The sequence below is a fragment of the Pseudomonas sp. PAMC 29040 genome (genome assembly GCF_003994535.1).
GTDB classification, from domain to species: Bacteria; Pseudomonadota; Gammaproteobacteria; order Pseudomonadales; family Pseudomonadaceae; genus Aquipseudomonas; species Aquipseudomonas paraversuta.
The window spans coordinates 230,687-288,357 of the sequence record NZ_RZAA01000002.1 but is presented as its reverse complement, the minus strand read 5'-3'; the positions used below and the strand labels follow the sequence as shown (position 1 = coordinate 288,357).

Genomic DNA, 57,671 nt, shown 5'->3' with positions numbered 1-57,671 from the left:
TCAGCAGCTTCATTGCCCAGAAAGTCGGCGGCGCTCCGGTGGTCGGCGACCAGGTGGAGTGGAACAACACCATTTGGACAGTGGCCGTCATGGACGGGAACAAGATAGGCAAAGTAGGCGTCAGATTCCCCGAAGGAAGTGCCCCGGGACCGGGGTTGTTCCTCTAAACTCCAACTTTTCGCCCCTTGTCTGACCGGTATCTATGCCAACTCTGCGCACGTTTTTCGCAACAGTCCTGCTCGGCCTGAGCCTTAGTGTCGGGATGCTCCAGGCCGCCGAGCCGCCCTCCGCCGAGGCGGTACAGCAAAGCCTGGACAAAATAGCTGATCGCAAACTGCCAGAGGCCGACCAGAAAGCCTTGCAGACGGTGCTGCAGCAGACCCTCAGTCTGCTGGCCAACAAAGCCGATTACGAACAGCGCCTGAACGATGTCAAAGAACTGCTGGCCAATGCACCGCGCCAAACCACTGAAAACCAGCGGGAACTGGCGCGGCTCAAGGCCACCAAACCCCTGCCGGTAGCCCAGCGCTACAGTGGCCTGAGCGTGCCGCAGCTGGAGCAGATGCTGGCGGACCGCACCACACAACAGGGCGAGCTGCAAAAGGCCCTGGCCAGCGCCAACAGCCAGAGCATCGCGGCGCAAACCCGGCCGGAGCGGGCCCAGGCTGAAATCAGCAACAGCCAGACCCGCATCCAGGAAATCAGTAACATCCTTAAACTCGGTCGCGACAATGGCAAATTGCTCAACGCCGACCAGCGCAACCAGCTCAACGCCGAATCCGCTTCGCTCACCGCATTGATTGCCCTGCGCCGTCAGGAACTGGCGGGCAACAGCCAGCTGCAAGACCTGAGTGGTAGCCAGCATGATCTGTTGCTGGAAAAAACCACGCGTCAGGATCAGGAAATCCAGGAGCTGCAAACCCTGATCAACCAGAAGCGTCTGGCCTACTCCCAGCAGACCGTGACCGAACAGTCCATCGAAGCGCAAAAATCAGGCAGCAGCAGCCTGCTGGCGACCGAAAGCGCGATCAACCTCAAGCTCTCGGACTACCTGTTACGCAGCACCGACCGTCTCAACGAAGTCACCCAACAGAACCTCGAAACCAAGCAACTGCTCGATAGCGTCACCCAGAGCGATCAGGCGCTGGATGAACAGATCAGCGTGCTCAAAGGCAGCCTGTTGCTGTCCAAGATTCTCTACAAACAAAAGCAGGCCCTGCCCCGCCTGCAGAAAATGGACAAAAACCTGGCGGATGAAATTGCCGATATTCGCCTGTATCAGTTCGAGATCAATCAGCAGCGCGAGATGATCAGCAACCCGACGACCTACGTCGACAACCTGCTGTCGACTCAACCTGCCGATCAGGTAACCCCGCAACTGCGTAAAACCCTGCTGGAGCTGGTCAACACCCGCGGCGACCTGCTGGACCGCCTGAACCGCGAATTGAGCTCGCTGCTCAACGAGTCGATCACCCTGCAACTCAACCAGAAGCAACTGCTCAGCACCTCCCAGAGCCTGCGCGCCACACTCGATGAGCAGATGTTCTGGATCCCCAGCAATAAACCGCTGGACCTGGAATGGCTGCAAGGTGCGCCACGGCAACTGGAGCGGCAGGTCATTACCCTGCCCTGGACTTCAAGCTTCAGCGAAGTCGCCGAGGGTTTGTCCAAGCGCCCGCTGCTGTTCCTGCCATTTTTGCTGCTGATGGTGGCCTTGCTGTGGAAACGCAGATACCTGTACGGCAAGCTGAATAAAATCCACCAGGACATCGGTCACTTCAAACGCGACAGTCAATGGCACACGCCACTGGCGATCCTGATCAACATCCTGCTGGCAATGCCGGTCTCCCTGGCGCTGGCCCTGTGCGGTTATGCCCTGCAGATTGATGCCCGGGGAATGAACAGCAACACCGGCGCGGCCCTGATTCAAATGGCCGAAGCCTGGTTGGTGTTCTACACCGCGTACCGCATCCTGGCCCCCGGCGGCGTGGCCGAGCTGCATTTCCGCTGGGACAAACCGCTGGTTGAATTCCTCCAGAACTGGATCCGCAAGCTCGGCTTTGTGGTGCTGGCACTGGTGGCCGTGGTCGCCTTTGCCGAACAACAACCGGCCGCACTGGCCGAAGACGTGCTGGGCATTCTCGTGGTCCTTAGCTGCTACGCCGCCATGGCCTGGCTGCTGATGCGCCTGCTACTCAACGACAAGACCGAGAAAAAAGCCTATCGGCTGCGCAAATTCCTCGGTTTTCTGTTTGCCATCCTGCCCATCGCCCTGTTTGTGGCCGTGTGCTTTGGCTATTACTACACCGCCCTCAAACTCAGCGACCGCCTGATCAACACCCTGTACCTGCTGATGCTGTGGATGGTGGTCGAGGCCGCCTTCGTTCGCGGTCTGGCCGTGGCGGCGCGACGCCTGGCCTATCAGCGCGCGCTGGCAAAACGCCAGGCCGCCAAGGAAGCCGGCGAAGGCAATGACATCATCATTGAAGAACCGACCCTGGACATCGAACAGGTCAATCAGCAGTCGCTACGCCTGATTCGCCTGGCCTTGCTCGCGGCCTTTATCGGCGTGCTGTATTGGGTGTGGGCCGACCTGATCTCGGTCTTTTCCTACCTCGACAACATCACCCTCTACGAGTACACCAGCGGCACCGGTGCCAACATGAGCATGGTGCCCATCAGTATTGGCGATATGGTCGGTGCGCTGATCATCATCGGCATCAGCATTGCACTGGCGCGCAACCTGCCCGGCCTGCTTGAGGTACTTGTGCTGTCGCGGCTCGATCTGGGCCAGGGTAGCGCCTATGCCACCACCACCTTGCTGACCTACGTGATCATCGGCATCGGCTTTGTGTCGACCCTGTCGACCCTCGGCGTGAGCTGGGACAAGTTGCAATGGCTGGTGGCCGCACTCTCGGTGGGCCTGGGGTTCGGCATGCAGGAAATCTTCGCCAACTTTATCTCCGGCATCATGATCCTGTTCGAGCGCCCGGTGCGCATTGGCGACACCATCACCATCGGCAACCTGTCGGGCACCGTGAGCAAGATCCGCATCCGTGCGACCACCATCACCGACTTCGACCGCAAGGACATCATCGTCCCGAACAAGACCTTCATCACCGGGCAACTGATCAACTGGTCGCTGACCGACACCATCACCCGCGTCACCCTCAAGCTCGGTGTCGACTACGGCTCAGACCTGGATCTGGTGAAACACCTGCTGCTCAAGGCCGCCCAGGAAAACCCGCGAGTGCTCAAAGAGCCGGAGCCTCACGTGTACTTCCTCAATTTCGGCGCCAGCACCCTGGACCACGAACTGCGCATGCACGTGCGGGACCTGGGTGACCGCAACCCGGTAATCGACGAAGTGAACCGCTTTATCAACCGCGAGTTCAAGAACCATCACATCAACATCTCGTTCCAGCAGATGGAGGTGTACCTGAAAAACCTCCAGGGCCAGGAGTACAAACTGGTACCGGTCGGGCCGGAAGCACCGCCCGAGCCGCCACCGCCGCAAAAGCCGCAACTGGGCAAGCTGGACTGATCATTGCCCCCTGCAGGAGCGAGCTTTTCCATATAGCCGCACAGAGCTCGCTCCTACAGACGACACGCCCCCCATTTCTCACTGGAGACGGTCATTGAAAGCCCTCGACGAACTGACCTTCGATAACCGTTTCGCCCGCCTGGGTGACGCCTTTTCGACCCATGTGCTGCCAGAACCCATCGACGCGCCACGCCTGGTAGTTGCCAGCGATGCGGCCATGGCCCTGCTCGACCTTGATCCGGCTGTCGCCCAGGACCCGGTATTCGCCCGGCTGTTTGGCGGCCACACCCTGTGGGCCGACGCCGAACCCCGCGCCATGGTCTATTCCGGCCACCAGTTCGGTTCCTACAACCCGCGCCTGGGTGACGGTCGCGGGCTGCTGCTGGGCGAGGTATACAACCAGGCCGGTGAGCATTGGGACTTGCACCTCAAAGGCGCCGGCATGACACCCTGGTCGCGTATGGGCGATGGCCGCGCCGTGCTGCGTTCATCGATCCGCGAATTCCTCGCCAGCGAAGCGCTGCATGCACTGGGCATCCCGAGCAGCCGTGCCCTGTGCGTGATCGGTTCCGACACCCCGGTGTGGCGCGAGAAACAGGAGCGCGCGGCCATGGTCCTGCGTCTGGCGCAGAGCCACATACGCTTCGGGCATTTCGAGTATTTCTACTACACCAAGCAACCCGAGCAGCAGAAGCAGCTAGGCGAACACGTCCTGGCGCTGCACTTCCCCGAGTGCCTGGAGCAGCCGGAGCCGTATCTGGCGATGTTCCGCGAGATTGTCGAGCGCAACGCCGAGCTGATTGCCAAATGGCAGGCCTACGGCTTTTGCCACGGGGTGATGAACACCGACAACATGTCGATTCTGGGCATCACCTTCGACTTCGGCCCGTTCGCCTTCCTCGATGACTTCGACGCCAACTTCATCTGCAACCATTCCGACCATGAAGGGCGTTACTCCTTCAGCAACCAGGTGCCCATCGGCCAATGGAACCTCAGTGCACTGGCCCAGGCGCTGACGCCGTTCATCAGTGTCGAAGCACTGCGAGAAACCCTGGGCCTGTTCCTGCCGCTGTACCAGGCCCATTACACCGACCTGATGCGCCGCCGCCTGGGTCTGACCAGCGCTGAAGAGGGTGATCAAAAACTGATCGAAACCCTGCTGCAGCGCATGCAAGGCAGCGCCATCGACTACAGCTTGTTCTTCCGTCGTCTGGGCGATGAGCCCGCTGCACAGGCCGTAGCCCGGCTGCGTGACGAGTTTGTCGACCTCAAGGGCTTTGACGAGTGGGCGGCGCAGTATGTTGATCGGGTGGCGCGTGACGGCGTGAACGATCAACACGCCCGGCGTGAGCGCATGCACGGGGTGAATCCGCTGTACATCCTGCGCAACTATCTGGCGCAAAAGGCCATCGATGCGGCTGAAGCGGGGGACTACAGCGAAGTACGGCGCCTGCACCAGGTGCTGACCCAACCGTTCACCGAACAACCGGGCATGCAGGGTTATGCCGAACGCCCGCCCGAATGGGGCAAGCATCTGGAGATCAGTTGTTCGTCATGAAATCCATGGGAATGCCCCTGCCCCCGGGTTGTGTGCAGATAGATCCTGGCCAGTGGCGTGCCAGACCATCATCTGCTGAACTGCACCTTCCAAAGACATGCACATGACCTGTGGCAGCTGGCTTGCCAGCGATTGGTTGGCACCTGCAACCATCCCGATTCCGGAGTATTTGAAATGACAGACCCGCTACTCATCCCCTGCCCCCACTGCAACGGCCTGAACCGCATTCCCGCTGCGCGCGTGGGCGAACAGCCAAAGTGCGGACGCTGCAAAAACGAGATTCTGCTCACCCGGCCTTTCGACTTGAAGCAAGCCGACTACAGCAGTCAGATCAAGGGCGATCTGCCGTTATTGGTGGATGTGTGGGCTGAGTGGTGCGGGCCGTGCAAGGCGTTTGCGCCCGTATTTGAACAGGCCGCCAGCCAGTTGCTGGGGAAATGCCGTCTGGCCAAACTCGACAGCGAAGCCAATCAGCAATTGGCCACGCAACTGGGGATTCGCTCGATCCCCAGTCTGATCCTGTACAAAAACGGCCAGGAGGTTGCCCGTCAAAGCGGCGCCTTCCCCTTGCAGCAACTCAAGGCTTGGCTGCAAAGCCACGGCATCAGCGCTTAAGCGTTCTGGTCCAGGTAGTCGTGCAACTCGACAAATTGCTGGGTCAGTTTGTGTCGCGGATCAAAGTAGACCAGCGGTTGACTGGCCTGATGGGATTCGCGCATACGCACTGAGTTGCTCAGGTACACCGGCAGCACGGGCAGGCCTTCAGCAATCAGCTCATCGAGCATTTGCTGGGGCAGGCTGGCACGGGCCTGGAACTGGTTGACCACTATGCCTTCGACCAGCAAGTCTGGATTGTGGTCTTCTTTCAACTCTTCGATTTCCGCCAGCAGGCCGTACAGGGCCTGACGCGAAAAGCTGTCACAGTCGAAAGGGATCAGTACCCGATCGCAGGCGATCAGCGCCGATACGGCATAGAAATTCAAGGCTGGCGGAGTATCGACATAAATCCGGTCATAGTCTTCGGCCAGTTCATCGAGCAACTTTCGCAACTTGTTGATCTTGTGCTTGGCTTCCAGCTTTGGTTGCAGGTCAGCCAGTTCGCAAGTGGCGGTAATGACATGCAAGTTGTCGAACGGGGTTTCGTAAATATCGACCCGGTTTTTCTTGCTGCCCACACCGGCTGACAAACTGTGCTTAAAGAAGTCGGCGATCCCCATGGGGATGTCCTCGCCCGTGAGCCCGGTAAGGTATTGAGTGGAGTTGGCCTGAGCATCCAGGTCCACCAATAGTGTGCGATAGCCCTCACTGGCGCTGACTGCAGCCAGGTTGCAGGCGATGCTGGACTTGCCCACACCACCCTTTTGATTGAACACCACGCGACGCATTTCAAAACCTCCGTGTATCAATAAGTGCCCGAGTGTAGATGTCATTTGTGACGCTTCGCTACCTTGCAGCGAAATGAGCTACGACTCCAGCGAACATATCTCTGTTTTGGAAGTCATAAAGACTATTCCTGGCTCAATAATGGCAAAAAGACAGCTTCTCTCCCGAACTGCGGAAAAAACCCTGCCCAAACTGCAAGGGATGTTTGCTACGAGCCAACTGCACCGGGATAATGCTGCCACTCTGTAATAGGTGCCGCATTGATCGCTGCCTACCTTCGCATCAAGGAAGCCCGCAAGGGCGGGATAGACCTCCAGTGATTAATTTCAATATTGCCGCATGGCGCGCCTGGGCTCCGGGCCTCGACAGCGTGGCCGATTGGCAGGCCTGGAGCCAGCAACCCCGCCTGCTCGACGCCAGCAATAGCGCCCCCGACGTCTCGTTTCTACCCGCCATGCAGCGCCGTCGCCTCAGCCGTCTGGCACGCATGGCGTTCAGCGTCGGCTGGCCCCTGGCAGAAGGTCTCGAAGCCTTGCCACTGGTGTTTGTCTCGCGTCACGGCGAAACCCCGCGCACCTTCGACATTCTCAGCGACCTTGGCGCGGGGCAGCCGCTGTCGCCCACTCAGTTCAGCCTCTCGGTGCACAACGCCGTGATTGGCCTGTGGTCGATCATGCGTGGCGAGACCAGCGAAATGACAGCCGTCGCCGCTGCCGGCGACGGCCTGGAACACGGCCTGATCGAAGCCTGCGCACTGCTGCATGAGGGCGCCCCCGCCGTATTGCTGGTGATCACCGAAGAGCAGCCTCCCGAGGCCTATGCCCGCTGGATCGACGATGTACCCTTTCCCTATGCCGTGGGCCTGCTGCTGACGCCGGGCGAACAATGGCAGGTGTCACTCAGCGCCGCCCCTCCCGGCGCTCCCCGAACCCGCTGGCCCCACGCCCTGGAACTGTTGCGTCACCTGCTCGCCGGGCACACCTCGTTCCAACACGCCTGGAAAAGCCGTGTCTGGAACTGGCAACGCACTCCGTGAGCCCGCGCAGCGACGGATATTACTGGCGCCTGTTTGCCACCGCGGTGAGCTTCACGCTGTTCGGGCTCGGCGGCCTGAGCCTGCGCCTGGTGGTATTCCCGCTTCTGAGTTGCCTGCCCGGCGATGCCGTGCGCCACCGGCAACGTGCGCGTTACACCGTCAGCCGACTGTTCTGGCTGTTTATCCGCTTTATGACGCGCACCGGCGTGCTGAGCTATGAAGTCCATGGCGCAGAGCGCCTGGGCCGGCCCGGGCAGATGATCATTGCCAACCATCCGTCGCTTATTGACGTGGTGTTTTTGATCGGCCTTATGCGCGACACCAACTGCGTGGTCAAACAAAGCCTGTGGCAAAACCCGTTCACCCGCAGCCCGGTGCGGGCCACGCAATACATCAGCAATGACGGCAGTGTCGACATGCTCGACAACGCCGCCGGGGCGCTCAAAGAAGGCCAGACCCTGATTATTTTCCCGGAAGGGACGCGCACCCGGCCCGGCCACGCACCTGCCTTTCATCGCGGCGCCGCCGCCATTGCGCTGCGGGGTGCGAAGATCCTCACCCCGGTGGTGATAACGGTCAATCCAACCTCGCTGACCAAGGCTGAACCCTGGTATCGGATCCCCAAGCGACGCATGCACTTCAGCTTTCGGGTCGGGGCCGATATAGATCCACAAACCTTTGCCGCACTTGGCCCGCCGCCCAAAGCGTCGCGCCTGCTAAACGACTTCGTGCATAACTATTTCATTAAGGAGCTCGCCATAGATGAGCGATCTGAACCGTGACATCAAACAGCTGATCATTGACGCCCTGGGTCTGGAAGACATCAGCGTCAGCGATATTGGCGACGAGCAAACCCTGTTTGGCGAAGGCCTGGGGCTGGACTCGGTCGACGCCCTGGAACTGGGCCTGGCGATTCAAAAAACCTACGGCATCAAAATAGACGCCGACGCCAAAGACACGCGCAATCACTTTTCCAACGTGGCCAGCCTTGCGGCTTTTGTCACCGCCAAACAGGCTGCCTGAGACCGAACCATGCAAACCCGTGAAGACATTTTCAATACCCTGCGCGACTCCCTGGTCGAACTCTTTGAACTCGAGCCCGAGCGCGTCACCCTGGACGCCAACCTGTACCAGGACCTGGAAATCGACAGCATCGACGCCGTTGACCTGATCGACCATATCAAGCGCAAAACCGGCAAAAAGATCGCGGCCGATGAATTCAAATCGGTGCGTACCGTCAACGACGTGGTTGAAGCGGTTTACCGTCTGGTTCACCCGGACGCATGAGGCGACTGATTGCCCCGGCACTGCTGCTGGCCGGCCTGCTGTACCCCTTTGCGGTGTATTTCGGCATGGCCCGTTTCGCCCCGTGGCAGTTTGCGCTGCTGCTCGGCGGCCTGTGGCTGGCACGCGCCCTGACCGGCGGACGACGCCCGGCCGATCTGTGGATGGCCGGTCTGGCACTGGTGTTCTGCGGGTTGCTGGCGCTGTTCAACAGCCCGCTTCTGCTGCGCTGGTACCCGGTACTGATCAGCACGTTCATGCTCAGCCTGTTCGGCCTGAGCCTGAAGTTCGGCCCGCCGGTGATCGAGCGTCTTGCGCGACTGCGCGAACCGGAACTGCCCGCCATCGCAATTCATTACACACGACAGGTGACCAAAGTCTGGTGCCTGTTTTTTCTGTTCAACGGGTTAGTCGCAGCCGGCCTGACCCTGTGGGCACCGCTGAGCTGGTGGACGTTGTACAACGGCCTGATCGCCTACGGGTTGATGGGCCTGTTGTTTGCCATTGAATGGCTGGTACGACAAAAAGTAAGAGGCAGGGCATGAACTGGATAAAACTTGAGCAGCTATTGCTCAAGGGGCACAGCGGCCGAGCGGTCAGTTTCGACCCGGCACTGGATCACGACACCCTGCGCGGGCAGGCATTGAGCCTGGCAGGCGGGCTGCAACAGCGCGGCGTGCAACGTATTGCGCTGCACCTGGAAGATGCCGCCGAGCTGGCGGTCGCCCTGCTCGGTGCCTGGCGGGCCGGCGTCAGCGTATTGCTGCCCGCCGACCTGCAAGCGCAAACCCGGCAACGCTGGGACCCGCAGGTTGACCTGTGGATAACCCAAAGCAGCGAACTGCAGGCCCTTTATGCAAACCCCCTGCCCGGCGCCGGGCTCGATCTCGATGCCTGCCGGCTGAGCCTGTGTACTTCGGGCTCCAGCGGTGAACCCAAGCGCATCGACAAAACCCTGCGCCAGATGGCCAATGAAGTTGAGGCCCTGGAGCAACTGTGGGGCAACGAGCTGGGCGAGGCCTGCATCATCGCCAGCGTCGCTGCCCAGCATATCTATGGCCTGTTGTTCCGGGTGCTCTGGCCGCTGTGTGCGGGCCGCAGCTTTGTGCGCCAGCAACTGGCGTTCCCCGAAGACATGCAGCGCGTCAGCCGCGAGCACCCGGCATTTGCCTGGATTGCCAGCCCTGCGCTGCTCAAGCGCATGGGCGACAACCTCGACTGGCCGGCGCTGAGCCCGGTGCGCCGGGTATTTTCCTCTGGCGGTGCCTTGCCGGCCGAAGCCGCCCAAGCCTTGCACCAGCGCCTGGGCCAATGGCCTACGGAAATTTTCGGCAGCTCCGAAACCGGCGGCATTGCCTGGCGTCAGGGCCCGGGCCTGTGGCAACCCTTTGCCGATGTACAACTCAGCCAGGGCGAAGACGGGGCCCTGTGCATTGCCTCGGCTTACTTGCCCCCAGGCCATGTCGAACATAGCGCCGATGCGGCACGCATCGAAGCCGACGGGCGCTTTGAATTGCTCGCACGCCTGGACCGCATCGTCAAACTCGAAGAAAAACGTATCTCCCTGCCAATGCTGGAACAGGCACTGGAGGCACACGACTGGGTGCTTGAAGCTCGCTTGGGTGTAGTGCGGGAAAACCGGGCGTCACTCGGCGCCTTGCTGGTCCTGAGCGACAGCGGCCTGTTTGCCTTGCGTGAACATGGCCGGCGCACGCTGACCCAGACCCTGCGCCAGCACCTGAGCCAGCACTGCGAAGCCCTGGCCTTGCCGCGCCGCTGGCGCTTGCTGCGCCAGTTGCCGCTCACCAGCCAGGGCAAACTGGCCCAGGCGCAGGTCGATGCACTGTTATTGGCACCACGGCCCAAACAGCCTGAAGTCCTGAGTCAGAACCAGCTCGATGGTGTTTGGACCCTGAGACTGGCGGTGCCCCCGGACCTGGCATTCTTTAGCGGTCACTTCCCCACAACCCCGGTGCTGCCGGGCGTGGTGCAAATAGACTGGGCCATCAGTCTGGGCCAGCAACTGCTCGACCTGCCACCGCGGTTTGGCGGGATGGAAGTCCTCAAGTTCCAGCAACTGGTGCGCCCCGGCGACGAGATTGAGCTGACCCTGGGTTTCGACCCGCAGCGCAGCAAATTGCACTTTGCCTATCGCCATGGCGACGCCGCCTGCTCCAGCGGGCGCATTGTCTGGGCCGCCAATGACAACCTCGTTGGGAGCAGCGACATCAAGGAGCCTCCCCATGCATAACCCCTGCGCCGTGATCCCGGTTTACAACCACGAAACTGCCGTGCCTGACGTGGTCCAAGCGCTGCTCGCTGCCGGCTTGCCCTGCGTACTGGTGGACGATGCCAGCAGCCCCGCGTGCAGTGCCGTCCTGGAACAACTGGCGCAAGGCCCAGGCATCCATCTGATCCGCCTGGCGATCAACCAGGGCAAGGGCGGCGCAGTCATGGCCGGCCTGCGCGAAGCCGAGCGCCTGGGCTTTAGCCACGCCCTGCAGGTGGACGCCGATGGCCAGCACGACCTGCGTGATGTGGCGACCTTTATCCAGGTCTCGCAACTCAATCCCGAAGCGCTGATTTGCGGGTATCCGCAATATGACGCCAGCGTGCCCAAAGGCCGTTTGTACGCGCGTTACCTGACCCACGTCTGGGTGTGGATCAACAGCCTGTCGCTGCAAATTCCCGACTCGATGTGCGGTTTCCGGGTCTACCCGCTGACCCCGACCCTGGCCCTGATCAACTCGGCCAGACTGGGCAGGCGCATGGACTTCGACCCAGAAATCCTGGTGCGTCTGGCGTGGCGCAATCAACCGATGCGCTGGCTGCCGACCAAGGTCCATTACCCGCAAGACGGCCTGTCGCACTTTCGCCTGTTCCATGACAACGCATTGATCAGCGCCATGCACACCCGGCTGTTCTTCGGCATGCTCCTGCGTTTTCCGGTCATTCTCTGGAGGCGCTGGCAGGCATGAGCGAAGCACAACAGCATTGGGCTGAGCACAAGGAGCGCGGCAGTTTCTGGCTGATGAAACTCACCGCCTTCGGCATCAAATTGCTCGGCCGCCGCCTGCTGGCCCCGGTGCTGTACGGCATCGTGCTGTACTTCTTTGTCTTCGGCCGCAGCGCCCGCCGCAGCATCTGGTGCTACCAGCAGCGGCTGGCCGACTGGAGCGGCCAGACCGCCCCGGGCCCTTCCCACAGGCGGGTCTTCGGGCAATTCATGGCCTTCGCCGACGCCCTGCTGGACAAGCTCGACATGTGGAATGGCCGCCTGAAGATTGCCGACATCGAAATCGTCGACCCGGCCGGCCTGCGCGATCAACTGCGCGGCGAACGCGGGCAAATGCTGGTGGGGGCGCATCTGGGCAACCTTGAGGTCTGCCGCGCGCTCGCCGAGCTGGGCGAAAAGGTCACCATGAACGTGCTGGTGCATACCAAGCATGCCGAGCAATTCAACCGCCTGCTGGGGGAAGCCGGGGCCACCAACCTGCGACTGATCCAGGTCAGCGAACTCAACCCGGCGGTCATGCTGCAACTGAGTCAGCGTCTGGAAAACGGCGAGTGGCTGGCGATCGCCGGTGACCGCGTACCGCTGCATGGCGGGCGCAATGTGCGGGTCGATTTTCTCGGCCACCCGGCGCCCTTCCCCCAGGGCCCATGGCTACTGGCCGGACTGCTCAAGTGCCCGGTCAATTTACTGTTTTGCCTGAAACGCGAAGGCCGTTACCGGGTCATCCTCGAACCCTTCGCCGACGCCGTGCAGTGGCGGCGCAGCGACCGCGAGCAGGTCATCGCCGAATGGACGACACGCTACGCCGAACGCCTGGGCCATTACTGCCTGGAAGCGCCACAACAGTGGTTCAACTTTTACCCTTTCTGGAAAACCGATGACGACGCAACCCCATGAGCCAGTAACCTTCGGCCAAACCCCGTTGCGCATTGAAGACGTGCTGGCGCTGGCCAATCGTCAGGTGCCGACCCGCCTGCAAGACGACGCCGAGTATCGCGAGCGCATCGCCAAAGGCGCGCGTTTTCTCGATTCGTTGCTGGACAAGGAAGGCGTGATCTATGGCGTGACCACCGGTTACGGCGACTCATGCGTGGTGGCGGTGCCGCTGGAGCATGTCGAAGCGCTGCCCCGTCATCTCTATACCTTCCATGGCTGCGGGCTGGGCAAACTGCTCGATGCCCAGGCCACCCGCGCCGTGCTGGCGGCGCGTTTGCAGTCGCTGTGCCATGGCGTCTCCGGGGTACGGATCGAGCTGCTGGAGCGGCTGCAGGCCTTCATCGCCCACGACATCCTGCCGCTGATCCCGGAAGAGGGCTCGGTCGGCGCCAGCGGTGATCTGACCCCGCTGTCCTACGTCGCCGCGACCCTGTCCGGCGAGCGCGAAGTGCTGTTCAACGGTGAACGCCGCCTGGCCGCTGACGTCCACCGCGAACTGGGCTGGACCCCGCTGGTACTGCGACCCAAGGAAGCGCTGGCGCTGATGAACGGCACCGCGGTGATGACCGGCCTGGCGTGCCTGGCCTATGCCCGCGCCGATTACCTGCTCAAACTGGCGACCCGCATCACCGCTCTCAACGTGGTCGCGCTGCAGGGCAACCCCGAGCATTTCGACGAACGCCTGTTCGCTGCCAAGCCGCATCCGGGGCAAATGCAGGTCGCCGCATGGATTCGCCAGGACCTGGCCATCGACGCCCCGACCGCGCCCTTGCATCGCCTGCAAGACCGCTACTCGCTGCGTTGTGCGCCCCACGTCCTGGGGGTGCTGGCCGACAGCCTGAACTGGCTGCGCGGGTTTATCGAGATCGAACTCAACAGTGCCAACGACAACCCCATCATCGACGCCGAAGAAGAGCGCGTGCTCCACGGCGGTCACTTCTACGGCGGCCATATCGCCTTCGCCATGGACAGCCTCAAGACCCTGGTCGCCAACGTCGCCGACCTGCTGGACCGCCAGCTCGCGCTGCTGGTGGACGTGCGCTACAACCACGGCCTGCCGAGCAACCTGTCGGGTGCGACAGCGCAACGGGCGATGCTCAACCATGGTTTCAAGGCCGTACAGATCGGCACCAGCGCCTGGACCGCCGAGGCCTTGAAAAACACCATGCCCGCCAGCGTGTTCTCACGCTCCACCGAGTGCCACAACCAGGACAAAGTGAGCATGGGCACCATCGCCGCCCGCGATGCGATCCGCGTGCTGGAGCTGACCGAACAAGTGGCCGCCGCAACCTTGCTCGCCGCCAATCAGGGCGTGTGGCTGCGCAGTCGTGCCGAAGATGCCCGCCCGCTGCCGCCTGCGCTGGCCGCGATGCACACCGAACTGAGCAAAGACTTCCCGCCCGTGGTTGAAGACCGCGCCCTCGAAGCCGAACTGCGCCTGTGCCTGGCCCGGATCGCCCAACAACACTGGAGGCTGCATGCGTAGCAAAGGCGTTCTGCACGTTGACACTGAAATTCTGGTGCCGTTTTTCGACATCGATACCATGCACGTGGTGTGGCACGGGCATTACGTCAAATACCTGGAAGTGGCGCGCTGCGCGCTGCTGGACCACATCGGCCACAACTACACTCACATGCTCGCCGCGGGCTACGCCTGGCCGGTGATCGACATGCAGCTGCGTTATGTGCGCGGCGCCACCTTTGGCCAGCGGATCAATGTACGCGCCAGCCTGGTGGAGTGGGAGAACCGCTTGAAGATCAACTATCTGATCAGCGACCTGGCCAGCGGCGAACGCCTGACCCGCGCCAGCACCGTGCAAGTGGCGGTGGAAATTGCCAGCCGCGAAATGCAACTGGCGTCGCCCGCCTGCTTTACCGAAGCCGTCGCCAGGGTGCTGCCATGAGCCCGAAATCCTGTAGCAGCGAGCTGGCTCGCGAGATGTCTGGCCGCTTTAAAAAGCTCGCTGCTACAGGGTTTGTGCTGATGTTTTTATGTTCATCAGCCCAGGCCTTCGACCTGCAACAACTCAGCACACAGCTGGCCAGGCCACAGGTTATCCACGGCGATTTCATCCAGGAAAAACACCTGCGCGCCCTGCCCAAACCACTGATCAGCACCGGTACTTTTGTACTGGCCAAGGACCACGGCCTGCTCTGGCAACTCAAGACCCCGTTGCAACAGGACTACCGCATCACCGCCCAGGGCATAGCCCGGCGCAACGGTTCTGAATGGCAAATGCTCCCCGGCAAGAGCGCGGGAGCCGAGCAGAACCGGCTGTTCCTCGCCGTCCTGCAGGGCGACAGCAGCGGCCTGCAGCGCGACTTCGAGCTGCAACTGCAAGGCGAAGCCAGCCACTGGCAACTGACCCTGACCCCGCGTTCAGTGCTGCTCAAACAGATCTTCACCCGGATCAATATCGACGGCGGCGAACTGGTGCAACGCATCGAGCTGCAAGAAACCCAGGGCGACAGCACCTTGCTCAAGCTGCAAAACAGCGTCAGCAATCAACCCTTGAGCGATGCGGAGCAGCACGACTTTGCCCAGTGAACGCTGGTTGCCCCGTGGCTTTCTGATCCTGCTGGTGGCCGTGCTCGCACTGGCCGCCTGGCAATGGCGTCACGGTGCTCCGCTGTCGGCCAACCTGATGGAACTGGTGCCCGGTGAATCGCCGGACGCCCTGGAACTGAGCGCCGAACAGCGCATGCAAGAACCGCTGAACCGAGAGATGCTGGTACTGGTGGGCAGCGCAGATCGCCAGCAGGCAATCGCCACTGCCCGGCAACTGGGCGAAGCCTGGCAAGCCAGCGGCCTGTTCGAGAAGGTGCAGTGGAACCTGCAAGCCGACCTGCCGGCCCTGCGCCAACAACTGCTGCGCGGACGTCTGGCGATGCTGGCCGAAGCTGATCGTACGCAACTGATCCAGCATCCCGATGCGTTCATCCAGCAGCGGGTGCAGTCGCTGTTCGACCCCTTTACCGGGTTCAGCCTGGTGCCGAGCCAGGACGACTGGCTGGGCCTGACCGGACGCATTCAGAACAGTCAGCCGGCCCGTGGCAGCGTGCAGCTGGATATTGGTAGCGGAGCCCTGATCGCCGATGCCGACGGTAAAAGCTGGGTGCTGCTGCGGGCGCGCACCCTGGGCAATGCCTTTGACATGCAGCTGCCGCTGCAAGTGGCCGGGCTGCTCGAACAAAGCCGCCAGCAAGCGGCCAGCCACGATGTGCAATTGCTAGCCGCCAGCGGCCTGCTGTATGCGGCCAGCGGGCAACAGCAAGCGAGCCGCGAAATCACCTGGGTCGGCGGCGGTGCCACCCTGGGCATTCTTCTGCTGTTGCTGTTGGCCTTTCGCCGCTGGCGAGTATTGCTGGCCTTTGTCCCGGTGTTGGTGGGCATGCTGTTTGGCGCCGTGGCCTGCGTCGCCTGGTTTGGCAGCATGCACGTGATGACGCTGGTGCTGGGCTCCAGCCTGATCGGGGTGGCAGTGGATTACCCGCTGCACTACCTGTCCAAAAGCTGGAGCCTGAAACCCTGGCGCAGCTGGCCCGCCTTGCGCCTGACCTTGCCCGGGTTGAGCCTGAGCCTGGCCACCAGCTGCATCGGTTATCTGGCCCTGGCCTTTACCCCGTTCCCGGCCCTCACCCAAATCGCCATTTTCTCCGCCGCCGGCCTGGTCGGGGCTTACCTGAGCGCCGTGTGCTTGCTGCCCGCCTTGCTCAAGGGTGTCGAGCTGCGCCCGGCGCAATGGCCGCTGAGCATTGCGCAAACCCTGCTGGATATCCGTGAAGCCTTGCTCAGAAAGATTCCCACCCCGGCATTGCTGGCCCTGTTGCTGGCGTTTTGCGCCGCCGGGTTGTGGCAACTGACCAGCAAGAACGACATCCGCCAATGGGTCGGCGCACCGCCGCAGTTAATGGCCGAAGCCCAGGCCATTGCGCGAATCACCGGCTACCAGCCCACCAGTCAGTTTTTTCTGGTGCGCGCCGACAATCAACAGCAGTTGCTGGAGCGCCAGGCCGCCCTCAGTGAGCGCCTCGATCAGTTGGTCAACATGGGCAAACTGCAGGGCTATCTGGCGCTCAACCAACTGGTCAACCAGCCTGGCGCGCAACAGCAACTGCGGGCCGCCCTGGATCAACTGCCACACCACTGGCAGCCGCTGCTGGAACTCGGCGTCAGCGAGGCCGCCCTGCAAAATGAGCTGGCCCAACTCCAGGCCTTGCCCGAGCAGCAGATTGACGATGCCTTGAGCGGGCCGCTGGCCGAACCGTGGCGCCCGCTGTGGCTGGGTAACACCCCCGAGGGCGTGGCCGCGATGGTCAGCCTGCAAGGGCTGAACAATGCCAGTCTGCTGCAGGTGCAGGCGCAGGACCTGCCCGGTGTGCAACTGGTGGACCGGCTGGGGGATTTGAACCGGGTGTTCGCCGCCACTCAAATCAGCGCCGCCGAATTGAAGCTGCTGTCCTGCGTCCTGATCGTGCTGCTGTTGATCGCGCCATTCGGTTTTCGCGGCGCGCTGCGCATCGTCGCCCTGCCGTTGCTGGCCGCGCTGTGCAGCCTGGCCAGCCTTGGCTGGCTGGGTCAGCCGCTGACCCTGTTCAGCCTGTTCGGCTTATTGCTGGTGACGGCCATCAGCGTCGATTACGCCATTCTGATGCGCGAACAGATTGGTGGCGCTGCAGTCAGTCTGCTTGGCACCTTGCTGGCGGCACTGACTACCTGGCTGTCATTCGGCCTGCTGGCCGTCTCCAGCACCCCGGCGGTGAGCAACTTCGGGCTGTCGGTGAGCCTGGGGCTGGCGTTCAGCTTCATCCTCGCGCCATGGGCCGGGAAGCAGGAGCACAAGCCATGCTGACCCTGCTGTTCTGGCTGATGGCCCTGGCCCTGTTTGCCGGGGCCACCCGGCTGGGCCGCCACTTCGGGGTGATCCCGATTGTCAGCCAGTTATTGTTGGCGTCCATCGGTTTGCCGCTGCTGATGCTGCTGTGGGTCGAACCCCACTGGCAGCTAAGCGGCGCGCAGCTGGTCACGCCAGGGTGGCTGAAAACCCTGTACAGCCTGAGTTTCGCCCTGTTGCTGGGGCATATCCTGAGTGATGTGATTGACCTGCGCATCGACCGCCAGAGCCTGAAAATCGCCCTGCCCAGTTTTGCCATTCCCTTTGTCTGCGGGCTGGCCTGCGCGGTGTGGCTGCTGCCCGCACAACCCTGGCTGAGCTCGCTGGCGGTGGGCCTGGTGTTTGCGATCACCGCCATCCCGGTGCTGTATCTGTATCTGCGCCATATCGACTACCCGCCCGCCGCTGCCCGCCGCCTGGTACAAAGCGCGATCCTGATCGACCTGACCTGCTGGAGCCTGTTCGGCCTGGCCCAGGGCAGCCTCAACCTCAGCAGCCTGCTCCTGCCGCTGGCGGGCGCCCTGCTGCCGTTGTTGCTGCGCGGACTGCGGATTCGCCAACCCCTGTGTTACAGCCTGGGTTTTCTCGCCCTGCTGGTGGTAGCCGAGCATTACCGGCTCAATGCGCTGGTTTTCGGCGTCGGTTACCTGTTGTGCATGGCGTGGCTCAAAGTCCCGCTGGTGATGCCGTTGAAAGCCGCCTGGCTGGAAAGCCTGCAAACCCGCCTGGCGGTGCCGTTGATCCTCACCTTCGGCATTGTGCAGATCAACCTGCACAGCGCCCTGAACAGCATCAGCGCCTTGCAGATAGCGGCACTGTTGCTGCTGCCGATGGCCAGCAAGCTGCTGGGCAACTGGCTGGGTTTGAGCTGGGCCACGCCTTCGTTTACCGGCGCCAGCAAGTGGCGTGAAAGCCTGCTGCTGAATATTCGCGGCTTGAGTGAAATCGTCTTTCTCAACCTGCTGCTGCAACAACAGCTCATCAGCCCCGCACTGTACTTCGCGCTGATGCTGATGGGCCTGATCGCCACGCTGTTACCGGCGCTGGCGGGCATCAACAAAACCCCTGTGAAGTCTGCCGTCCCCCCCGGCAAGGAGCCCGTGTGTCAGTAATAGATATGGAACGTCGTCAGGTCGTGGTGATTGGTGCCGGTCCGTCCGGTGCAATCGCGGCGGCCTTGCTCAAACGCAAAGGGCACGATGTATTGATCGTCGAGCGCCAGCACTTCCCGCGCTTTTCCATTGGTGAAAGCCTGCTGTCGCACTGCCTGGATTTCATCGAGGAAGCCGGCATGCTCGAGGCGGTGCAAGCCGCCGGTTTTCAACTGAAGAACGGCGCCGCCTTCGCCTGGGGCGAGCAGTACAGCGCCTTCGATTTTGGCGACACCTTCAGCAACGGCAAGCCGACCACGTTCCAGGTCCAGCGGGCCGATTTCGACAAGCTGCTGGCTGACCAGGCTGCACTGCAAGGCGTCGAAATCCGCTATGGCGAAACCGTGACCGCAGTGGATATCGAGCGCAGCAAGCCGCTGCTGGATGTGGTGCGCGAAGACGCCAGCAGCTACCAGATCGAGGCCGACTTTATCCTCGACGCCAGCGGTTACGGACGAGTTCTGCCGCGCCTGCTCGATCTCGAAGCGCCCTCCGGTTTCCCGGTGCGCCAGGCGGTGTTCACCCATGTCGAGGACCGGATTGACTGCACGGGTTTCGAGCGCGAAAAAATCCTCATCACCACCCACCCGACCCAGCGCGATATCTGGTTCTGGACCATCCCCTTCAGCAATGGCCGAAGTTCGGTGGGCGTGGTGGCGGCGGCGGAACACTTTGTGGGACGCAGCCAGAACCCCGACCAGTGCCTGCGCAGTTTTATCGAGCAAACCCCAAGCCTGGGCCGGGTACTGGCCAATGCCGTGTGGGACACCCCGGCACGCACCCTCGGCGGTTACTCGGCCAACGTCAAAACCCTGCACGGGCCGGGTTTTGCCTTGCTGGGCAATGCCGCCGAGTTCCTCGACCCGGTGTTCTCTTCGGGCGTGACCATTGCCATGCGCTCGGCCAGCATGGCCGCCGCAGTGCTGCACCGCCAGCTACAAGGCGAAGCCGTAGACTGGCAAACCGAGTTTGCCGAACCGCTCAAACGTGGAGTCGACACCTTCCGCTGCTACGTCGAAGGCTGGTACGCCGGCACTTTCCAGGACGTGATCTTCCACCCCGACAGCTCGCCACAAATACGGCGCATGATCAGCGCGATTCTGGCCGGCTATGCCTGGGATGAAAGCAACCCCTTTGTCAGCGAACCCCGGCGCCGCCTGCGCATGCTGTCGGACATCTGCGCCACGGAGACCCCATGAAACCTCTGAGCGATACCTACGTCGAAGAAACCCGTTTCGGGTTCTGGTTTTTACGCAGTCACACCTGGCAGCATCACGTACTGCGCGTGGCCATCAACGACCTGCGCAGTCTGTTCAGCGCTGAGCTGCCAACGGCGCCGGTCATCCTCGATGCCGGTTGCGGGCAGGGCAAGTCGTTCCAGTACCTGCAACAAACCTTCGCCCCCAGGCGGCTGATCGGCCTCGACGCCGACCCGCTGAGCCTGACCCTGAGCCGCGAAGAAGCGCGGCGTCAGGGCATCGACATTGAACTGATCGGCAGCGACTGCGCCGAACTTGAAATCGCGGACGCCAGCGTCGACATCCTGTTTTGCCATCAGACTTTCCATCACCTGGTGCAACAGGACCGCGCACTGGCCGAGTTTTATCGGGTGCTCAAGCCCGGCGGCTATTTGCTGTTTGCCGAATCTACCGAGGCTTACATCGATACCTGGGTGATTCGCTGGCTGTTCCGCCACCCGATGCACGTGCAGAAAAGTGCCGCGCAGTATCTGGAGATGATCCGCGATCAGGGCTTCGAGTTTACAGCGCAGAACGTGTCGTACCCGTATCTGTGGTGGAGCCGCTCCAAAGACTTCGGGCTGCTGGAACGCCTGGGCCTGCGTCGCGCGAAACCGGTGGGCGAGCGCGAGGAAACCCTGGTCAACCTGGTGGCCCGTAAACCTGCGGGCCCTGCGCAGTGAGCCTGGCGATGCACAAAACCTGCAGGAGCGAGCCTGCTCGCGAGATTTTTAAAAAGATCAAACAGCTCGCTCCTGCAGGTTTGCTGGCGTGCCTGCTATTGGGCGGCTGCGCGAGCCTGCCACTGCCCGAACAGACCCCGACCCTGGCGCTGCCGATGCAATTGCATATTCAGCGCGAACAGGCCGACCAGCGCCAGGACTGGCTGCTGGTGATTCAACAGCAAGGCGCAGGCTTGCGCTGGTCGTTGATGGACCCGCTGGGGATTCCCCTGGCGCGTCAGGTGTTGCAGGACGGAAGCTGGCATGCCGACGGTTTGCTGCCTCCCAACCCCGAGGCCCGGGAGCTGTTTGCCGCCCTGCTGTTTGCACTTACGCCCCAGGCCGAACTGGCGGCCAATTATCCACAGGCAGAATCGGCGGCCGACGCGCGGTTTCTGAAACCACGCTGGCAAGTCCATTATCGACAGCCACAGGTATTGCGCATTGATATCAAGGGCGATGTGCATTACGCCATCAGCCCGCTGGAGGCGGCACCATGACCGCGTATCTGAATGCCTTGGGCATCATCTGCTCCCTGGGCCGCAGCCCCGATGAAGTGGCGCGCCGGCTGTTTGCCGGTGACTGCTCGGGCATACAGCGCGCCAGCGGCCTGGTACCCGGACGCAAGGTGTCGGTGGCCGGTGTGCAGGGCGAACTGGCGGCGATCCCGGCGCAATTGAGTGCGCACGCCAGCCGCAATAACCAGTTGCTGCTCGAAGCGGCATTGCAGATTCGCGAGCCCATTGAACAGGCAATCCGCACCTGGGGCCGTGACCGCATCGCCATTGTGCTGGGCACCAGCACCTCGGGGATCGATGAAGCCAGCCAGGGTATTGCCCACTACTTGCAGCATCGGCAGTTCCCCGAAGATTACGACTATCAGCAACAAGAGCTGGGGGCGCCGGCCAGTTTCCTGGCTGACTGGCTGAATGTCAGCGGCCCGGCCTATGTCATTTCTACCGCCTGCACCTCCAGCGCCCGGGCCCTGATGAGCGCCCAGCGCCTGCTGGACATGAACCTGTGTGACGCGGTGCTGTGCGGCGGTGTGGACAGTTTGTGCAAGCTGACCCTCAATGGTTTTTCGGCCCTTGAAGCGGTGTCCGATGAACGCTGCAACCCGTTCTCGGCAAACCGCTGCGGAATCAATATTGGCGAAGCCGGCGTACTGTTCTTGATGAGCCGTCAGCCCGCCGCAGAGCATTCGATAGCCCTGCTCGGCGCCGGTGCCAGTTCGGACGCGCACCATATCTCGGCCCCCGAGCCCACTGGCCGGGGTGCGGTGCAGGCCATGCACAAGGCTTTGCACCGGGCCAGTCTGCAAGCCGGCCAGATCGGTTACCTGAACCTGCATGGCACTGCCACCCGGCACAATGACGCCATGGAAAGCCACGCCGTGGCCCAGGTGTTCCCCCAGGCGGTGCCATGCTCGTCGACCAAGCCCATGACCGGCCATACGCTGGGTGCAGCAGGCGCACTGGAAGCTGCGTTTTGCTGGTTGAGCCTGACCCGCGGCAACCTGCTGCCACCCCATGTCTGGGACGGCCAGGGCGATCCGCAACTTCCGGTACTGAATTGGGTGACGCCCGGCCAGACCCTGGCATCTACACAACAGCGCTGCCTGATGAGCAACTCGTTTGCTTTCGGTGGCAATAACGTCAGCCTGATTATCGGAGACGCCCCATGATTGCTTGGCCGCTCGCCGAATTGCTGCCCCACGCCGGCGACATGATCCTGATCGATCAGGTGCTGGAGTTTGACCAGGAACAGATTCATACCCGTCTCACCGTGCGCCCCGGCGGCTTGTTCAACCGTGAAGACGGCAGCCTCCCGGCATGGGTGGGCATCGAGTTGATGGCGCAAAGCGTGGCGGCCTATGCCGGTTGCCGCGCCCGCAGTGAAGGCAACCCCGTCGAGCTGGGCTTTTTGCTCGGCACGCGCAAATTTGAATGCAATGTCGAACACTTTCCGGCGGGCGCCGAGTTGCAGATTCACGCCCTGCGCTCACTGGAAGACGACAACGGCATGGGGGTTTTCGAGTGTCATCTCACCGCCCCCGGCATTCATGCCAGCGCCCGCCTGAACGTGTTCCGTCCACCCCAGGCACAAAACTATCTTGCTCAAGCCTCCCGGGAGACCCGCCATGACTGAGTCCATTCTGGTTACCGGTTCCAGCCGTGGCATCGGCCGCGCCATCGCCCTGCGCCTGGCCCGGGCCGGTTTCGATCTGGTGCTGCACTGCCGCAGTGGCCGCAGCGAAGCCGACGCCGTGATGGCCGAGGTCCAGGCCCTGGGGCGCACTGCCCGGGTACTGCAATTTGACGTCTCGGATCGCGCCCGCTGCCGGGAAATTCTTGAAGCCGACGTAGAAGCCTTTGGCGCCTATTACGGCGTGGTGCTCAATGCCGGCCTGACCCGCGATGGCGCCTTCCCGGCGTTGAGTGAAGACGACTGGGACGAGGTGATGCGCACCAACCTGGACGGTTTTTACAACGTGCTGCACCCGGTGATGATGCCGATGATTCGCCGCCGCAAGGCCGGGCGCATTGTGTGCATTACCTCGGTGTCGGGCCTGATCGGCAATCGCGGGCAGGTCAACTACAGCGCCTCCAAGGCCGGTCTGATCGGTGCCGCCAAAGCGCTGGCCATCGAACTGGGCAAACGCAAGATCACCGTTAACTGCGTCGCTCCGGGCCTGATCGACACCGCCATGCTCGACGAAAACGTCCCCGTGGAAGAACTGATGAAAATGATCCCCGCACAACGCATGGGCACCCCGGAAGAAGTGGCGGGCGCGGTCAACTTTTTGATGTCCGGCGAAGCCGGCTACATCACCCGCCAGGTCCTGGCGGTCAATGGAGGCCTGTGCTGATGAAGCGCGTTGTCGTCACCGGCATGGCCGGCATCACCTCGCTGGGCAGTGACTGGGCCAGTATCGAAGCCAATTTTTTAGCCGGTCGCAGCGGCATCCGGCGTATGGACGAGTGGGACCGGTTCACCGAGCTCAACACCCGTCTGGCCGGCCCCATCGATGACTTTGTGGTGCCAAAGCACTGGACCCGCAAACAACTGCGCAGCATGGGCCGGGTCTCGCGCCTGGCGGTTGGCGCCGCCGAACTGGCCTTGCAGGACGCCGGCTTGCTGGGCAACCCGATCATTCGTGACGGACGCATGGGCGTGGCCTGCGGCTCGTCCACCGGCAGCACCGACGAGATCAAGGCCTTTGGCAACATGCTGCTCAACTCGGTGGCCGACGGTCTGAACGCCAACAGCTACGTGCGCATGATGCCCCACACCACCGCGGCCAATATCAGCATCTTTTTTGGTCTGACCGGGCGCCTGATCCCCACCTCCAGCGCCTGCACCAGTGGCAGCCAGGGCATAGGCTATGCCTACGAATCGATCAAGTTCGGACGCTTGCCCCTGATGCTCGCCGGCGGTGCCGAAGAACTCTGCCCCACCGAAGCCATGGTGTTTGACGCGCTGTACGCCACCAGCCTGAAAAACGACGCACCGCACACCAGCCCGCGCCCCTACGACCAGGACCGGGACGGCCTGGTGATCGGCGAAGGCGGCGGCATGCTGGTGCTCGAAGAGCTGGAACACGCCCTGGCCCGTGGCGCCCATATCCATGCCGAGATCGTCGGTTTCGGCAGCAATGCCGACGGCCAGCACACCACCCGCCCGGAAGTCAGCACCATGCGCCGGGCCATGGAGCTGGCGCTGGAAGACGCAGGCATCGCCGCGCAGACCATCGGCTATGTCAACGGACACGGCACCGCCACCGAACAGGGCGACATTGCCGAAACCCTGGCCACCAGTGAATTGTTCGGCAAGCACATGCCCATCAGCTCGCAGAAGAGTTTTCTGGGCCACACCCTGGGTGCCTGCGGGGCACTGGAATCGTGGTTCTGTATCGAAATGATGAACCGCGACCGCTATGTACCGACGCTCAACCTGGACCAGGTCGACCCGCGCTGCGGCGAGCTGGATTATCTGCGGGGCGGGTTTCGCGAGATGCACAACGATTACGTGATGAACAACAACTTTGCCTTTGGCGGGGTCAACACATCGTTGATCTTGCGCCGCTGGTCGTAACGCTTCTGGAGCCAATGGAATGTCTTACCTGCTACGCGTAACCCTGATCGCCCTTGCCCTGCTGAGCACCGTGTCGTGCAGCAGCAAACCCATGCAGACCCCCGACCGCACACTGCACGCTTCGATTCATGCCGACCGGGCGCAGATGCAGCAGGCGATCGTCAAATCCCTGGTGGGCCGTGGCTGGATAGTGCAAAAAATCGCCCCTGACCTGGTGCAGGCGCAAATCACCGTGCGCGAGCAATACCACGCCGAAATCGACATCCCCTACAGCGCCAGCCACTACCAGATCATTTACCGCAACAGCAGCGGTCTGGACTACAAGGACGGCAAGATCCACAAAAACTACATCCGCTGGGTGCGCCTGCTGGACCGCGACATCGTGCGCGATCTCAAGGACAAGCAGAACGAGCGTACGGCGCAACAGCTGTCGGAAGCGGCTGCAAAGTGACAATCAACCCCCTGTAGGAGCTCGCTCCTACAGGGGTTGGTTAACGGTTTTACGCGTCAGCAGTTCGGCAAATGCCGTGGCCATCGGCGAGCTTTGGCCCTTGCGCTGCACCAGCCACACGGCTGTATGGGCGTCGGCATCCAGCAGCGGTCGATACACCACCCCCTTGATCCGCATGTGCTGGAACGACGCAGGTAGCACCGATACGCCCAGCCCTGCCGAGACCAAGCCAATGATGGTCATGGCCTCACCCGCTTCCTGGGAAAAATGCGGGCTGAAACCCGCCTGGCGGGCCAGGCTCATCAGCTGTGCATACAATCCGCTGCCGTAACTGCGCGGGAAAAATACAAAAGGCTCTTCGGCCAGGGCCGCCAGCTGCAAACCTTCTTCGCTGCCTGCAGCCAGCGGGTGATCGGCCTGGATCACAGCCACCAGAGGCTCGCTGAACAGTTCCACCACCGTCAATGACTCCGGCAACGCCAGCGGGCGGATCATCCCGACCTCGATGGACTCGTCCACCAACCCTTCGGCCACTTCGCGGCTGCTCATTTCCTTGAGGTTTAAATGCACCGCCGGGAACGCCTGGCGAAAGGCAAAAATGGCCTGGGGAATGCTCGAGCTGAATGGCGCCGATGAGGTAAAGCCGATCTTCAGTTCCCCCAGCTCCCCCAGCTGTGCGCGCCGGGCCACGTCGGCTGCCTTGTCGACCTGGGCCAGCACCAGCCGCGCCTCCTCCAGAAACAACCGGCCCGCTTCACTGAGCTCGACCCGACGGTTGGTCCGGTCGAACAGGCGAGCCCCCAGCTCTTGCTCCAGGGCCTGTATTTGCTGGCTCAGGGGCGGCTGGGAAATACCCAGCAACTGGGCCGCGCGACCAAAGTGCAGTTCTTCGGCAACAGCGATGAAGTAACGTAAATGACGCAATTCCATAGGAACCCAATTGAGTCGTAAAACCTATCAAACAGGTCGAACAATATATTGGAAAGAATCGTTAGCCACCTATATTCTTTTGCCATTGCCGCTCGGCTTTATGTTTGTCTGAGGTCCCCGTGAAAACTGCTGTCGCCCCTCTCGCCCACGAAATCCCGCCGCCCGCGCAGGATGATATGGGCACGCAACTGAATGACATTTTCATCGAGAAAGGCACACCGCTGTTTATGCGCACGGTGCTGGCACTGTTCTCCGGGGGCTTCGCCACCTTTGCCTTGCTGTATTGCGTGCAGCCGATGATGCCGGTGCTGTCCCATGAATACGGGATCAACGCGGCGCAGAGCAGTCTGATCCTGTCGGTAGCCACAGGGATGCTGGCCATAGGTTTGCTGATCACCGGGCCCATTTCCGATACCTTCGGGCGTAAACCGGTGATGGTGTTTGCATTGTTTTCGGCGGCTGCGTTTACCCTCCTCAGCGCGCTGATGCCCACCTGGGAAGGTGTGCTGATCACCCGGGCGCTGGTGGGTTTGTCACTGAGCGGACTGGCCGCCGTGGCCATGACCTATTTGAGTGAAGAAATTCACCCGCAGCACATCGGTCTGGCGATGGGTCTGTACATTGGCGGCAATGCCATTGGTGGCATGAGCGGACGCCTGATCAGCGGCGTGTTGATCGACTTTGTGAGCTGGCATACGGCGATGCTGGTGATCGGCGGCCTGGCACTGGTGGCCGCCCTGGTGTTTGTGAAGATCCTGCCCGAGTCGCGCAACTTCCGCCCCCGCACCATGAACCCGCGCAGCCTGCTGGACGGGTTCACCATGCACTTTCGCGATGCCGGCCTGCCATGGCTGTTTCTTGAGGCGTTCTTGCTGATGGGCAGCTTCGTGACGCTGTTCAACTACATCGGTTATCGCTTGCTGGCAGAGCCGTACAACATGAATCAGGCGCTGGTGGGCTTGCTGTCAGTGGTGTACCTGTCCGGTATTTACAGCTCGGCGCAAATTGGCGCGCTGGCTGACAAGCTGGGGCGGCGCAGGGTGTTGTGGGCCGTGATCGTGCTGATGCTGGCCGGGATCGCACTGACCATGTTCGAGCCTGTGGCGCTGGTGATCATCGGCATGTTGCTGTTCACCTTCGGCTTCTTCGGCGCGCATTCGGTGGCCAGCAGCTGGATCGGCCGGCGCGCCACCAAAGCCAAAGGCCAGGCGTCGTCGTTGTACCTGTTCAGTTACTACGCCGGATCGAGCATCGCCGGGACCGCCGGCGGTTTCTTCTGGCATTACGCCGGGTGGAACGGCATTGGTTCGTTTATCGTCGCGCTGCTGGTGATTGCATTGTTGGTGGCGTTGCACCTGGCCCGATTGCCGGTGCTGCCGAGGAACGTGAAGAGCATTTGATCCAGGGCCTCGCGCAAGCCAAAAAAAACCCGGCACTGGCCGGGTTTTTTTATAAGGCTTGAGCTTACTCGTGATACTGGCCCGAGAACTCGTGCACGGCGCTGATAAAGGCACCCGCATGTTCCGGTTTCACTTCCGGGGTAATGCCATGCCCCAGGTTGAATACATGGCCCGAACCCTTGCCGTAGCTGGCCAGGATGCGCTTGACCTCGGTGCGGATTGCCTCCGGGTTGGCGTAAAGCACAGTCGGGTCCATGTTGCCTTGCAGCGCAACCTTGTTACCGACGCGCTGACGGGCTTCACCCAGGTCGCAGGTCCAGTCCAGGCCCAGGGCATCAGCGCCGGCATCGGCAATGCTTTCGAGCCACAGGCCGCCATTTTTGGTGAACAGGATCACCGGTACTTTGCGCCCTTCATGCTCGCGGATAAGACCGCTGACGATTTTGCGCATGTAGGCCAGGGAAAATTCCTGATAAGCCGCAGACGACAGGTTACCGCCCCAGGTATCGAAGATTTGTACGGCCTGTGCGCCGGCCAGAATCTGGCCGTTGAGGTAGGACGTAACCGACTGCGCGAGCTTGTCGAGCAACAGGTGCATGGCCTGGGGGGTGTCGTAGAGCATGGCCTTGGTTTTGCGGAAGTCTTTCGACGAACCGCCTTCTACCATGTAGGTGGCCAGGGTCCACGGGCTGCCGGAGAAGCCGATCAGCGGCACACGACCGTTAAGCTCGCGGCGGATGGTGCTGACCGCGTTCATCACGTAGCCGAGGTCTTTTTGCGGGTCCGGGATCGGCAGGGCTTCGATGTCAGCCAGGGTGCTGACCACCTTTTTGAAGCGCGGGCCTTCGCCGGTTTCAAAGTACAGGCCCTGGCCCATGGCGTCAGGGATGGTCAGGATATCGGAGAAAAGGATGGCCGCATCCAGCTGAGGGAAGCGGTCCAGAGGCTGCATGGTGACTTCACAGGCGAACTCGGCGTTCTTGCACAGGCTCATGAAATCGCCGGCCTTGGCACGGCTCGCGCGGTACTCCGGCAGATAGCGACCGGCCTGACGCATCATCCAGACAGGCGTGACATCTACGGGTTGCTTGAGCAAAGCGCGAAGGAAACGGTCATTCTTGAGATCAGTCATGTCTGCATCCGGAAAAAAAGTGGGGGCATTTTCTCAGAGACGGACGCAAAAGGCACGGCAAGAGCCGTGCCTTTTATCTATCGGGGCGATTTGTCGCGGGGATTTTGATTTCGCGCAGCCCACAAACCTCATTCTGGAATGAGGTTTGTGTGGGCGCTGGCTTGCCGGCGATGCTGACAACTCGGTCTTTGATCAAGACCGAGGTGATGCTATCGCTGGCAAGCCAGCTCCTACATTTTGATCATGTTTCAAAAATTACAACCGCATCACACGCCCAGGTAATCCATGATCCCTTCAGCCGCGGTGCGGCCTTCGAAGATCGCGGTGACCACCAGGTCGGAGCCGCGCACCATGTCACCACCGGCAAAGATCTTCGGGTGGCTGGTCTGGTGCTTGAACTGCGACTGCTCGGGCGCAATGACACGGCCCTGACTGTCGGTCTGGATCTCGAACTGTTCAAACCATGACGCCGGGCTCGGACGGAAACCAAAGGCGATGATCACGGCGTCCGCCGGGATGATCTCTTCAGAACCCGGGATCGGCTCCGGGCTGCGACGGCCGCGGGCATCGGGCTCGCCGAGACGGGTCTCGACCACCTTCACGCCTTCAACCCGGCCTTCGCCGACAATGGCAATCGGCTGGCGGTTGTAGAGGAATTTCACGCCTTCTTCCTTGGCGTTCTTCACCTCTTTGCGCGAGCCGGGCATGTTGGCTTCGTCACGACGATAGGCACAGGTCACCGACTTGGCACCCTGACGGATCGAAGTACGGTTGCAGTCCATGGCCGTGTCGCCACCACCGAGCACCACAATCTTTTTGCCTTTCATGTCGACGAAGTCTTCCGGCGACTTTTCAAAGCCCAGGTTGCGGTTGACGTTGGCAATCAGGAAGTCCAGCGCGTCATGCACACCCGGCAAGTCCTCACCGGCAAAGCCGCCCTTCATGTAGGTGTAAGTGCCCATGCCCATGAATACCGCGTCGTACTCGGCCAGCAGCTGCTCCATGCTGATGTCCTTGCCGATTTCGGTATTGAGACGGAACTCGATACCCATGCCGGTGAAAACTTCGCGACGGTGGCTCAGCACGGTTTTTTCGAGCTTGAACTCCGGGATGCCGAAGGTCAGCAGACCGCCGATTTCCGGGTTTTTATCGAAGACCACCGGGGTCACGCCACCACGCACCAGCACGTCGGCACAGCCCAGGCCCGCAGGCCCGGCACCGATGATCGCCACACGCTTGCCGGTCGGCACCACCCGCGACATGTCCGGGCGCCAGCCCATGGCAAAGGCGGTATCGGTGATGTACTTCTCCACCGAGCCGATGGTGACCGCGCCAAAACCGTCGTTGAGGGTGCAGGCACCCTCGCACAGACGGTCTTGCGGGCACACCCGGCCGCACACTTCGGGCAGGGTGTTGGTCTGGTGCGACAGCTCGGCGGCGGCGAGGATGTTGCCCTCGGCCACCAGCTTGAGCCAGTTGGGAATGAAGTTATGCACCGGGCATTTCCATTCACAGTACGGGTTACCGCAACCCAGGCAGCGGTGGGCCTGCTCGGCCGACTGCTGGGGTTTGAAAGGTTCGTAGATTTCCACGAACTCTTTTTTGCGTTGACGTAACAGTTTCTTCTTCGGATCTTTGCGCCCGACATCGATAAATTGGAAGTCGTTACTCAGACGTTCAGCCATCTTCAAAACCTCTTTACGACAGCTGCAAGCTTCAAGCTTACAGCTGCAAGAACACGTTTACCGGAACACCCCTGACTGCTTCGAGCTTGCGGCCTGAAGCTTGCCGCCTGCCGCTGCGTCGTCACTGCGGACTACCCAAAGTACTGGCCAGCAGAGATTTCAAGCTCGCCGCCTTGGGTTTGACGAGCCAGAAACGACGCAGGTAATCATCGAGGTTTTCCGAGAGGTTGCGGCCCCACTCGCTATTGGTTTCCTGAACGTATTCGTCCAGCACGTGTTGCAGATGGTTGCGGTAGGCCTCCATCGCTTCGCCACTGATACGCTGGATTTCCACCAGTTCGTGGTTAACCCGGTCGACAAAGCTGTTGTCCTGATCCAGCACGTAGGCGAAACCGCCGGTCATGCCCGAGCCGAAGTTGTAACCGGTTTTGCCCAGTACGCAGACGAAACCACCAGTCATGTATTCGCAGCAGTGATCGCCCGTGCCTTCAACCACGGTGTGGGCACCGGAGTTACGCACGGCGAAACGCTCGCCCGCCGTGCCCGCCGCAAACAGCTTGCCGCCGGTGGCGCCGTACAGGCAGGTGTTGCCGATAATCGCGCTGTCCTGGGTTTTGTAGACGCTGCCCGCAGGCGGCACTATCACCAGCTTGCCGCCGGTCATGCCCTTGCCCACGTAGTCGTTGGCATCGCCTTCGAGGTACAGGTTCAGGCCGCCGGCGTTCCACACACCAAAGCTCTGGCCTGCAGTGCCTTTGAAGCGGAACGTGATCGGCGCCTTGGCCATGCCCTGGTTGCCGTGGGCACGGGCGATTTCACCCGAGATCCGGGCACCGATCGAGCGGTCACAGTTACAGATGTCCAGGGCGAACTCCGCGCCGCTCAGGTCGTTGATGGCCGAAGTGGCCATGTCGACCATCTTCTCGGCCAGCAGGCCTTTGTCGAACGGCGGGTTGCGCTCTACCTGACAGAACTGCGGCTTGTCGGCCGGGATATAGTCGCTGCCCAGCAGTGGCGTCAGGTCGAGGTGGTGCTGCTTGGCGGTTTCGCCCTGCAGGATTTCCAGCAGGTCAGTACGCCCGATCAGCTCTTCGAGGGTGCGCACACCGAGTCTGGCCAGCCACTCGCGGGTTTCTTCAGCCACGTAGGTGAAGAAGTTGACCACCATGTCGACCGTGCCGATGTAGTGGTTTTTACGCAGCGATTCGTTCTGGGTCGCCACGCCGGTGGCGCAGTTGTTGAGGTGGCAAATACGCAGGTATTTGCAGCCCAGGGCGATCATTGGCGCGGTGCCGAAGCCGAAGCTTTCAGCGCCGAGGATCGCGGCCTTGATCACGTCGAGGCCGGTTTTCAGGCCGCCGTCGGTTTGTACCCGCACCTTGCCGCGCAGGTCGTTGCCGCGCAGGGTCTGGTGGGTTTCAGCCAGGCCCAGCTCCCACGGCGCGCCCGCGTATTTGATCGAAGTCAGGGGCGATGCACCGGTGCCGCCGTCATAACCGGAGATCGTAATCAGGTCGGCATAGGCCTTGGCCACGCCTGCGGCGATGGTGCCGACGCCCGCTTCCGCCACCAGCTTGACCGAAACCAGCGCCTTGGGATTGACCTGTTTGAGGTCAAAAATCAGCTGCGACAAGTCTTCGATGGAGTAGATGTCGTGGTGCGGCGGTGGCGAGATCAGGGTCACGCCGGGTACTGCGTAACGCAGTTTGGCGATCAGACCGTTGACCTTGCCGCCCGGCAGTTGCCCGCCCTCGCCCGGCTTGGCGCCCTGGGCCACCTTGATCTGCAGCACTTCGGCGTTGACCAGGTATTCCGGGGTCACACCGAAACGGCCGGTGGCCACCTGTTTGATTTTCGAGCTTTTGATGGTGCCGTAACGCGCCGGGTCTTCGCCGCCTTCTCCGGAGTTGGAGCGTGCGCCCAAACGGTTCATGGCTTCGGCCAGGGCTTCGTGGGCCTCCGGCGACAGTGCGCCAAGGGAGATGCCCGCCGAGTCGAAACGCTTGAGGATCGACTCCAGGGGTTCGATCTGGTCAATGGACAGCGGCGTGTCGAGGGTTTTGACCTTGAACAGATCGCGGATCATCGACACCGGGCGTTTGTCGACCAGTGCCGTGTATTCCTTGAACTTGCTGTAGTCGCCCTGCTGTACAGCCGCCTGCAGGGTGGCAACCACGTCCGGGTTGTAGGCGTGGTATTCGCCGCCGTGCACGTATTTGAGCAAACCGCCTTGCTGAATCGGCTTGCGCGCGCTCCAGGCTTCGGCAGCCAGCAATTTTTGCTCGGCTTCAAGGTCAACGAAACGTGCGCCCTTGATCCGGCTGGGTACGCCGCGGAAGCTCAGGTCGCAGATTTCTTCAGACAAGCCAATGGCCTCGAACAACTGCGCTCCGCGGTACGAGGCAATGGTCGAGATGCCCATCTTCGAGAGGATCTTGAGCAGGCCCTTGGTGATGCCCTTACGGTAGTTTTTGAAGACTTCGTAAAGGTCGCCCAGCACTTCGCCGGTGCGGATCAGATCACCCAGCACTTCGTAGGCCAGGAACGGGTAGACCGCCGAAGCGCCGAAGCCGATCAGCACCGCGAAGTGATGCGGGTCACGGGCAGTAGCGGTTTCTACCAGGATGTTGCTGTCGCAGCGCAGACCTTTTTCGGTCAGGCGGTGGTGCACGGCGCCCACAGCCAGCGAGGCGTGAACCGGCAGCTTGCCCGGCGCGATATGGCGGTCGGTCAGGACAATTTGCGTACGGCCGGCACGGGCGGCTTCTTCAGCCTGATCGGCAATGTTGCGCACCGCCGCTTCCAGGCCAACCGACTGGTCGTAGTTGAGGTCGATGATCTGACGCTCAAAGCCCGGCAGGTCGAGGTTCATCAGCGAGCGCCATTTGGCAGGCGAGATAACCGGTGAACTGAGGATCACGCGCGAAGCGTGCTCTGGCGATTCCTGGAAGATGTTGCGCTCGGCACCGAGGCAGATTTCCAGCGACATGACGATGGCTTCACGCAGCGGATCGATCGGCGGGTTGGTGACCTGCGCGAACTGCTGACGGAAGTAGTCGTATGGCGTGCGCACTCGCTGGGACAGCACCGCCATTGGCGTGTCGTCCCCCATCGAGCCCACGGCTTCGTAGCCCTGTTCGCCCAATGGACGCAGCACCTGATCGCGCTCTTCGAACGTGACCTGGTACATCTTCATGTATTGCTTGAGCTGGTCAACGTCGTAAAACGCCGAACCATGGTCATTGTCGTCGATGGTGGCCTGAATGCGCAGGGCATTCTTGCGCAGCCACTGCTTGTACGGGTGGCGCGACTTCAAGCGGTTGTCGATGGAGTCGGTGTCCAGCACCTGGCCAGTTTCGGTGTCAACGGCGAGGATCTGCCCAGGGCCTACACGGCCTTTGGCAATCACGTCCTGTGGCTGGTAGTTCCACACGCCGATTTCCGAGGCGATGGTGATATAGCCGTTGGTGGTGGTGACCCAGCGCGCCGGGCGCAGGCCGTTGCGGTCGAGCAGGCAGACAGCGTAACGGCCATCGGTCATTACCACGCCCGCCGGGCCGTCCCACGGTTCCATGTGCATCGAGTTGTACTCATAGAACGCCCGCAGGTCGGGGTCCATGGTTTCAACGTTCTGCCACGCCGGTGGAATCAGCATGCGCACGCCACGGAACAGGTCGATGCCACCGGTGACCATCAGCTCCAGCATGTTGTCCATGCTGGAGGAGTCAGAACCCACGCGGTTGACCAGCGGGCCGAGCTCGTCGAGGTCGCCGATCAGGTCGTTGGCGAACTTGGTGCGACGGGCCAGGGCCCAGTTGCGGTTGCCGGTGATGGTGTTGATCTCGCCGTTGTGGGCGAGAAAGCGGAATGGCTGGGCCAGTGGCCATTTCGGCAAGGTGTTGGTCGAAAAGCGCTGGTGGAACACGCAGATCGCGGTTTGCAGGCGCTCATCGCTCAGGTCCGGATAGAAGGCGGTGAGATCCGCCGGCATCATCAGGCCTTTATAAATGATGGTCTTGTGGGAAAAGCTGCAGATGTAATGGTCGGTATCAGCGGCGTTGGCCACCGACGATCGACGACGGGCGCTGAACAGCTTGATCGCCATGTCCTGATCGCTCAGGCCGGCACCGGCAATGAACACTTGCTCGATCTGCGGCAGACGATCCAGGGCCAGACGGCCCAGCACGCTGGTATCGATCGGCACTTTGCGCCAGCCCACCAGTTGCAGGCCCGCCGCGAGGATTTCGCGGTTCATGTTGTTACGGGCCGCTTCAGCCTTGATCGGGTCCTGGTTGAAAAACACCATGCCGACCGCGTACTGCTTGGGCAAATCACTGCCGAACTGTTCTTTGGCCACGGCACGCAAGAACAGATCAGGTTTTTGAATCAGCAGGCCACAACCGTCACCGGTCTTGCCGTCTGCGTTGATCCCACCGCGGTGGGTCATGCAGGTCAGGGCCTCAATGGCGGTTTGCAGAAGGGTATGACTGGGCTCGCCCTGCATATGGGCAATCAGGCCGAAACCACAGTTATCCTTGAATTCATCGGGGTGGTACAGACCTGCTTTCATAGACACTTTCTCACCAGGCTGCCCCATAAAGGGGCAAATTTCTTTTAATTCAACCACTTGGTCCCCGCGCTGAACGTACGCCAGCTTGGCAGGGCAAAAGGGTGGTCATTCTACACACCGACGTAAGAGCTCACAAATTAAGCGGCTAAATACCGTAAATTCATGTCGCATTTATGAAGGTTTAAAGCGATTGCCTGTGCTAGTCAAAACATTTTTGATGTTGACCGCCACACGGCGCAGACACCACAAGGCATACGGCCTATTTAGCCGCATGCTCAAGCTGGAATTTTGATGTACGAGAACGGCGGCCTGGGTAAGGCCGCCGGAGCATCAGCGAGCTGCTGCCAGTTCTTGTTGGACGCTGGCGACAGTGCGAGGCCAAGGTTTACCAGCCTGAATCTTCGCTGGCAAGTTCTTGATTGCCGCAGTTGCTGCGGCATGGTTCGGGAAATTGCCGTAGGTGACGACAAACAGGGGCTTGCCGTTGAGCGATTTCTTGAAGTAGCGGGCTTGGCCACCTACTTCTTTGACGACGTTTTGTGCAGAGGCTTCGGAGCTGGTGCCGACAATCTGCACCACGTAGTTAGTTGCTGGCTGGCTGGAATACCAGCTACCGCCCGGTGCCGCCTTGGCCAGTGTGACCGGCTTCTCGGCCGGTTTCACCACAGGCTTTGGAGCCGGGGCCGGAGCAGGTTTGGCAACCGGAGCAGGTGCAGGTTTGGCTGCTGCCACGGCCGGTGCCGGCGCAGGACGCGGTGCTGCCACTGGTGCCGGGCCCGATGCCACGCCTGGAGGCGGCGCAGTGGTGGTTACGGTTGGCGGCTGGGCCACGCCACCGTCGACTGCAGGTACGCCGCCGTCATCGCCTTCAGCAATGCCGCCAGCGGCTTCAGCCAGAGGCCCGCGCATGACCGGCTGCGATTGACCCACCAGCGGCAATGGCATTGGCTGCGAAGAACCGGCGAAATCTATCGACGGATTGGCGCCGCCATTCGGCGTGGCCTGGCCCAATTGTGTCTGCTCAGCAGCGGGTGCGGTTGGTGCTTTGCTGCGACCCGGAATCAGAATGGCAGCGGCTACTGCCACCACCACTACGGCACCAATGGCCAATACGTGTTTCTTAGGCATGTTGAACCCCATACTTGGACGTTTGACCGCAGAACGGCTAGCAATCATGGCTTCGATCATTGCATCGCGGGCGACCTGATTGATGATGCCAGGCCAGCCTTCGGAGCTCTCGTGTATATCTGAGATCTGTTGTGCGCTAAAGAGTTCGATTCCACGCCCGGCACCTTCAAGGCGTTGCGCCAGGTACTCGCGGGTTTCTTCCTCGGTATAGGGCTGCAGCTCGATCACATGGAAGCGCTCTTCATCAGCGCTCAACTGCTCAAGCCCGTCAATCATTGACGGCTCGCCAAACAGGAAGACATGCGGCCGGCCTTCCGGCGCACCCGCCGCCAGGGCCAGCAGGGCCTCAAGAGCAGACTCGTCGAGCTGCTCAGCGTCGTCGACCAGCAGGTAGACTTCCTGCCCGGTCAGCGCCAGCTGTACCACTTGCGCCAGAATCGCGCCCACATCGGCCCGGGCAGCGTTCAGGGTCTGCGCCACCTGGCGCAAGATGCCAGCAGCGTCACCGGCACCCCGTGCCGACACCACCACGCTCTGTACTGACTGCTTGTTGGTGCTGGCGACCAGTGCCTGACGCAGCAAGGTCTTGCCGCTGCCCTCAGGCCCGGTCACCACCAACAGCAACTGGCTGTAGCGGGCAAGGTGGTGCAATTGCCCCAGCACCGGCTTGCGCTGGGCAGGGAAAAACTTGAACCCCGGCACCCGTGGTGCAAAGGGGTCATGGTTCAGCTGGAAGTGACCGAGGAACGCCTCGTCGGCATGCAAACTAGTCATCAGGATCTTATTAACCTTTAAGCTGAGCCAGTGCGCGGTAATCCGCACCCAGCGTGGCTTGTAGAACCTCTTGTGGATAATCGTCAGTCACTGTGGCTTCGCCAAGACGGCGCAACAGCACCAGTCGCATACGACCGTCGATCACTTTTTTATCAACTGCCATGTGTTGCATGAAGTCGGCTTCGCTCATGTCGGCAGGCGGCACAACCGGCAAACCTGCACGCTGGAACAAACGGATACCGCGATCACGCTCGGCCTGGTCGATCCAGCCTAGACGGAAAGACATTTCCAGCGCCATCACCGTACCTGTCGCAACCGCCTCGCCATGCAGCCACACGCCATAGCCCATATGGGTTTCGATGGCGTGGCCAAAGGTGTGTCCAAGGTTGAGGGTCGCACGCACACCCGACTCGCGTTCATCGGCGCCGACCACTTCGGCCTTGGCCGAGCACGAACGCTGAATGGCGGCAGTCAGGGCAACCTGATCGAGGCCACGCAGGGCGTCCATGTTGTCTTCCAGCCAGGTCAGGAAAGGCTCGTCGCAAATCAGCCCGTACTTGATGACTTCCGCCAGCCCTGCGGACAATTCGCGGGGCGCAAGGGTATTGAGGGTTTGCGTATCGATCAGCACCAGATTGGGCTGATAGAAGGCACCGACCATGTTCTTGCCCAGCGGATGGTTGATCCCGGTTTTGCCGCCCACGGACGAATCAACCTGCGAGAGCAAGGTGGTTGGCACCTGGATAAAGTCGACACCGCGCTGATAGCAAGCGGCGGCAAACCCGGCCATGTCACCAATCACGCCACCACCAAGGGCAATCACCGTGGTGCGCCGGTCATGGCGGGCTGTGAGCAGGCCATCGAAAATCAGCTGCAGGGTTTCCCAGTTTTTGAACGATTCGCCATCGGGCAGGATGATCGGCAGCACCGAATACCCCGCCAGGCTGCGGGTCAGGCGCTCAAGATAGAGGGGAGCCACGGTGGTGTTGGTCACAATCGCCACCTGGCGACCGGCGATGTGCGGAGCCAGCAGCAGGGGCTGATCCAACAAACCTTCGCCAATGTGAATCGGGTAGCTACGCTCGCCTAGATCAACCTTCAGTGTTTGCATGAATCCCCGCATTGAAAAGGACAGCCGGCGCCCTGTCTCACAATTATCAAGTGTGGGTCGCGCCGGGAAGTGACACAACCCTATAGCCTTTGGCCATACCGCTGAAGCAAAACAAGCTCTGTCGGAGCGGGCCTGGCGGCGACTGCATGAACCTGGTCAAACCTTGTGACCGCGGCACCTGCATCGCTGGCAAGCCAGTTCCCTCAATACCTTTGACTGCCTGACAGCACGCCATGGCCGGCGCCGAGGATAGCGCATTTCGCAACGCACTTTAATGGCCCGGGCATGGATACACCGTCAAGGGTGCGATGGTTTTTTGTAACCGCTGTCGAAGCAGCGACTACCGTGGGGCAAGTTGAGCCAGACGTTCGAGAATATTCAGAACCACCATCCGCGGCGGTCGCTCATCGGTTTCGACCACCAGATCGGCGATTTCCCGATAGAGCGGGTCGCGAACAGCCAGCAGGTCCCGCAGAATTTTCTCCGGGTTGGCATTGCGCAGCAGAGGTCGGTTGCGGTCACGCGCGGTACGTGCAACCTGCTGCTCGATGGAGGCATGCAAGTACACCACCCGCCCGCCATTACGCAGCGCAAGCCGGTTTTCCGGGCGCATGACCGCGCCACCACCGGTTGCCAGTACCACGCCATCGGCTTCGCAAAGCTCGGCAATCATCGCCGCTTCACGATCACGAAAGCCCGGTTCGCCTTCTTTATCGAAGATCCACGGGATATTGGCACCGGTGCGCAATTCAATTTCCTTGTCGGAATCTTTGAACGGCAGGTGCAGCTCTTTGGCCAGCAAACGTCCGATGGTGCTTTTTCCAGCCCCCATTGGCCCAACAAGAATCAAATTTCGCACAGAATCAATGACTCACAGCAATCGCCTGGTTGTTCATGATACGCGGAGTCAGGAACACCAGCAGTTCGGATTTTTTTTCCTGGACAACGTCTCTCCGGAAAAGTCGGCCAACATACGGCAGATCGCCAAAAAATGGCACTTTATCTATTACTTTGCTTTGAGTATTTGAGAACACGCCCCCAATCACAATGGTTTCTCCGTCTTTAACCAGCACCTTGGCCTTGACCTCGTTCTTTTTGATCGGCGGCACCTCGTTGACCATATTGATGTAGTCAGGCTCGTCCTTGGTCACCACGACTTCCATCAGGACGCTGTTGTCCGGGGTGATTTGCGGCGTCACCTGGAGAGACAAGGAGGCCTCCTTGAATGACACCGAGGTTGCCCCGCTGCCGCTGGTCTGCTGATAGGGAATTTCGGAGCCCTTGAGGATTTTGGCGGTTTCCTTGTCTGAGGTAACGACCTTGGGTTGAGAGATGATTTCACCGTTTCCGGTCTTTTCCATGGCACTGAGTTCCAGATCAAGCAACAGGTTGTTGCTGATGAAGGCGACACCCAACCCCGAGGTATTGCCCCTGACACCGAGATCGACGAAGGGTGAATTCAAGTCTGCAGCCCCGCCTGCTGCATCAATACCTCCTGCACTCAGCCTGCCACCCTGATTGACCGCCCCGCCCCAGCGCACCCCAAGATTCTTTTCAAAGTCCACCCCGGCCTCAACAATACGGGCCTCGATCATGACCTGGCGCACCGGTACATCCAGCTGAGCCACGATGCGCCGCAACTCTTGCAGTTGCTCGCCGGTCTGCAAGGCAATGATGTGATTGGTGCGCTCATCAACCGTGAGCGAGCCTCGCCCCTGGGCGCCGGGCTGAGCAGCGGTCACTGACTGAAACAGGCTGGCAATGTCTGCCGCCCGGGCATGCTTGATCTGCACCAGCTCCCGACGCAACGGTGCATGTTCGGCCAGTTGAGTGCGCAGATCCTGCTCATACTGCTGGCGGGCAGCCATTTCTTCGGCAGGCGCTACGAACAGCACATTGCCCTCAAGGCGTTTGTCGAGATCCTTGCTTTTAAGCACCAGGTCCAGTGCCTGATCCCAGGGGACGTCCTGCAAATTGAGGGTCACACTGCCTTGCACGGCATCACTGACCACCAGATTGAACCCGGTAAAATCTGCCAGCAACTGCAGCACCGTGCGCACTTCGACGCCCTGGAAGTTAAGGGATATGGTTTCGCCCACATAGACCGCCCCGGGCGCTTTTGAGCCTGGGGACTCAAGAGAGCCGGCTGGCACGACCGCCAGTAACTGCTGCGAATTCAGCGCGCTGCATAGCGCCAGTACACACACCGGGAAAGTCCTTTTCATGGCGTAGTTCCGTCAAGACTGCTGTTTTAAAGGGATCGTCAGGGACCGCTCCAGCCAACCGCCCCGACCATCGGAAATAACCTCAAACACCTCAACCCGGGCGTTATTGATCGAGGCAATCTGACCGTTGTTGCGACCCAGGTAATCGCCGATTTTCAACCGATGGACAACACCCTTGGCTCGCAACAAGGCATTGATTTGCAGAGCACTGGAAAGCGTGCCGACCATTTCGAATTGTTCAAGGTCAATGCCTTCCAGAAACTGCCGGGGCCGGTTGCCGTCAAGTTCATCATCGCGCAGAAGACTTGTTTGCCAACTACCGGCGCCAGCTTCTCCTGCAGCCTGAAAAGGGCTGCGCAGAGCCTGGGCCGTGTAGACAAACGGCGGCCGGTCACCAGCCTGCGCAACCGTTACAACCGCATCCCCCCCACGCATCCGGACTTCCTGAAGCCAGGCCTGCAACTGCACAGGGCTTTGCCCGTTGTCGCATCCCGCCAGGGCCACCGCCCACCCCATGACCCATAACCGGGCCAGAACACTCACGGGGCAGATTCCTGATCGTGGGTGCGGTAAGTACTGGCCAGCAGGGTCATGCGCAATTGGCCGTTACCCGCATCATTGAGCGGGGCAAGGGTAAAATCCTGCACCGTCACAATGCGCGGCAAGCCAGCAAGGCCGCTGACGAAAAGGCCAAAGTCGTGATAAGCCCCGACCAGCGACAACTGCAATGGCAGCTCGCTATAAAAAGGTTGAAGAACTTCGGGCAACCACTGGATGCGTTCGATCATCAGGCCGCTGGTCAGGCCCAGTAGTGAGATCTGGTCAAGCAGCGCGGGGACTTCTGCCTTGCGGGGCAGTTGCGCCATCAAGTGTCTGAAAGAGCTTTCCAGCACCTGCACTTGCTGCAGGTGAGCATCAAGCCCCGAAACATGCGCGGCCATGGACTCAAAACCGGCCTTGAGCACAGTCTCTGTCGCACGTTCCTGCTCGAGCCTGGTGAGCGCAGACTGAATCTGCAGCAGATACCCCGCCAGCAACACAAACCCCACCAACGCCAGCGCCACCAGCGATTTTCGCCGCAGTGACCAGTCACCCGACTGAGCCGGGTTCAACTCGTGCAGCTCAAGGACGCGCAGGCTCTGCAGCCAGTGCGCAGCCATCAGAGCACCCCACCGGCGGGCGCATGCCGGCTGCGTACGGTCATCTGAAATAACCGCTCATTGCCCCCGGTGTGCACCGGCCCCGCTTTCACATCGATCAGTACGGGGGTTTCCAGCCAGTGCGACGCATCCAGGTTGCGCATCAACTCGGCGACCAGTTTATTGGACAGGGCAACCCCCGTGATGACGATGGTGCGCTCGGTCATTTTTACGTCGGTGAAATACACCCCCACCGGCAAGCTGCGGGCCAGTTGCTCGAGGATAATCCCGCTGTCCGAGCGGTTGCCCTGGAGCGTCTCGATCGTTTGCATGCGCTCAAGCAATTGCTCGCGGCGCACCTTCAACTGATCGATTTGCCGGGCTCGCCCATCCAGCTGCACCGTGGCGCTGCGGATCAAGTCATTGCGCGCCAGCTGCCGCTCTACGGCGCGGTCGATGAAGCGATCGATCACCAGCAGGCCACCTGCTGCTGCCACAGCCAGGGCGAGCAGTACAATCAAAAAAACCCGGCTGCGCTTTTCACGCAGCAATGCGCGCCAGGGCAGCAAGTTGATTCTCGCCATTAATCAAACCCCCTCAAGGCCAGACCACAGGCAGTCAACAACAGCGGAGCATCGCAGAACAAGGCTTCAGGCGCGAGTGCAGGATTGAGATCCATGAGCGCAAACGGGTTGGCCACCCGCGTCGGTATACCCGTTTGCGCCTCAACCCGCTGATCCAGCCCCGGGCGCGACGCCCCAGCACCCGCCAACAGGATCGCGACCACCCCAGGGCCACTGCCGGACTCGGCAAACTGCGCAAACCCGCGCTGCAGATGCTCAGCCCCAGTGGTGCTCAAGGCTTCATTGCAAAAATCAGCGGAGCCAAACGGCAGCTCTGCGCAGTGGATCACAAGGCCTTGCCGGACGATGCTTAACCCCGTCGTTGCCGCGGCGAAGTCCAGCACGGCCACTGTGCCCGTCACGTCCAAGGGCTGAGGCGGACCAGGGGCCCAGACCGCTCCACGGGCCAGGGCATGGGCCTGAACATCAACCACTCGCGCCTTCAGTCCGGCACCGCTCAACAGTGCCTGGTACCAGGCCAGGGTCTCTTGCCGGCAGGCCACCAGCAATACGCTGACCTGACCCGGGCTGCTGGATACATGCTCTTGAACCTCGAAGTCCAGTGCCGCATCTTCAAGGGCATAGGGCAGATATTGCTCGGCCTCCAACCAGACATGAAGCTCCAGATCTTCCCGGCTCAGCCCCGCTTGCACCTCAAAGGTTTTACCTATGACCAGCGCATCAGGCACCGCCACGACAGCATCACGGGCCTCTACCCCCGCCCTGCCCAACGCCCCGAGCAGCGCTTGTGCGACACTTTTCGGATCCGCGCCGGTCTGATCATCTGCACCCGGGATCGCCAGCGGTTGAACGGCATATGCCTGCAACCTGAACCTGCCGTGCGCACGGCTCAGTTCGACGATTTTTATCCCGTGCGAACCGATGTCGATTCCCACATATCGCTGGCCGGACTTGTTGAATAATCCGCTCACTGATGTTTTCCCTAATGCAATCCGTGACTTACGGAGGGGTAAAAAATGAGATCCGCTCAAAACCCGTTCTGACATGTGGCCCATGACGCCCATGAGCGAAAAATGCTTATAATGCCGGGCGTTTTTTTCCGTATCGTCGACCCGGCGCACTTGCGCATTACCCTGACGTGCAAACCCATTTCTCAATCTGGAAATCCAAAAGCCTTGATTCGTCTGCTGAAGTTTTTCGGGTGGTCTTTCGTTGCTGTGTTCTGCGGGCTCCTGCTCGTGCTGAGCGGCGCGTTTCTCTATCTTAGTCCTGGCTTGCCGTCCGTAGAGTCGTTGAGAAGCATCCAGTTGCAGATTCCTTTGCGGGTCTTCACCAGCGACGGCAAATTAATCGCAGAGTTCGGCGAAATGCGCCGCTCCCCGATCAAGTTCGCCGACATTCCACCCAATTTCATCAATGCCTTGTTGTCTGCAGAAGATGACAACTTCGCCAATCATTACGGGGTTGATCCCAGCAGCCTGATGCGTGCCGCCACCCAGTTGGTAAAAAGCGGACACATTCAATCGGGTGGCAGCACCATCACGATGCAGGTGGCGAAGAACTATTTCCTCTCCAGCGAGCGCAGCTTTTCGCGCAAAACCAATGAAATCCTGTTGGCTCTGGAGATCGAGCGCGAACTGACCAAGGACGAAATCCTTGAGCTGTACGTGAACAAAATCTACCTGGGCAACCGCGCTTACGGCATCGAGGCCGCGGCGCAGGTGTACTACGGCAAGTCGATCCGCGACCTGAGCCTGGCGCAGATGGCCATGATTGCCGGCCTGCCCAAAGCCCCTTCGCGCTTTAACCCGCTGGCCAACCCGGTGCGCAGTAAAGAGCGGCGCGACTGGATTCTGGGCCGCATGTACAAGCTCGGGAAAATCGACCAGGCCAGCTACGAAGCCGCAATTGCCGAGCCGGTCAACGCCAGCTACCACGTACCCACTCCGGAAGTCAGCGCACCGTATATCGCCGAGATGGCCCGCGCCGAAATGGTCGGGCGCTATGGCAGCGCTGCCTACACCGAGGGCTACCGCGTCACCACCACCGTGCCGAGCAATCTTCAGGAACTGGCCAACACCGCCGTACATGAAGGCCTGATCGCCTATGACCAGCGCCACGGCTATCGCGGTCCGGAATCCCGCTTGCCGGGCAAAACCCCGGCGGCCTGGGCTCAAGAGCTGGCCAAGCAACGCCCGTTCAGCGGTCTGGAGCCGGCCATCGTGACCCAGGTCGACAAAAACGGCCTGCAAGTGCTGACCCGCACCGGAGAAGGCCACGTGGCCTGGGACAGCATGAAATGGGCGCGCAAGTTCCTCAATACCAACAGCATGGGCCCCATGCCCAAGCAGCCTTCCGATGTGGCGCAAGTCGGCGACCTGATTCGCGTACAGTCACAAGCCGATGGCAGCCTCAAGTTCAGCCAGGTGCCAAACGTACAAGGCGCTCTGGTTTCCCTTGATCCGGACAACGGCGCCATTCGTGCCCTGGTCGGTGGTTTTGCGTTCGAGCAGAGCAACTACAACCGCGCGATGCAGGCCAAGCGCCAACCGGGTTCAAGCTTCAAACCTTTCATCTATAGCGCCGCGCTGGATAACGGCTACACCGCCGCCACCCTGGTCAACGACGCGCCGATCGTGTTTGTCGACGAGTACCTGGACAAAGTCTGGCGCCCGAAGAACGACACCAATACCTTCCTCGGCCCGATCCGTGTGCGTGAGGCGCTGTACAAGTCGCGCAACCTGGTCTCGATCCGCTTGCTGCAAAGCCTGGGCATCGACCGCACCATCGACTACATCAGCAAGTTCGGCTTCAACAAACAGGACCTGCCGCGCAACCTGTCGCTGGCCCTGGGCACGGCAACCCTGACCCCGATGGAGATTGCCACCGGCTGGAGCACCTTCGCCAACGGCGGTTACAAGATCACGCCGTACCTGATCGACAAGATCGAAAGCCGCAACAGCGAAACCCTGTTCGTGGCCAACCCGCCAAGCGTGCCGAAAGACGCCAGCAAAGATGTGCCGAAAGAAGCCGCAGCGCTGACCATCGACACCATCAACGCCGCACCGGGCTTGCCGACGACTGAAACCCAGGCGGTCGCCGAGCGCATCGTTGACGGGCGTACCACTTACATCCTCACCAGCATGCTGCAGGACGTGATCAAGCTCGGCACCGGGCGCCGCGCCCTGGCGCTGGGCCGTACCGATCTGTCGGGCAAAACCGGTACTACCAACGAATCCAAGGATGCGTGGTTCTCCGGGTACAACGCCGATTACGTGACGACCGTGTGGACCGGTTTCGACCAGCCGGAAAGCCTCGGACGTCGCGAGTACGGTGGCACCGTCGCCCTGCCGATCTGGATCACCTATATGGGCGGCGCACTCAAAGGCAAGCCTGCTCACAGCCAGGCCGAACCCGAAGGCATCCTCAGCCTGCGCATAGACCCGGCAAGCGGCCGTATCGCTTCCCCCGGCACCCCTGGCGCCTACTTTGAGCTGTTCAAGAGCGAAGACACACCACCTACCAACAGCGAACTGGGCAATGGCGTAGCGCCGGGCAGTCCGCTGCCGGCAGATGATGGCGCGCCGATCGATCTCTTCTAACGAGGTCGCCAGCCGCAAGCGCCCCGTAACAGGCGCTTGCGGCCAGCCCAGAGTGGCATTGATCCAGGCCAGCGTTCAAAAAGTCATAAACCTGCATGGCTGCTTACCTGAAGCCAGGTCAAACGGGCAATTGCCCAACGTCGCCAGCTGATAGTGGTCCAGTGCGCAAGATTGCGGGCTGCCTGAGCGCATCGGACCCAACGCCCCCCAAGCACCCCGAAAACCAAAAAGCCCCGATGCTTCGCAGCATCGGGGCTTCAGGTTTGACGCTAAACGGAATTAGCCGTTAAACACGTCATCCACGCTTTTGAGCGGGTAGTTTTTCGGGTATGGCAGGGTAGCAACACCGGTCTCGATCGCAGCTTTGGCCACGGCATCGGAGATCAGGGTGATCAGGCGGGCATCCATTGGTTTCGGAATGATGTACTCACGACCGAACTCCAGCTTGATACCGCCGTAGGCGTCGCACACTTCCTGTGGCACTGGCAGTTTGGCCAGTTCACGCAGGGCGTTGGCCGCTGCGATTTTCATCTCTTCGTTGATACGCTTGGCACGGACGTCCAGAGCACCACGGAAGATGAAAGGGAAACCCAGTACGTTGTTGACCTGGTTCGGGTAGTCCGAACGACCTGTGGCCATGATCACGTCGTTACGAGTGGCGTGGGCCAGCTCCGGAGAAATTTCCGGATCCGGGTTGGAGCACGCGAACACGATCGGGTTAGGCGCCATGCGCAGCAGGTTTTCAGCGCTCAGCAGGTTCGGACCCGACAGGCCAACGAACACGTCTGCGCCTTCCATGGCGTCAGCCAGGGTGCGCTTCTCGGTGGCGTGGGCAAATACCGCCTTGTACTGGTTCAGGTCGTCACGGCCGGAATGAATCACCCCGGTACGGTCGATCATGTAGATGTTCTCGATGGCCGCGCCCATGCTCACCAGCAATTTCATGCAGGAGATGGCTGCAGCGCCGGCGCCCAGGCAAACGATTTTGGCATCGGCCAGGGTTTTACCGGCGATTTCCAGGGCGTTGATCATGCCGGCCGCGGTCACGATGGCGGTACCGTGCTGGTCATCGTGGAATACCGGAATATCGCACTGCTCGATCAGGGCACGTTCGATCTCAAAGCACTCAGGTGCCTTGATGTCTTCGAGGTTGATGCCGCCGAAGGTGATGGAAATGCGTTTAACGGTGTCGATGAAGGCTTGCGGGCTTTCGGAGTCAACTTCGATGTCAAAAACATCGATACCGGCAAAGCGCTTGAACAACACGCCTTTGCCTTCCATAACAGGTTTGGAGGCCAATGGGCCGAGGTTACCCAGGCCCAGAATCGCGGTACCGTCAGAAATTACGGCTACCAGGTTGCCCTTGCCGGTGTACTTGTAGGCAAGTTCAGGGTCGCGGGCGATTTCGCGCACTGGTTCGGCTACACCCGGGCTGTAAGCCAGCGCTAGATCGCGGGCAGTAGCGGTAGGTTTGGTGAGCTCGACACTCAGTTTCCCTGGACGGGGCTGGGCATGGTATTCGAGAGCGGCGGTTTTCAAATCAGACATGTGGGCAATCCGCTTTTATGCTGTTGGACAGACGGATCGCCGAGCATACGCGTGTCGCAAAGTCCCGACAAGACTGACCAGTCAGCAGTGTCAAGGGCTTTACCTTAAGACTTTGGGCCAAGAGCCGCGCCCTGCAAGGGCTAGAGTGTTCACAATCACCATTAAAAATTGTCTACAATTATTAATGCGCAATGACTTTAAACATCCCCGGATCAGTCAAAGGCAGCATCCAGCGCGCCTGCCCACCTTGCAAACCGCCACGCCTGGCGCGGTCCAGAACCCAGCCACGGGCCTCAATCTGCGCGCCCTGCAGCCTGAGGAGGGCCTTGTGATCAAAGCCGCCCAGCTGATTGGGTGCAATATGCAATACCAGACCGCCCTGCAGATCGATCCAGAGTCCACCGCGATTGCGCTGCACCTTACTGACCGTTGCGCTGACCAGAACGAAACCCGAGCGGGTGATTTGCTGCGGCGTCAGCACCGGCGACTGCCGCCATAGCCCCAGCCCGGATGCCCGGGCGCTTTGCTCGGCCGCTTGCTGGCAATCGAGTAACCGGGTATTCGGGGCGATTGCCACCTGATAGGCCAGGCCATCGGCCAGCAACCGGGCTTCAAGATTACTGCCATCGGCGCCAAACACATGGGCAAGGGTGCGCCCGTAACGGTCCTGAGCCTGCTTGCCCGCGAGCAATCCGACCCGGCCATCGCTTTGCGCCACCAAGTCTTGCAGGCGCTTGCGCGCAGCGTCGGCAAAAGGCTCGGCGGACTGGCCTTGCTTCCCCGTCTCCGGGGCATTGAGGCCGATCATGCGCACGCTGCGGCCGTCCTTGAGGCGCAGGGTGTCGCCATCGACCACCCGCTGCACCTGTGCGTATGACAAGGCTGCCGGTGCAGGGCACAGAGACGCGGCAGAAACGTCAGCCAGCCAAATCCCGGACACAAAAAAGGCGCCCGCAAGGGACGCCTTTTTCAATAACCCGGCCAGACCAGAAAGCCTGCCCAAGGTCATCAGCCTTACTCGGCTGCTTTGTCTGCTTCTGCTGCTGGAGCTGCTTTAGCGCCGAAAGCACCAAAACGAGTCTTGAAGCGATCAACACGACCGCCAATGTCCAGAGTTTTCTGCTTACCGGTGTAGAACGGGTGGCACTCGTTGCATACGTCAGTGCCCAGTGGCTTGCACAGGTTCGAACGGGTTTCGAACTTGTTGCCGCAGCTGCAAGTTACCAGGATTGTTTCGTACGCTGGATGGATATCGGCTTTCATGGGGTATTCCTCAGGCTAGCGTGCCGCCACTCAACACCATTGTTGAATACCGCACGTAAATTTAGGGCGCCGATAATACCAGACCTTTGCATTGACGCAAGTGACCAATCATGCTCTCCCCAAATTCTTTCACCATTCATTGACCTGCCTTTTAGTCCCGGACCGCGTTGTCTGCTAGGCTCCGGGCCATCTTTGCCGTTCATCACTTGAGAGCCCCGCGTGCCCGACGCCATTTTGCGCCTTGCCCTGCCTTCCCCCTTGCGCCGCCTGTTTGATTACCGGGCGCCTGCGGGCGTGCTGCGCAGTCAATTACAGCCCGGGATGCGCCTGCGGGTACCGTTCGGGCGGCGGGAAATGATCGGGATTCTGGTGGAAGTGGTCGACCACAGCGAAGTGCCGGCCGACAAGCTGAAACCGGCAATCGCACTGCTCGATGCCACACCGCCGCTGCCGGCCTCCCTGTTCAAGCTCTGTTTATGGACCTCGCAGTATTACCAGCACAGCCTGGGCGACACCCTGAGCTGGGCGCTGCCGGTGTTGTTGCGTCAGGGCGAACTGGCCGAAACCCGCCAGGAGCGGTTCTGGCAGATCGCCCCCGGGGCCAGGCTTGACGACCCGCGTGTCGCCCGGGCCCCGCGCCAGCGCGAGGCGCTGGCCACCCTCGCCCAGCACCCCCACGGCGTGGCCCATCAACTGCTCAGTAAATTGATGTTGAGCAAAGACAGTCTCGACCTGCTGCTGGCCAAAGAACTGGTCACCGTTGAAATCCGCCGTCACGCGCCGAGTGAGCGCCACGAACACTGGCTGGCCCAGCCCGAACTGCCACTCAACAGCGAACAACGGGCCGCCTACGAGGCGATCCGGGCAGGATTCGACCACTTTCATGCCTTTTTGCTGGCTGGGGTGACGGGCAGCGGCAAGACCGAAGTGTATTTGCAACTGATCCGCGAGACGCTCCAGGCAGGTAAACAGGCGCTGGTGCTGATCCCCGAGATCAACCTGGGCCCGCAAACCCTGGCCCGTTTCGAGCAGCGCTTCAACGCGCGCATCGCTCTGGTGCACTCGGCGGTCAACGATCGGGAACGCCTCGAAAGCTGGCTGGCAGCCCGGGATGGCGAAGCCGACATTATTATTGGCACCCGCTCGGCACTGTTCACCCCGATGAAAAACCCCGGGCTGATCATCATCGACGAAGAGCACGACGGCTCTTATAAACAGCAGGAAGGTTTGCGCTATCACGCCCGGGATTTGGCACTGGTACGCGCCCGCCAGGAAAACATCCCGATTGTGCTGGGCTCTGCCACCCCGTCCCTCGAAAGCCTGCACAACGCCTACACCGGTCGCTACGGCCTGCTGCGCCTGAATGAACGCGCCGGCGGGGCCAAACAGCCACGCTTCCTGCGCCTGGATGTGAAAAGCCGTCCACTGGACAGCGGCATTTCCGGGCCGATGCAACAGGCCATCGGCCAGACCCTCGCCGCGGACCAGCAAGTGCTGGTGTTTCTCAACCGCCGGGGCTTCGCGCCGACCCTGTTGTGCCATGACTGCGGCTGGATGTCGGAATGCCAGCGCTGTGATGCACGCATGACCGTTCATCAGCGATCCGGCGAACTGCGCTGCCATCACTGCGGCTACGTCGAACCTGTACCGCGCAATTGCCCGCAATGCGGCAAAGTCGATTTACGGCCCGTGGGCGCCGGCACCGAGCGCGCCGAAGAGCGGCTGGGGATTCTGTTTCCGGACTACCCGGTGCTCAGGGTCGATCGCGACAGCACCTCGCGCAAAGACGCGATGAACCAGCTGTTTGCCACGATTCAAAAGGGCCAGCCGTGTATTTTGATCGGCACCCAGATGCTTGCCAAAGGCCATCACTTTCCCCGGGTGACGCTGGTCTCGATCCTCGACGCCGATGGCGGTTTGTTCTCCGGTGACTTCCGCGCCAGTGAGCGCATGGCCCAGCTTATCGTTCAGGTCGCGGGTCGGGCCGGGCGCGCCGAAGAGCCGGGCAAGGTGATAATCCAGACTCACCTGGCCGACCATCCGCTGCTGATCCAACTGACCGAGCAGGGTTACTTCGCCTTCGCCGAACAGGCCCTGAGCGAGCGTCGGGCCGCCGGGCTGCCGCCCTTCGCCCACCTGGCCCTGCTGCGTGCCGAGGCCCACAAGCCGGGACAGGCCGAAGGTTTCCTGGATGAGGCGTGCAGCGAGGCCGAACGTTTACTGGCCGAGCTGAACCTGGGCGGCATCGAACTGCTCGGCCCGGTACCGGCACCCATGGAGCGCCGTGCCGGGCGCTATCGTGCTCAGCTATTATTGCAAGCCAATGCCCGCGGCCCCTTGCATCGACTGCTCAGCCAATGGCTGCTGGTGCTGGAGCAAATGCCCAGCGGCCGTCAGGTGCGCTGGTCGCTGGATGTAGACCCGGTGGATTTGTATTGAGCCACCGGCAATTTGCATAAACCCTGAACTACCCGGCCGCCAAGGTTGGCAAGGCTGCTTTCGCAACGGATAATACCCAGTTTTTCCACCTGCGCACTGAGGCGCTACCGCGCTTGCGGTCGACAGAGAAGACCATGAAAGACACCATTCGCCAGCTGATTCAAAAAGCCCTAGCTCAACTCGTCACAGAAGGTGTGTTGCCTGAAGGCCTGACGCCAGCGATTCAGGTGGAAAACGCCCGTGACAAGACCCACGGCGACTTCGCCAGCAACATCGCCATGATGCTGGCCAAACCTGCCGGCATGAAACCCCGGGATCTGGCTGAAAAAATCATCGCGGCCCTGCCTGCCGATGAGCAAATCAGCAAGACCGAGATCGCCGGCCCCGGCTTCCTGAACTTCTTTCAGAACACCCAGGCCCTGGCTTCGCGCCTGGACGCAGCCCTGGCTGACCCGAAAATCGGCGTGCACAAGGCCACCAAGCCAATGCGCACCGTCGTGGACATGTCCGCCCCCAACCTGGCCAAAGAGATGCATGTGGGCCACTTGCGCTCAACCATCATCGGCGACGGCGTGGCACGGGTCCTGGAATTCCTCGGCGACGAGGTGATTCGCCAGAACCACGTGGGCGACTGGGGCACCCAGTTCGGCATGTTGATGGCGTACCTGGAAGAAAACCCGATCACCAGCGACGAGCTGTCCGATCTCGAGAACTTCTACCGCGCCGCTAAAAAACGCTTCGACGAGTCTCCTGAATTTGCCGACCGCGCCCGCGGCCTGGTGGTCAAGCTGCAAGCCGGCGACCCGGATTGCCTGGCGCTGTGGACCAAGTTCAAAGATATCTCGCTGTCCCACTGCCAGAAAATTTACGAGCAGTTGAACGTCAAACTGACCATGGCTGACGTTATGGGCGAAAGCGCCTACAACGACGACCTGATCAACGTGGTCAACGACCTCAAGGCCAAGGGCATGCTGGTGGAGAGCAACGGCGCCCAGTGCGTGTTCCTCGACGAGTTCAAGAACGCTGAAGGCGAACCGCTGCCGGTGATCATCGTCAAAGCCGATGGCGGCTATCTGTATGCCACCACTGACTTGGCAGCCATTCGCTATCGCAGCGGCGTGTTGAAAGCCGATCGGGCCTTGTACTTCGTCGATCAGCGCCAGGCATTGCACTTCCAGCAAGTGTTTGCAGTTGCCCGCAAGGCCGGCTTTGTGACCCATCCGATGGAAATGGAGCACATGGGCTTCGGCACCATGAACGGGGCCGACGGTCGTCCGTTCAAGACCCGCGATGGCGGTACGGTGAAGCTGGTCGACCTGCTGACCGAAGCCAAGGAACGCGCCTACACCCTGGTCAAAGAGAAAAACCCGGAACTGGCGGAAGACGAGCTGCGCGCAATCGCCAAGGTCGTCGGCATTGGCGCGGTGAAATACGCGGATCTGTCCAAACACCGCACCAGCGACTACAGCTTCAACTTCGACCTGATGCTGAACTTTGAAGGCAATACCGCACCTTATCTGCTGTATGCCTACACCCGGGTCGCGGGCGTGTTCCGCAAACTGGGCAAGAATTTCGACGAAGTTGAAGGTCAAATCGTCCTGGAGGCACCGCAAGAACAAGACCTAGCCGCCAAATTGGCACAGTTCGGTGAAGTACTGAACAACGTTGCCGAAAAAGGCACCCCGCACACCCTGTGTACCTATCTGTACGAAGTGGCCGGGTTGTTCTCCAGCTTCTACGAAAACTGCCCGATCCTGACGGCCGAAGACGAAGCGCAAAAACACAGCCGTCTGCGCCTGGCAGCTCTGGCGGGTCGTACCCTCAAGCAAGGCCTGGAACTGCTGGGCCTGGAAACTCTGGAGCGCATGTAAGTTGGCCGCCAAGAAAAAACCTGCACCCAAGCGAGGCGCCAGCCGCTATCAGGCGCCTGCAAAGAAGCCGATCCCGGGCTGGCTATGGATGGCCATCGGCCTCACCGTGGGTGCGTTTATCGTGTTTCTGATGAAACTCGAGCCCGGCAAGGGCGACGATGTAAAACGGGTCAAGCAGGAGCAGCAGAAAGCGGCGCAAGTCGCCGAGGCCAACAAAACTGCGCCTAGCCCGACCCAGCCGGTCAAGCCCAAGTACGACTTCTACACCTTGCTGCCGGAGTCGGAAGTGATAGTGCCGCCGGAGGCCGTACCGGAGAAAACTCCGCCTACGCCGCAAACGGCGCCACTGGCACCGGTGACGCCTGCCGAAGCTGCAAAAATCGATACTGCCCGCGCCCAGGCGGCCTTGAGCGGCATTACCCCGCCTCCTGCGCCACCCGTCGCCAAAGCTGCACCTGTTACCAGATTTTTCCTGCAAGCCGGTTCGTTCCGCAAACAGGCCGATGCTGAACGGGTGCGCGCGCAAATCATTTTGCTGGGCCAGACCGCCACGGTTGAAGCCGGCACGGTGAAAGATGAAACCTGGTATCGGGTACTGGTCGGCCCGTTCAGCAACCGCGAACAGCTGACCGTCGCCCAGAAACAACTGGCCGGTAGCGGCTTCAACAACCTGTTGTTGCAACAACGCCGCTGACCAAAGGCGGCTCCCACAGAAACTGCAAACAATCTGTGGGAGCCGGCTTGCCGGCGATGGCAGCACCCCATCATCCAATTCGCTGGCAAGCCGGCGCCCGCCCAATTCCCCCTCGTATCCGCGTTCCATTCATCTGCATTCCCTCTGCGCTGTTGAAAAACCGTCTACAACCCCCATATGTATTTCCATCAGGCATTTTCGCCCCGCTGCGTGGAGACTCTCCCTTGACCACCATCGTTTCAGTACGCCGTCACGGCAAAGTCGTTATGGCTGGCGACGGCCAGGTTTCTCTTGGCAATACCGTGATGAAAGGCAACGCGAAAAAAGTCCGCCGTCTCTATCACGGCCAGGTCATTGCCGGTTTTGCCGGTGCTACCGCTGATGCATTTACCCTGTTTGAACGCTTCGAAGGCCAGCTGGAAAAACACCAGGGCCATCTGGTTCGTGCAGCTGTCGAGTTGGCCAAAGAATGGCGTACCGACCGCTCGCTGAGCCGCCTTGAGGCGATGCTGGCTGTCGCCAACAAAGACGCGTCCCTGATCATCACCGGTAACGGTGACGTGGTTGAGCCGGAAGACGGCTTGATCGCCATGGGCTCCGGTGGTGCATTCGCCCAGGCTGCAGCCCGCGCCTTGCTGATGAAAACCGATCTGTCGGCCCGCGAAATCGCCGAAACCGCCCTCGGTATCGCCGGCGACATCTGCGTATTCACCAACCACAACATCACTATTGAGGAGCAGGACCTCGCTGAATAAGCCAACTGCCGGGCCGGCTCACCGGCCCGTTTGCTTGATTCTGCTAGAGGAACGCCAATTACTATGTCCATGACTCCCCGCGAAATTGTCCACGAACTCAATCGCCACATCATCGGCCAGGACGACGCCAAGCGCGCCGTTGCCATCGCCCTGCGTAACCGCTGGCGCCGGATGCAACTGCCTGAAGAACTGCGAGTTGAAGTCACCCCGAAAAACATTCTGATGATCGGTCCGACCGGCGTCGGTAAAACCGAAATCGCCCGCCGCCTGGCCAAACTGGCCAACGCGCCGTTCATCAAGGTTGAAGCGACCAAGTTCACCGAAGTGGGCTATGTCGGCCGCGACGTTGAATCGATCATTCGTGATCTGGCTGATGCAGCGATCAAGCTGCTGCGCGAGCAGGAAATCGTCAAGGTTCGCCATCGCGCCGAAGATGCAGCCGAAGAGCGCATCCTCGACGCCCTGTTGCCGCCTGCCCGTACGTTTGGCGAAGAAGCCGCCACACCGCAGGACTCCAACACCCGTCAGCTGTTCCGCAAGCGCCTGCGTGAAGGCCAGCTAGACGACAAGGAAATCGAAATCGAAGTCGCAGACATTGCCGGCGTCGATATTTCCGCGCCGCCAGGCATGGAAGAAATGACCAACCAGCTGCAAAGCCTGTTTGCCAACATGGGCAAAGGCAAGCGCAAGAACCGCAAGCTGAAAGTCAAAGAAGCACTGAAAATGGTGCGTGACGAAGAAGCCGGTCGCCTGGTCAATGACGAAGAACTCAAGGCCAAAGCCCTTGAAGCCGTTGAGCAACACGGCATCGTGTTCATCGACGAAATCGACAAGGTTGCCAAGCGCGGCAATGTCGGCGGCGCCGATGTGTCCCGTGAAGGTGTACAGCGTGACCTGCTGCCGCTGATCGAAGGCTGCACCGTGAACACCAAGCTGGGCATGGTCAAAACAGACCACATCCTGTTTATCGCTTCGGGGGCATTCCACCTGAGCAAGCCAAGCGATCTGGTGCCGGAGCTACAAGGCCGCCTGCCAATCCGGGTCGAGCTCAAGGCACTGACGCCGCAAGACTTCGAGCGCATCCTCAGCGAGCCGCATGCGTCCCTGACCGAGCAATATCGCGAGTTGCTGAAAACCGAAGGCCTGAACATCGAGTTCATGCCCGAAGGCATCAAACGCCTGGCCGAAATTGCCTGGCAGGTGAACGAAAAAACCGAGAACATCGGTGCTCGCCGCCTGCACACACTGCTTGAGCGCTTGCTGGAAGAGGTGTCTTTCAGCGCCGGCGATATCGCCAGCGCACAAAAAGACGAGCCTATCCGGATTGATGCTGAATACGTGAACAGCCACCTGGGCGAACTGGCCGAGAACGAAGACCTCTCGCGCTATATCTTGTAAACCCTCACACAACCTGTAGCCGCTGGCGCAGGCAGCGATCGCCGACTCCGTTGCCGATCGCTGCCCGTGGCAGCGGCTACGGTGTGTGTGATGAGAAAAAGGTTTTGTCCCATGAGCTCTACTCCAGCGCCAATCCCCAGCGCCATCAACCTGCACAAAGCCTCAAAAACCCTCACCCTCAAATATCCCTCTGGCGAGCAATACCACCTGCCTGCGGAATTTCTGCGCGTGCACTCCCCGTCCGCCGAAGTCCAGGGCCATGGCAACCCCATTCTGCAATTCGGGAAAATCAACGTAGGTCTGAGCAAGGTAGAACCGGCGGGGCAATATGCGCTGAAAATAACCTTTGATGATGGCCACGACAGCGGCCTGTTCACCTGGGAATACCTCTATCAGCTCGGGGTTCGCCAGGAAGAGCTGTGGGCTGATTATCTGCAGCAACTGAAGGAAGCCGGCAAGTCCCGCGACCCGTCAGAATCCATCGTCAAGTTGATGCTGTAACGCCAGCCCCGGTGGGAGCCGGCTTGCCAGCGATGGCATTGGCATCGCTGGCAAGCAAGCCCAGAGTTGCTATGGACTAAAGCGCTGCGTCAGGTTTTGGCTCTGGAGTAACCACAGAAGACTTGGCGGCGGCCGGCTTTTTGGCTGCGGCCGGTTTTTTAACCGCCGGTTTGGCTGCTGCAGGTTTAGCTGCGGGCTTGCTCGCAGCAGTTGCTGGCTTGGTTGCCGGCTTGGCCGCTGGTTTTGCCTTTGGCTTGGCGGCTGACTTGGCGACTGCTTTAACAGCCGGTTTTGCCACTGGCTTGGCCGCTGCGGGTTTCGCAGCGGGTTTGGCTGCAGCTTTGGCAGCTGCCGGCTTGCTGGCAGACGAAGCCTTGGTGGCAGCAACTTTGGCTGCCGCCGCGGTGAGCTTCTCGATATGTTTGGTCAGGGTCTCGACCTTGGTGTGTAAGGTTTTGACCTCTTCACGGCTCGGAACACCCAAACGTGAAATCGCGCTGTTCAGGCGTTTATCAAACGCCTCTTCGAACTCGCTCCACTTGCCCATGGCCAGGTCTTTAACATCCTCGACCCGGGTACGGGCAGAAGAGGTGGTCGATTTGGCGCTGTCAGCCAGTTTACCGACTGCAGCCTTGGACAGTTTTTCGGCCTTCTCCCCATCTTTGACTAACGAATCAAATAGCTTGCTGCCGTCTGTATCGATCTTCGAGTACACACCCAAACCTGCCAGCCAGATTTTGCGCGAGTACTCTTCGACCTTGCCTACCCATGAATTGCTGTCTTTGGCAGTCGGTTTTTTAGCAGCCATCGTGTTCCCCTCAATGTTAAGTCGCGACGTCAGTGAGCAAGATCGTCGAATCATCAAGATGAACAGAGTGCTCACCTGCATCAGGTTTAGACGCTAAGTGGCCTTGCTGCCAGTCAGAAGCCCATCGGGGCAGGCACAACAGTGCTACTTCACGACAACGCCTTGTCCAGCGAGCGCTCGATTTCCGATTGAATCATGCCGCTCATCGCAGACATCAGCATGCCCAGCTCAACGTCGACCCGAATGGTTTTCTCGCCGATTGCCAGGGTGCCGTTAACCCCCGAACGCTTGAGCTTTACTGTATCTCCGGACCAGTCAGGGGTCAGCCCATACTGCCCCGCCAGCTTCTCAACCAGGGGTAGAGCTTTTTCACGTGCTGCCTCAAGGCCCAGGGTATGGGTCCGTTCAACGCTGATACGAGCCATTGGTTCACTCCGAGTAAATAAGGCCGACACTATACTTACCTTCAGCCTCGCCAAGACAAAGCCGGCCACCGGGATTAGAATGGCCAGCATTCTCTTTTGGTGACAGCGATATGACTGATCAGCGCAAAGGCAGCGATGCCGAACCCACCACCCACTTCGGCTTCAAAAATGTGCCGGAAAGCCAAAAGGCGGAAAAAGTCGCCGAGGTTTTTCACTCTGTAGCCGCTAAATATGACCTGATGAACGACGTACTGTCGGGCGGCATGCACCGCCTGTGGAAGCGTTTCACCATCGAACTGTCCGGCGTTCGCCCTGGCAACAAGGTGCTGGACATCGCAGGCGGCACCGGTGACCTGGCCCGCAAGTTTTCCCATCTGGTT

At 60.8% G+C, this 57,671-nt stretch carries 51 protein-coding genes and 1 pseudogene (2 of these 52 running past the window's edge); 34 read left to right on the top strand and 18 right to left on the bottom strand.

Going from position 1 to position 57,671, the window contains the following annotated elements; all coding sequences use genetic code 11:
* The 4 genes from WG29040_RS04295 to trxC all read left to right on the top strand — a co-directional run.
* On the top strand, window positions 1-167 hold the final stretch of the coding sequence (locus tag WG29040_RS04295) for a potassium/proton antiporter (protein WP_003438877.1). 1,576 nt of this gene lie to the left of the window's left edge; only the last 167 of its 1,743 coding nucleotides appear in the window; its start codon lies beyond the left edge, outside the window; its stop codon occupies window positions 165-167.
* A 35-nt stretch (window positions 168-202) separates the two neighbouring features.
* Window positions 203-3,544 (top strand): mechanosensitive channel MscK, encoded by a 3,342-nt coding sequence (gene mscK, locus WG29040_RS04290; protein WP_029612537.1) that lies wholly within the window; start codon window positions 203-205, stop codon window positions 3,542-3,544.
* A 94-nt stretch (window positions 3,545-3,638) separates the two neighbouring features.
* Window positions 3,639-5,102, top strand: a complete 1,464-nt coding sequence (gene selO, locus WG29040_RS04285) for a protein adenylyltransferase SelO (protein WP_010656272.1) — start codon at window positions 3,639-3,641, stop codon at window positions 5,100-5,102.
* 174 nt (window positions 5,103-5,276) lie between these two features.
* Entirely contained in the window at window positions 5,277-5,717 is a 441-nt protein-coding gene (gene trxC / locus WG29040_RS04280) for a thioredoxin TrxC (protein WP_003438874.1), read from the top strand.
* Here trxC and WG29040_RS04275 read toward each other — a convergent pair.
* A complete protein-coding gene (locus WG29040_RS04275; protein WP_003438872.1) occupies window positions 5,714-6,487 on the bottom strand; it encodes a ParA family protein in 774 nt (257 codons plus the stop codon). The genes trxC and WG29040_RS04275 overlap by 4 nt on opposite strands.
* 314 nt (window positions 6,488-6,801) lie before the next feature.
* On the opposite strand from WG29040_RS04275, the gene WG29040_RS04270 reads away from it, so the two are divergent.
* From WG29040_RS04270 to WG29040_RS04170, 21 genes are read left to right on the top strand one after another with little or no spacing between them, the layout of a single operon-like run.
* On the top strand, window positions 6,802-7,521 hold the full coding sequence (locus WG29040_RS04270) for a beta-ketoacyl synthase chain length factor (protein WP_003438871.1): 720 nt from the start codon (window positions 6,802-6,804) through the stop codon (window positions 7,519-7,521).
* The gene (locus WG29040_RS04265; protein ID WP_029612539.1) at window positions 7,497-8,303 is read left to right on the top strand and encodes a 1-acyl-sn-glycerol-3-phosphate acyltransferase; all 807 of its coding nucleotides are present in this window, start codon (window positions 7,497-7,499) and stop codon (window positions 8,301-8,303) included. Before WG29040_RS04270 ends, WG29040_RS04265 begins: the two co-directional genes overlap by 25 nt.
* Window positions 8,284-8,544 (top strand): phosphopantetheine-binding protein, encoded by a 261-nt coding sequence (locus WG29040_RS04260; protein ID WP_003438866.1) that lies wholly within the window; start codon window positions 8,284-8,286, stop codon window positions 8,542-8,544. Before WG29040_RS04265 ends, WG29040_RS04260 begins: the two co-directional genes overlap by 20 nt.
* Before the next feature lie 9 nt (window positions 8,545-8,553).
* The gene (locus WG29040_RS04255) at window positions 8,554-8,808 is read left to right on the top strand and encodes an acyl carrier protein (protein ID WP_003438863.1); all 255 of its coding nucleotides are present in this window, start codon (window positions 8,554-8,556) and stop codon (window positions 8,806-8,808) included.
* The gene (locus WG29040_RS04250) at window positions 8,805-9,350 is read left to right on the top strand and encodes a hypothetical protein (protein WP_003438860.1); all 546 of its coding nucleotides are present in this window, start codon (window positions 8,805-8,807) and stop codon (window positions 9,348-9,350) included. Before WG29040_RS04255 ends, WG29040_RS04250 begins: the two co-directional genes overlap by 4 nt.
* The gene (locus WG29040_RS04245) at window positions 9,347-11,056 is read left to right on the top strand and encodes an AMP-binding protein (protein WP_127195719.1); all 1,710 of its coding nucleotides are present in this window, start codon (window positions 9,347-9,349) and stop codon (window positions 11,054-11,056) included. Before WG29040_RS04250 ends, WG29040_RS04245 begins: the two co-directional genes overlap by 4 nt.
* Window positions 11,049-11,783 carry a glycosyltransferase family 2 protein gene (locus WG29040_RS04240; RefSeq protein ID WP_010656275.1) on the top strand — a complete coding sequence of 245 codons (735 nt, stop codon included), beginning with the start codon at window positions 11,049-11,051 and terminating at the stop codon, window positions 11,781-11,783. The genes WG29040_RS04245 and WG29040_RS04240 overlap by 8 nt, the downstream gene beginning before the upstream one ends.
* Window positions 11,780-12,718: a glycosyl transferase gene (locus WG29040_RS04235; RefSeq protein ID WP_010656276.1), complete on the top strand. Its 939-nt coding sequence runs from the start codon at window positions 11,780-11,782 to the stop codon at window positions 12,716-12,718. Before WG29040_RS04240 ends, WG29040_RS04235 begins: the two co-directional genes overlap by 4 nt.
* Window positions 12,699-14,243: a histidine ammonia-lyase gene (gene hutH, locus WG29040_RS04230; RefSeq protein ID WP_010656277.1), complete on the top strand. Its 1,545-nt coding sequence runs from the start codon at window positions 12,699-12,701 to the stop codon at window positions 14,241-14,243. The genes WG29040_RS04235 and hutH overlap by 20 nt, the downstream gene beginning before the upstream one ends.
* Window positions 14,236-14,661: a thioesterase family protein gene (locus WG29040_RS04225; protein WP_003438849.1), complete on the top strand. Its 426-nt coding sequence runs from the start codon at window positions 14,236-14,238 to the stop codon at window positions 14,659-14,661. The genes hutH and WG29040_RS04225 overlap by 8 nt, the downstream gene beginning before the upstream one ends.
* The gene (locus WG29040_RS04220; protein WP_127195718.1) at window positions 14,658-15,305 is read left to right on the top strand and encodes an outer membrane lipoprotein carrier protein LolA; all 648 of its coding nucleotides are present in this window, start codon (window positions 14,658-14,660) and stop codon (window positions 15,303-15,305) included. The genes WG29040_RS04225 and WG29040_RS04220 overlap by 4 nt, the downstream gene beginning before the upstream one ends.
* Window positions 15,295-17,610 carry an MMPL family transporter gene (locus tag WG29040_RS04215; protein WP_127195717.1) on the top strand — a complete coding sequence of 772 codons (2,316 nt, stop codon included), beginning with the start codon at window positions 15,295-15,297 and terminating at the stop codon, window positions 17,608-17,610. The genes WG29040_RS04220 and WG29040_RS04215 overlap by 11 nt, the downstream gene beginning before the upstream one ends.
* Window positions 17,604-18,764 carry a sodium:proton antiporter gene (locus WG29040_RS04210; protein ID WP_127195716.1) on the top strand — a complete coding sequence of 387 codons (1,161 nt, stop codon included), beginning with the start codon at window positions 17,604-17,606 and terminating at the stop codon, window positions 18,762-18,764. Before WG29040_RS04215 ends, WG29040_RS04210 begins: the two co-directional genes overlap by 7 nt.
* Window positions 18,765-18,769: 5 nt before the next feature.
* A complete protein-coding gene (locus tag WG29040_RS04205) occupies window positions 18,770-20,002 on the top strand; it encodes an NAD(P)/FAD-dependent oxidoreductase (protein ID WP_372238776.1) in 1,233 nt (410 codons plus the stop codon).
* Window positions 19,999-20,724, top strand: a complete 726-nt coding sequence (locus tag WG29040_RS04200; RefSeq protein ID WP_003438837.1) for a class I SAM-dependent methyltransferase — start codon at window positions 19,999-20,001, stop codon at window positions 20,722-20,724. Before WG29040_RS04205 ends, WG29040_RS04200 begins: the two co-directional genes overlap by 4 nt.
* On the top strand, window positions 20,721-21,263 hold the full coding sequence (locus WG29040_RS04195) for a DUF3261 domain-containing protein (protein ID WP_127195714.1): 543 nt from the start codon (window positions 20,721-20,723) through the stop codon (window positions 21,261-21,263). Before WG29040_RS04200 ends, WG29040_RS04195 begins: the two co-directional genes overlap by 4 nt.
* Entirely contained in the window at window positions 21,260-22,447 is a 1,188-nt protein-coding gene (locus tag WG29040_RS04190) for a beta-ketoacyl-[acyl-carrier-protein] synthase family protein (RefSeq protein WP_127195713.1), read from the top strand. The genes WG29040_RS04195 and WG29040_RS04190 overlap by 4 nt, the downstream gene beginning before the upstream one ends.
* On the top strand, window positions 22,444-22,911 hold the full coding sequence (locus WG29040_RS04185) for a hotdog family protein (protein WP_003438831.1): 468 nt from the start codon (window positions 22,444-22,446) through the stop codon (window positions 22,909-22,911). The genes WG29040_RS04190 and WG29040_RS04185 overlap by 4 nt, the downstream gene beginning before the upstream one ends.
* Complete coding sequence (fabG, locus tag WG29040_RS04180) at window positions 22,904-23,632, top strand: 3-oxoacyl-ACP reductase FabG (protein ID WP_003438827.1); 729 nt, start codon at window positions 22,904-22,906, stop codon at window positions 23,630-23,632. Before WG29040_RS04185 ends, fabG begins: the two co-directional genes overlap by 8 nt.
* Window positions 23,632-24,858 carry a beta-ketoacyl-ACP synthase gene (locus tag WG29040_RS04175; RefSeq protein ID WP_127195712.1) on the top strand — a complete coding sequence of 409 codons (1,227 nt, stop codon included), beginning with the start codon at window positions 23,632-23,634 and terminating at the stop codon, window positions 24,856-24,858. The genes fabG and WG29040_RS04175 overlap by 1 nt, the downstream gene beginning before the upstream one ends.
* A gap of 19 nt (window positions 24,859-24,877) precedes the next feature.
* Window positions 24,878-25,309, top strand: coding sequence for a hypothetical protein (locus WG29040_RS04170; RefSeq protein ID WP_127195711.1), 432 nt, complete (start codon window positions 24,878-24,880; stop codon window positions 25,307-25,309).
* A gap of 27 nt (window positions 25,310-25,336) precedes the next feature.
* Here WG29040_RS04170 and WG29040_RS04165 read toward each other — a convergent pair whose 3' ends face one another.
* Window positions 25,337-26,239, bottom strand: a complete 903-nt coding sequence (locus WG29040_RS04165) for a LysR family transcriptional regulator (protein ID WP_003438822.1) — start codon at window positions 26,237-26,239, stop codon at window positions 25,337-25,339.
* A gap of 176 nt (window positions 26,240-26,415) precedes the next feature.
* Between WG29040_RS04165 and WG29040_RS04160 the strand changes: the two genes are divergently transcribed.
* Window positions 26,416-27,639: an MFS transporter gene (locus tag WG29040_RS04160; protein ID WP_003438820.1), complete on the top strand. Its 1,224-nt coding sequence runs from the start codon at window positions 26,416-26,418 to the stop codon at window positions 27,637-27,639.
* 64 nt (window positions 27,640-27,703) lie between these two features.
* Here the strand turns inward: WG29040_RS04160 and hemE are convergent, their stop codons facing one another.
* From hemE to pilM, 11 genes and pseudogenes are all read right to left on the bottom strand, one after another.
* Entirely contained in the window at window positions 27,704-28,771 is a 1,068-nt protein-coding gene (hemE, locus tag WG29040_RS04155; RefSeq protein WP_003438818.1) for a uroporphyrinogen decarboxylase, read from the bottom strand.
* 266 nt (window positions 28,772-29,037) lie between these two features.
* Entirely contained in the window at window positions 29,038-30,456 is a 1,419-nt protein-coding gene (locus WG29040_RS04150) for an FAD-dependent oxidoreductase (protein WP_003438817.1), read from the bottom strand.
* 121 nt (window positions 30,457-30,577) lie between these two features.
* The gene (gltB, locus tag WG29040_RS04145) at window positions 30,578-35,026 is read right to left on the bottom strand and encodes a glutamate synthase large subunit (RefSeq protein ID WP_127195710.1); all 4,449 of its coding nucleotides are present in this window, start codon (window positions 35,024-35,026) and stop codon (window positions 30,578-30,580) included.
* A gap of 330 nt (window positions 35,027-35,356) precedes the next feature.
* Window positions 35,357-36,928: an AAA family ATPase gene (locus tag WG29040_RS04135; protein ID WP_010656286.1), complete on the bottom strand. Its 1,572-nt coding sequence runs from the start codon at window positions 36,926-36,928 to the stop codon at window positions 35,357-35,359.
* Window positions 36,929-36,938: 10 nt separating this feature from the next.
* Window positions 36,939-38,039, bottom strand: a complete 1,101-nt coding sequence (aroB, locus tag WG29040_RS04130) for a 3-dehydroquinate synthase (RefSeq protein ID WP_003438810.1) — start codon at window positions 38,037-38,039, stop codon at window positions 36,939-36,941.
* Between the two features lie 340 nt (window positions 38,040-38,379).
* A complete protein-coding gene (aroK, locus tag WG29040_RS04125) occupies window positions 38,380-38,898 on the bottom strand; it encodes a shikimate kinase AroK (RefSeq protein ID WP_003438807.1) in 519 nt (172 codons plus the stop codon).
* A gap of 4 nt (window positions 38,899-38,902) precedes the next feature.
* Window positions 38,903-40,141, bottom strand: a pseudogene (locus tag WG29040_RS04120) (type IV pilus secretin PilQ); the annotation flags it as partial.
* A gap of 135 nt (window positions 40,142-40,276) precedes the next feature.
* The gene (locus WG29040_RS04115; protein ID WP_127195708.1) at window positions 40,277-40,807 is read right to left on the bottom strand and encodes a pilus assembly protein PilP; all 531 of its coding nucleotides are present in this window, start codon (window positions 40,805-40,807) and stop codon (window positions 40,277-40,279) included.
* The gene (locus WG29040_RS04110) at window positions 40,804-41,424 is read right to left on the bottom strand and encodes a type 4a pilus biogenesis protein PilO (protein ID WP_127195707.1); all 621 of its coding nucleotides are present in this window, start codon (window positions 41,422-41,424) and stop codon (window positions 40,804-40,806) included. The genes WG29040_RS04115 and WG29040_RS04110 overlap by 4 nt, the downstream gene beginning before the upstream one ends.
* Window positions 41,424-41,987 (bottom strand): PilN domain-containing protein, encoded by a 564-nt coding sequence (locus WG29040_RS04105; protein ID WP_003438796.1) that lies wholly within the window; start codon window positions 41,985-41,987, stop codon window positions 41,424-41,426. The genes WG29040_RS04110 and WG29040_RS04105 overlap by 1 nt, the downstream gene beginning before the upstream one ends.
* Window positions 41,987-42,958 (bottom strand): type IV pilus biogenesis protein PilM, encoded by a 972-nt coding sequence (pilM, locus tag WG29040_RS04100; RefSeq protein WP_010656288.1) that lies wholly within the window; start codon window positions 42,956-42,958, stop codon window positions 41,987-41,989. Before pilM ends, WG29040_RS04105 begins: the two co-directional genes overlap by 1 nt.
* Before the next feature lie 207 nt (window positions 42,959-43,165).
* On the opposite strand from pilM, the gene WG29040_RS04095 reads away from it, so the two are divergent.
* Window positions 43,166-45,589, top strand: a complete 2,424-nt coding sequence (locus WG29040_RS04095; protein ID WP_372238775.1) for a penicillin-binding protein 1A — start codon at window positions 43,166-43,168, stop codon at window positions 45,587-45,589.
* A 279-nt stretch (window positions 45,590-45,868) separates the two neighbouring features.
* On the opposite strand, the gene WG29040_RS04090 is transcribed toward WG29040_RS04095, so the two are convergent.
* The 3 genes from WG29040_RS04090 to rpmE all read right to left on the bottom strand — a co-directional run bounded on the left by WG29040_RS04090 (window position 45,869) and on the right by rpmE (window position 48,400).
* Window positions 45,869-47,137: a malic enzyme-like NAD(P)-binding protein gene (locus WG29040_RS04090; protein ID WP_003438767.1), complete on the bottom strand. Its 1,269-nt coding sequence runs from the start codon at window positions 47,135-47,137 to the stop codon at window positions 45,869-45,871.
* A gap of 181 nt (window positions 47,138-47,318) precedes the next feature.
* The gene (locus WG29040_RS04085) at window positions 47,319-48,146 is read right to left on the bottom strand and encodes a thermonuclease family protein (RefSeq protein ID WP_127195706.1); all 828 of its coding nucleotides are present in this window, start codon (window positions 48,144-48,146) and stop codon (window positions 47,319-47,321) included.
* 5 nt (window positions 48,147-48,151) lie between these two features.
* On the bottom strand, window positions 48,152-48,400 hold the full coding sequence (rpmE, locus tag WG29040_RS04080) for a 50S ribosomal protein L31 (RefSeq protein WP_003438761.1): 249 nt from the start codon (window positions 48,398-48,400) through the stop codon (window positions 48,152-48,154).
* Between the two features lie 219 nt (window positions 48,401-48,619).
* Here rpmE and WG29040_RS04075 point away from each other — a divergent pair, with 219 nt between their 5' ends.
* From WG29040_RS04075 to WG29040_RS04050, 6 genes are all read left to right on the top strand, one after another.
* Window positions 48,620-50,839 carry a primosomal protein N' gene (locus WG29040_RS04075; protein WP_127195705.1) on the top strand — a complete coding sequence of 740 codons (2,220 nt, stop codon included), beginning with the start codon at window positions 48,620-48,622 and terminating at the stop codon, window positions 50,837-50,839.
* A 134-nt stretch (window positions 50,840-50,973) separates the two neighbouring features.
* On the top strand, window positions 50,974-52,710 hold the full coding sequence (gene argS / locus WG29040_RS04070) for an arginine--tRNA ligase (RefSeq protein ID WP_127195704.1): 1,737 nt from the start codon (window positions 50,974-50,976) through the stop codon (window positions 52,708-52,710).
* Window position 52,711: 1 nt separating this feature from the next.
* Entirely contained in the window at window positions 52,712-53,404 is a 693-nt protein-coding gene (locus WG29040_RS04065) for an SPOR domain-containing protein (RefSeq protein ID WP_010656292.1), read from the top strand.
* Window positions 53,405-53,628: 224 nt separating this feature from the next.
* On the top strand, window positions 53,629-54,159 hold the full coding sequence (hslV, locus tag WG29040_RS04060; protein WP_003438754.1) for an ATP-dependent protease subunit HslV: 531 nt from the start codon (window positions 53,629-53,631) through the stop codon (window positions 54,157-54,159).
* A gap of 63 nt (window positions 54,160-54,222) precedes the next feature.
* Complete coding sequence (gene hslU, locus WG29040_RS04055; protein ID WP_003438752.1) at window positions 54,223-55,557, top strand: ATP-dependent protease ATPase subunit HslU; 1,335 nt, start codon at window positions 54,223-54,225, stop codon at window positions 55,555-55,557.
* A gap of 111 nt (window positions 55,558-55,668) precedes the next feature.
* Window positions 55,669-56,058 (top strand): gamma-butyrobetaine hydroxylase-like domain-containing protein, encoded by a 390-nt coding sequence (locus WG29040_RS04050; protein WP_127195703.1) that lies wholly within the window; start codon window positions 55,669-55,671, stop codon window positions 56,056-56,058.
* A gap of 76 nt (window positions 56,059-56,134) precedes the next feature.
* On the opposite strand, the gene WG29040_RS04045 is transcribed toward WG29040_RS04050, so the two are convergent.
* On the bottom strand, window positions 56,135-56,866 hold the full coding sequence (locus tag WG29040_RS04045) for a phasin family protein (protein WP_127195702.1): 732 nt from the start codon (window positions 56,864-56,866) through the stop codon (window positions 56,135-56,137).
* Window positions 56,867-57,015: 149 nt separating this feature from the next.
* Complete coding sequence (locus tag WG29040_RS04040) at window positions 57,016-57,291, bottom strand: polyhydroxyalkanoic acid system family protein (protein ID WP_003438745.1); 276 nt, start codon at window positions 57,289-57,291, stop codon at window positions 57,016-57,018.
* Window positions 57,292-57,401: 110 nt separating this feature from the next.
* Between WG29040_RS04040 and ubiE the strand changes: the two genes are divergently transcribed.
* Window positions 57,402-57,671, top strand: partial view of a bifunctional demethylmenaquinone methyltransferase/2-methoxy-6-polyprenyl-1,4-benzoquinol methylase UbiE gene (ubiE, locus tag WG29040_RS04035; RefSeq protein ID WP_003438744.1) — the beginning only. Its footprint extends 501 nt past the window's final position; the window shows 270 of its 771 coding nt (coding positions 1-270); the start codon lies at window positions 57,402-57,404; its stop codon lies off the right edge, out of view.

Excerpts from the sequence above, each read along its gene's own strand:
- mscK (WP_029612537.1), top strand. The coding sequence starts at position 203 with ATGCCAACTCTGCGCACGTTTTTCGCAACAGTCCTGCTCGGCCTGAGC.
- trxC (WP_003438874.1), top strand. The coding sequence starts at position 5,277 with ATGACAGACCCGCTACTCATCCCCTGCCCCCACTGCAACGGCCTGAAC.
- WG29040_RS04275 (WP_003438872.1), bottom strand. The coding sequence starts at position 6,487 with ATGCGTCGCGTGGTGTTCAATCAAAAGGGTGGTGTGGGCAAGTCCAGC.
- WG29040_RS04260 (WP_003438866.1), top strand. The coding sequence starts at position 8,284 with ATGAGCGATCTGAACCGTGACATCAAACAGCTGATCATTGACGCCCTG.
- WG29040_RS04255 (WP_003438863.1), top strand. The coding sequence starts at position 8,554 with ATGCAAACCCGTGAAGACATTTTCAATACCCTGCGCGACTCCCTGGTC.
- WG29040_RS04250 (WP_003438860.1), top strand. The coding sequence starts at position 8,805 with ATGAGGCGACTGATTGCCCCGGCACTGCTGCTGGCCGGCCTGCTGTAC.
- WG29040_RS04245 (WP_127195719.1), top strand. The coding sequence starts at position 9,347 with ATGAACTGGATAAAACTTGAGCAGCTATTGCTCAAGGGGCACAGCGGC.
- WG29040_RS04240 (WP_010656275.1), top strand. The coding sequence starts at position 11,049 with ATGCATAACCCCTGCGCCGTGATCCCGGTTTACAACCACGAAACTGCC.
- WG29040_RS04235 (WP_010656276.1), top strand. The coding sequence starts at position 11,780 with ATGAGCGAAGCACAACAGCATTGGGCTGAGCACAAGGAGCGCGGCAGT.
- hutH (WP_010656277.1), top strand. The coding sequence starts at position 12,699 with ATGACGACGCAACCCCATGAGCCAGTAACCTTCGGCCAAACCCCGTTG.
- WG29040_RS04225 (WP_003438849.1), top strand. The coding sequence starts at position 14,236 with ATGCGTAGCAAAGGCGTTCTGCACGTTGACACTGAAATTCTGGTGCCG.
- WG29040_RS04220 (WP_127195718.1), top strand. The coding sequence starts at position 14,658 with ATGAGCCCGAAATCCTGTAGCAGCGAGCTGGCTCGCGAGATGTCTGGC.
- WG29040_RS04210 (WP_127195716.1), top strand. The coding sequence starts at position 17,604 with ATGCTGACCCTGCTGTTCTGGCTGATGGCCCTGGCCCTGTTTGCCGGG.
- WG29040_RS04205 (WP_372238776.1), top strand. The coding sequence starts at position 18,770 with ATGGAACGTCGTCAGGTCGTGGTGATTGGTGCCGGTCCGTCCGGTGCA.
- WG29040_RS04200 (WP_003438837.1), top strand. The coding sequence starts at position 19,999 with ATGAAACCTCTGAGCGATACCTACGTCGAAGAAACCCGTTTCGGGTTC.
- WG29040_RS04190 (WP_127195713.1), top strand. The coding sequence starts at position 21,260 with ATGACCGCGTATCTGAATGCCTTGGGCATCATCTGCTCCCTGGGCCGC.
- WG29040_RS04185 (WP_003438831.1), top strand. The coding sequence starts at position 22,444 with ATGATTGCTTGGCCGCTCGCCGAATTGCTGCCCCACGCCGGCGACATG.
- fabG (WP_003438827.1), top strand. The coding sequence starts at position 22,904 with ATGACTGAGTCCATTCTGGTTACCGGTTCCAGCCGTGGCATCGGCCGC.
- WG29040_RS04175 (WP_127195712.1), top strand. The coding sequence starts at position 23,632 with ATGAAGCGCGTTGTCGTCACCGGCATGGCCGGCATCACCTCGCTGGGC.
- WG29040_RS04170 (WP_127195711.1), top strand. The coding sequence starts at position 24,878 with ATGTCTTACCTGCTACGCGTAACCCTGATCGCCCTTGCCCTGCTGAGC.
- WG29040_RS04165 (WP_003438822.1), bottom strand. The coding sequence starts at position 26,239 with ATGGAATTGCGTCATTTACGTTACTTCATCGCTGTTGCCGAAGAACTG.
- WG29040_RS04160 (WP_003438820.1), top strand. The coding sequence starts at position 26,416 with ATGGGCACGCAACTGAATGACATTTTCATCGAGAAAGGCACACCGCTG.
- hemE (WP_003438818.1), bottom strand. The coding sequence starts at position 28,771 with ATGACTGATCTCAAGAATGACCGTTTCCTTCGCGCTTTGCTCAAGCAA.
- WG29040_RS04150 (WP_003438817.1), bottom strand. The coding sequence starts at position 30,456 with ATGGCTGAACGTCTGAGTAACGACTTCCAATTTATCGATGTCGGGCGC.
- gltB (WP_127195710.1), bottom strand. The coding sequence starts at position 35,026 with ATGAAAGCAGGTCTGTACCACCCCGATGAATTCAAGGATAACTGTGGT.
- WG29040_RS04135 (WP_010656286.1), bottom strand. The coding sequence starts at position 36,928 with ATGACTAGTTTGCATGCCGACGAGGCGTTCCTCGGTCACTTCCAGCTG.
- aroB (WP_003438810.1), bottom strand. The coding sequence starts at position 38,039 with ATGCAAACACTGAAGGTTGATCTAGGCGAGCGTAGCTACCCGATTCAC.
- WG29040_RS04110 (WP_127195707.1), bottom strand. The coding sequence starts at position 41,424 with ATGGCTGCGCACTGGCTGCAGAGCCTGCGCGTCCTTGAGCTGCACGAG.
- WG29040_RS04105 (WP_003438796.1), bottom strand. The coding sequence starts at position 41,987 with ATGGCGAGAATCAACTTGCTGCCCTGGCGCGCATTGCTGCGTGAAAAG.
- WG29040_RS04090 (WP_003438767.1), bottom strand. The coding sequence starts at position 47,137 with ATGTCTGATTTGAAAACCGCCGCTCTCGAATACCATGCCCAGCCCCGT.
- WG29040_RS04085 (WP_127195706.1), bottom strand. The coding sequence starts at position 48,146 with ATGACCTTGGGCAGGCTTTCTGGTCTGGCCGGGTTATTGAAAAAGGCG.
- rpmE (WP_003438761.1), bottom strand. The coding sequence starts at position 48,400 with ATGAAAGCCGATATCCATCCAGCGTACGAAACAATCCTGGTAACTTGC.
- argS (WP_127195704.1), top strand. The coding sequence starts at position 50,974 with ATGAAAGACACCATTCGCCAGCTGATTCAAAAAGCCCTAGCTCAACTC.
- hslU (WP_003438752.1), top strand. The coding sequence starts at position 54,223 with ATGTCCATGACTCCCCGCGAAATTGTCCACGAACTCAATCGCCACATC.
- WG29040_RS04050 (WP_127195703.1), top strand. The coding sequence starts at position 55,669 with ATGAGCTCTACTCCAGCGCCAATCCCCAGCGCCATCAACCTGCACAAA.
- WG29040_RS04045 (WP_127195702.1), bottom strand. The coding sequence starts at position 56,866 with ATGGCTGCTAAAAAACCGACTGCCAAAGACAGCAATTCATGGGTAGGC.
- WG29040_RS04040 (WP_003438745.1), bottom strand. The coding sequence starts at position 57,291 with ATGGCTCGTATCAGCGTTGAACGGACCCATACCCTGGGCCTTGAGGCA.